Origin of the sequence: Vibrio sp. 10N.247.311.13 (assembly GCF_041467595.1) — a bacterium.
Classification (GTDB): domain Bacteria; phylum Pseudomonadota; class Gammaproteobacteria; order Enterobacterales; family Vibrionaceae; genus Vibrio; species Vibrio crassostreae_C.
In genome coordinates, this window is the sequence record NZ_JBFSUX010000007.1 from 57,672 (window position 1) to 115,342 (window position 57,671).

The 57,671-nt window shown below is 44.5% G+C and carries 47 protein-coding genes, 1 tRNA gene and 1 riboswitch (2 of these 49 cut by a window edge); of the genes, 35 read left to right on the forward strand and 13 right to left on the reverse strand.

All coding sequences use genetic code 11. The annotated features are described in order from the left end of the window. The 4 genes from topA to AB6E52_RS04890 all read left to right on the forward strand — a co-directional run. Positions 1–1,650: the 3' portion of a type I DNA topoisomerase gene (topA, locus tag AB6E52_RS04875; protein ID WP_017067846.1), read on the forward strand. 981 nt of this gene lie to the left of the window's left edge; the window shows 1,650 of its 2,631 coding nt (coding positions 982–2,631); the start codon falls outside the window, past its left edge; it ends in the stop codon at positions 1,648–1,650. Between the two features lie 524 nt (positions 1,651–2,174). After that, entirely contained in the window at positions 2,175–3,404 is a 1,230-nt protein-coding gene (glgC, locus tag AB6E52_RS04880) for a glucose-1-phosphate adenylyltransferase (RefSeq protein WP_080582251.1), read from the forward strand. After that, complete coding sequence (gene glgA / locus AB6E52_RS04885; RefSeq protein WP_017070017.1) at positions 3,394–4,848, forward strand: glycogen synthase GlgA; 1,455 nt, start codon at positions 3,394–3,396, stop codon at positions 4,846–4,848. The genes glgC and glgA overlap by 11 nt, the downstream gene beginning before the upstream one ends. 285 nt (positions 4,849–5,133) lie before the next feature. Beyond that, positions 5,134–5,931: an alpha/beta fold hydrolase gene (locus tag AB6E52_RS04890; protein WP_017062100.1), complete on the forward strand. Its 798-nt coding sequence runs from the start codon at positions 5,134–5,136 to the stop codon at positions 5,929–5,931. Positions 5,932–6,062: 131 nt separating this feature from the next. Here the strand turns inward: AB6E52_RS04890 and AB6E52_RS04895 are convergent, their stop codons facing one another. Both AB6E52_RS04895 and AB6E52_RS04900 read right to left on the reverse strand, forming a co-directional pair. Further along, positions 6,063–6,380 (reverse strand): DUF2007 domain-containing protein, encoded by a 318-nt coding sequence (locus AB6E52_RS04895; RefSeq protein WP_102319675.1) that lies wholly within the window; start codon positions 6,378–6,380, stop codon positions 6,063–6,065. Positions 6,381–6,444: 64 nt separating this feature from the next. Next, positions 6,445–7,125: a TVP38/TMEM64 family protein gene (locus tag AB6E52_RS04900; RefSeq protein ID WP_102319674.1), complete on the reverse strand. Its 681-nt coding sequence runs from the start codon at positions 7,123–7,125 to the stop codon at positions 6,445–6,447. A gap of 379 nt (positions 7,126–7,504) precedes the next feature. Here AB6E52_RS04900 and AB6E52_RS04905 point away from each other — a divergent pair, with 379 nt between their 5' ends. Continuing rightward, entirely contained in the window at positions 7,505–7,864 is a 360-nt protein-coding gene (locus AB6E52_RS04905; RefSeq protein WP_017067843.1) for a DUF3316 domain-containing protein, read from the forward strand. 97 nt (positions 7,865–7,961) lie between these two features. On the opposite strand, the gene AB6E52_RS04910 is transcribed toward AB6E52_RS04905, so the two are convergent. From AB6E52_RS04910 to torD, 3 genes are all read right to left on the reverse strand, one after another. Further along, entirely contained in the window at positions 7,962–8,552 is a 591-nt protein-coding gene (locus tag AB6E52_RS04910) for a TfoX/Sxy family DNA transformation protein (protein ID WP_019820997.1), read from the reverse strand. A 127-nt stretch (positions 8,553–8,679) separates the two neighbouring features. Next, positions 8,680–8,765, reverse strand: a riboswitch (cyclic di-GMP riboswitch). Between the two features lie 170 nt (positions 8,766–8,935). Continuing rightward, positions 8,936–9,940, reverse strand: a complete 1,005-nt coding sequence (purR, locus tag AB6E52_RS04915) for an HTH-type transcriptional repressor PurR (protein ID WP_017063507.1) — start codon at positions 9,938–9,940, stop codon at positions 8,936–8,938. A 316-nt stretch (positions 9,941–10,256) separates the two neighbouring features. Next, the gene (torD, locus tag AB6E52_RS04920) at positions 10,257–10,904 is read right to left on the reverse strand and encodes a molecular chaperone TorD (protein ID WP_017062095.1); all 648 of its coding nucleotides are present in this window, start codon (positions 10,902–10,904) and stop codon (positions 10,257–10,259) included. Between the two features lie 285 nt (positions 10,905–11,189). Between torD and torR the strand changes: the two genes are divergently transcribed. Next, entirely contained in the window at positions 11,190–11,903 is a 714-nt protein-coding gene (torR, locus tag AB6E52_RS04925; protein ID WP_017062094.1) for a two-component system response regulator TorR, read from the forward strand. Positions 11,904–12,069: 166 nt separating this feature from the next. Here torR and elyC read toward each other — a convergent pair whose 3' ends face one another. Then, positions 12,070–12,921: an envelope biogenesis factor ElyC gene (gene elyC / locus AB6E52_RS04930; RefSeq protein ID WP_017062093.1), complete on the reverse strand. Its 852-nt coding sequence runs from the start codon at positions 12,919–12,921 to the stop codon at positions 12,070–12,072. A gap of 115 nt (positions 12,922–13,036) precedes the next feature. Between elyC and cmoM the strand changes: the two genes are divergently transcribed. The 5 genes from cmoM (at position 13,037) to fdhF (ending at position 25,147) form a co-directional block, all read left to right on the forward strand. Then, a complete protein-coding gene (gene cmoM / locus AB6E52_RS04935) occupies positions 13,037–13,822 on the forward strand; it encodes a tRNA uridine 5-oxyacetic acid(34) methyltransferase CmoM (RefSeq protein ID WP_017063509.1) in 786 nt (261 codons plus the stop codon). A 125-nt stretch (positions 13,823–13,947) separates the two neighbouring features. Continuing rightward, the gene (gene mukF / locus AB6E52_RS04940) at positions 13,948–15,285 is read left to right on the forward strand and encodes a chromosome partition protein MukF (RefSeq protein WP_017055049.1); all 1,338 of its coding nucleotides are present in this window, start codon (positions 13,948–13,950) and stop codon (positions 15,283–15,285) included. Then, positions 15,266–16,072: a chromosome partition protein MukE gene (mukE, locus tag AB6E52_RS04945; RefSeq protein WP_102319673.1), complete on the forward strand. Its 807-nt coding sequence runs from the start codon at positions 15,266–15,268 to the stop codon at positions 16,070–16,072. Before mukF ends, mukE begins: the two co-directional genes overlap by 20 nt. Beyond that, positions 16,069–20,529: a chromosome partition protein MukB gene (gene mukB, locus AB6E52_RS04950; protein ID WP_102319672.1), complete on the forward strand. Its 4,461-nt coding sequence runs from the start codon at positions 16,069–16,071 to the stop codon at positions 20,527–20,529. Before mukE ends, mukB begins: the two co-directional genes overlap by 4 nt. Before the next feature lie 388 nt (positions 20,530–20,917). Then, entirely contained in the window at positions 20,918–25,147 is a 4,230-nt protein-coding gene (fdhF, locus tag AB6E52_RS04955) for a formate dehydrogenase subunit alpha (protein ID WP_102319671.1), read from the forward strand. 110 nt (positions 25,148–25,257) lie between these two features. On the opposite strand, the gene AB6E52_RS04960 is transcribed toward fdhF, so the two are convergent. From AB6E52_RS04960 to AB6E52_RS04985, 6 genes are all read right to left on the reverse strand, one after another. Continuing rightward, positions 25,258–26,238, reverse strand: coding sequence for an alpha-L-glutamate ligase-like protein (locus tag AB6E52_RS04960; RefSeq protein WP_026084277.1), 981 nt, complete (start codon positions 26,236–26,238; stop codon positions 25,258–25,260). A gap of 3 nt (positions 26,239–26,241) precedes the next feature. After that, on the reverse strand, positions 26,242–27,747 hold the full coding sequence (locus AB6E52_RS04965; protein ID WP_029235905.1) for an inactive transglutaminase family protein: 1,506 nt from the start codon (positions 27,745–27,747) through the stop codon (positions 26,242–26,244). A 17-nt stretch (positions 27,748–27,764) separates the two neighbouring features. Then, positions 27,765–28,505 (reverse strand): ATP-dependent zinc protease, encoded by a 741-nt coding sequence (locus AB6E52_RS04970; RefSeq protein WP_102319670.1) that lies wholly within the window; start codon positions 28,503–28,505, stop codon positions 27,765–27,767. Positions 28,506–28,817: 312 nt separating this feature from the next. Continuing rightward, positions 28,818–29,789, reverse strand: a complete 972-nt coding sequence (gene cmoB / locus AB6E52_RS04975) for a tRNA 5-methoxyuridine(34)/uridine 5-oxyacetic acid(34) synthase CmoB (RefSeq protein ID WP_102319669.1) — start codon at positions 29,787–29,789, stop codon at positions 28,818–28,820. 186 nt (positions 29,790–29,975) lie between these two features. Beyond that, positions 29,976–30,704, reverse strand: coding sequence for a carboxy-S-adenosyl-L-methionine synthase CmoA (gene cmoA, locus AB6E52_RS04980; RefSeq protein WP_017062083.1), 729 nt, complete (start codon positions 30,702–30,704; stop codon positions 29,976–29,978). A gap of 139 nt (positions 30,705–30,843) precedes the next feature. Next, positions 30,844–31,749 carry a DUF72 domain-containing protein gene (locus tag AB6E52_RS04985; protein WP_029235140.1) on the reverse strand — a complete coding sequence of 302 codons (906 nt, stop codon included), beginning with the start codon at positions 31,747–31,749 and terminating at the stop codon, positions 30,844–30,846. A 314-nt stretch (positions 31,750–32,063) separates the two neighbouring features. Here AB6E52_RS04985 and aspS point away from each other — a divergent pair, with 314 nt between their 5' ends. The 18 genes from aspS to AB6E52_RS05075 all read left to right on the forward strand — a co-directional run bounded on the left by aspS (position 32,064) and on the right by AB6E52_RS05075 (position 49,899). Beyond that, positions 32,064–33,836: an aspartate--tRNA ligase gene (gene aspS, locus AB6E52_RS04990; protein ID WP_017072253.1), complete on the forward strand. Its 1,773-nt coding sequence runs from the start codon at positions 32,064–32,066 to the stop codon at positions 33,834–33,836. A gap of 212 nt (positions 33,837–34,048) precedes the next feature. Further along, entirely contained in the window at positions 34,049–34,570 is a 522-nt protein-coding gene (ruvC, locus tag AB6E52_RS04995) for a crossover junction endodeoxyribonuclease RuvC (protein WP_004736470.1), read from the forward strand. Positions 34,571–34,766: 196 nt separating this feature from the next. Continuing rightward, positions 34,767–36,227, forward strand: a complete 1,461-nt coding sequence (locus AB6E52_RS05000; protein ID WP_102319668.1) for a methyl-accepting chemotaxis protein — start codon at positions 34,767–34,769, stop codon at positions 36,225–36,227. 92 nt (positions 36,228–36,319) lie between these two features. Then, the gene (ruvA, locus tag AB6E52_RS05005) at positions 36,320–36,931 is read left to right on the forward strand and encodes a Holliday junction branch migration protein RuvA (RefSeq protein WP_017062079.1); all 612 of its coding nucleotides are present in this window, start codon (positions 36,320–36,322) and stop codon (positions 36,929–36,931) included. Between the two features lie 103 nt (positions 36,932–37,034). Next, positions 37,035–38,051: a Holliday junction branch migration DNA helicase RuvB gene (ruvB, locus tag AB6E52_RS05010; protein ID WP_017062078.1), complete on the forward strand. Its 1,017-nt coding sequence runs from the start codon at positions 37,035–37,037 to the stop codon at positions 38,049–38,051. Positions 38,052–38,602: 551 nt separating this feature from the next. Continuing rightward, complete coding sequence (gene cydA / locus AB6E52_RS05015) at positions 38,603–40,189, forward strand: cytochrome ubiquinol oxidase subunit I (protein WP_017062077.1); 1,587 nt, start codon at positions 38,603–38,605, stop codon at positions 40,187–40,189. Between the two features lie 13 nt (positions 40,190–40,202). Further along, entirely contained in the window at positions 40,203–41,339 is a 1,137-nt protein-coding gene (gene cydB / locus AB6E52_RS05020; RefSeq protein WP_017067531.1) for a cytochrome d ubiquinol oxidase subunit II, read from the forward strand. Between the two features lie 31 nt (positions 41,340–41,370). Continuing rightward, positions 41,371–41,478 (forward strand): cytochrome bd-I oxidase subunit CydX, encoded by a 108-nt coding sequence (cydX, locus tag AB6E52_RS05025; protein ID WP_000270284.1) that lies wholly within the window; start codon positions 41,371–41,373, stop codon positions 41,476–41,478. After that, a complete protein-coding gene (gene ybgE / locus AB6E52_RS05030) occupies positions 41,471–41,773 on the forward strand; it encodes a cyd operon protein YbgE (RefSeq protein WP_017067532.1) in 303 nt (100 codons plus the stop codon). Before cydX ends, ybgE begins: the two co-directional genes overlap by 8 nt. Positions 41,774–41,945: 172 nt before the next feature. Beyond that, a complete protein-coding gene (ybgC, locus tag AB6E52_RS05035) occupies positions 41,946–42,383 on the forward strand; it encodes a tol-pal system-associated acyl-CoA thioesterase (protein ID WP_017067533.1) in 438 nt (145 codons plus the stop codon). Continuing rightward, positions 42,373–43,056: a protein TolQ gene (gene tolQ / locus AB6E52_RS05040; RefSeq protein WP_017062073.1), complete on the forward strand. Its 684-nt coding sequence runs from the start codon at positions 42,373–42,375 to the stop codon at positions 43,054–43,056. The genes ybgC and tolQ overlap by 11 nt, the downstream gene beginning before the upstream one ends. A gap of 3 nt (positions 43,057–43,059) precedes the next feature. Continuing rightward, a complete protein-coding gene (gene tolR / locus AB6E52_RS05045; protein WP_017062072.1) occupies positions 43,060–43,503 on the forward strand; it encodes a protein TolR in 444 nt (147 codons plus the stop codon). Between the two features lie 13 nt (positions 43,504–43,516). Next, positions 43,517–44,584 (forward strand): cell envelope integrity protein TolA, encoded by a 1,068-nt coding sequence (gene tolA / locus AB6E52_RS05050; RefSeq protein WP_017062071.1) that lies wholly within the window; start codon positions 43,517–43,519, stop codon positions 44,582–44,584. 12 nt (positions 44,585–44,596) lie between these two features. After that, positions 44,597–45,949: a Tol-Pal system beta propeller repeat protein TolB gene (tolB, locus tag AB6E52_RS05055; protein ID WP_017062070.1), complete on the forward strand. Its 1,353-nt coding sequence runs from the start codon at positions 44,597–44,599 to the stop codon at positions 45,947–45,949. 113 nt (positions 45,950–46,062) lie between these two features. Further along, complete coding sequence (pal, locus tag AB6E52_RS05060) at positions 46,063–46,605, forward strand: peptidoglycan-associated lipoprotein Pal (protein WP_017062069.1); 543 nt, start codon at positions 46,063–46,065, stop codon at positions 46,603–46,605. 33 nt (positions 46,606–46,638) lie between these two features. Further along, a complete protein-coding gene (ybgF, locus tag AB6E52_RS05065) occupies positions 46,639–47,421 on the forward strand; it encodes a tol-pal system protein YbgF (protein WP_017072257.1) in 783 nt (260 codons plus the stop codon). A gap of 209 nt (positions 47,422–47,630) precedes the next feature. Next, positions 47,631–48,692 (forward strand): quinolinate synthase NadA, encoded by a 1,062-nt coding sequence (gene nadA, locus AB6E52_RS05070; protein WP_017083926.1) that lies wholly within the window; start codon positions 47,631–47,633, stop codon positions 48,690–48,692. A gap of 175 nt (positions 48,693–48,867) precedes the next feature. Beyond that, positions 48,868–49,899 (forward strand): potassium channel family protein, encoded by a 1,032-nt coding sequence (locus tag AB6E52_RS05075; protein ID WP_017063519.1) that lies wholly within the window; start codon positions 48,868–48,870, stop codon positions 49,897–49,899. A gap of 75 nt (positions 49,900–49,974) precedes the next feature. On the opposite strand, the gene AB6E52_RS05080 is transcribed toward AB6E52_RS05075, so the two are convergent. Continuing rightward, positions 49,975–50,544 (reverse strand): UPF0149 family protein, encoded by a 570-nt coding sequence (locus tag AB6E52_RS05080; RefSeq protein WP_102319667.1) that lies wholly within the window; start codon positions 50,542–50,544, stop codon positions 49,975–49,977. A 171-nt stretch (positions 50,545–50,715) separates the two neighbouring features. Here AB6E52_RS05080 and AB6E52_RS05085 point away from each other — a divergent pair, with 171 nt between their 5' ends. From AB6E52_RS05085 to AB6E52_RS05110, 6 genes are all read left to right on the forward strand, one after another. Beyond that, positions 50,716–53,169 (forward strand): hybrid sensor histidine kinase/response regulator, encoded by a 2,454-nt coding sequence (locus AB6E52_RS05085; protein ID WP_102319666.1) that lies wholly within the window; start codon positions 50,716–50,718, stop codon positions 53,167–53,169. Between the two features lie 248 nt (positions 53,170–53,417). After that, positions 53,418–53,867, forward strand: coding sequence for an L-alanine exporter AlaE (locus AB6E52_RS05090; protein ID WP_017062062.1), 450 nt, complete (start codon positions 53,418–53,420; stop codon positions 53,865–53,867). 180 nt (positions 53,868–54,047) lie between these two features. Continuing rightward, a tRNA-Ser gene (locus tag AB6E52_RS05095) sits at positions 54,048–54,138 on the forward strand. 254 nt (positions 54,139–54,392) lie between these two features. Continuing rightward, positions 54,393–55,607: a sodium/glutamate symporter gene (gene gltS, locus AB6E52_RS05100; protein WP_017062061.1), complete on the forward strand. Its 1,215-nt coding sequence runs from the start codon at positions 54,393–54,395 to the stop codon at positions 55,605–55,607. A gap of 251 nt (positions 55,608–55,858) precedes the next feature. Continuing rightward, a complete protein-coding gene (locus tag AB6E52_RS05105; protein ID WP_017071749.1) occupies positions 55,859–56,785 on the forward strand; it encodes a LysR family transcriptional regulator in 927 nt (308 codons plus the stop codon). 225 nt (positions 56,786–57,010) lie between these two features. Further along, positions 57,011–57,671, forward strand: the 5' portion of a protein-coding gene (locus AB6E52_RS05110; protein ID WP_102319665.1) for a D-amino acid dehydrogenase. 593 nt of this gene lie beyond the right edge of the window; the window shows 661 of its 1,254 coding nt (coding positions 1–661); its start codon is at positions 57,011–57,013; its stop codon lies off the right edge, out of view.

Below are 57,671 nucleotides of genomic sequence, written 5' to 3' on the forward strand. Positions count from 1 at the left end.
ACTGATTCAACCAACTTGAGTTCAGAAGCTGTAGAAGCCGCTCGTGAATACATTGGTTCTGAGTACGGCGCGCAATACCTTCCACCTAAAGCTCTTGCATACGGCAGCAAAGAGGGCGCTCAAGAGGCCCACGAAGCGATTCGTCCTTCAAGTGTAGATGTTAAGTCGGAAGATCTAAACGGCGTAGACGCAGACGCACACAAGCTTTACTCGCTAATTTGGAATCAATTCGTAGCGTGTCAAATGACGCCAGCTCAATACGATTCAACGACAGTAAGCGTTAAAGCAGATGAGTACACGTTGAAAGCGAAAGGTCGTATCCTTAAATTTGATGGTTGGACTCGTGTTCAGCGTCCAATGGGCAAGAACGAAGATACGATCCTTCCAGCAGTACAGATCGGCGATAAGCTTGATCTGATTGCGCTAGACCCTAAACAGCACTTCACTAAGCCACCGGCTCGTTTCACTGAAGCGGCGCTAGTTAAAGAGCTTGAGAAGCGTGGTATTGGTCGTCCTTCAACATACGCATCAATCATCTCAACGATTCAAGATCGCGGTTATGTAAAAGTTGAACAGCGTCGTTTCTATGCTGAGAAGATGGGTGAAATTGTTACTGACCGTCTAGATGGCAGCTTCAATGACCTAATGAACTACGACTTCACTGCTCGTATGGAGCAGAAGTTGGACCAAATCGCAGAAGGCGAAGCAAGCTGGAAAGGCGTGCTAGATAACTTCTTCGAAGACTTTACTGGCGATTTGGAAAAAGCAGACTTAGACGAAGACGCTGGTGGCATGAAGCCAAATCATATCGTGGAAACCGATATTGAGTGTCCGACTTGTAGCCGTAAAATGGGTATTCGTACTGCTTCGACAGGCGTATTCCTTGGTTGTTCTGGCTATGCACTTCCACCAAAAGAGCGTTGTAAGACAACAATCAACCTTGGTGATGAAGAAGGCATTATCAACGTGCTTGAAGAAGACGTTGAAACAGCAGCACTTCGAGCTAAAAAGCGTTGTCCTATTTGTGAAACGGCAATGGATGCCTATCTAATCGATGATAAGCGTAAGATGCACGTATGTGGTAACAACCCGAACTGTGAAGGTTATGTGGTTGAGCACGGCGAATTTAAAGTGAAAGGCTACGATGGTCCACTTGTTGAGTGTGACAAGTGTGGTTCTGACATGGTTCTGAAGAACGGTCGTTTTGGTAAATACATGGACTGTACGAGTGAAGATTGTAAGAACACTCGTAAGATTCTGAAAAATGGCGAAGTTGCGCCACCAAAAGAAGACCCGGTGCATTTCCCTGAACTTCCGTGTGAAAATTCAGACGCGTACTTTGTTCTTCGTGATGGTGCTTCTGGTCTATTTATGGCTGCGAGCAACTTCCCTAAATCACGTGAAACACGTGCACCATTAGTGGAAGAGCTGGTTCGTTTTAAAGACCGTATCTCACCTAAGTTCCAATACCTAGCATCAGCGCCAGTTGCTGACCCTGATGGTAAGCCGACAGTGGTTCGTTTTAGTCGTAAGACCAAAGAAAACTACGTGCGTACTGAAGTAGATGGAAAACCGTCCGGTTGGACTGCGTTGTACATCGACGGTAAGTGGGAAGTTACGGATAAGCGTAAAAAGCCTAAAGAGAAATAACTGAACGTTATTGATGAAAAAGCAGCCTAATGGCTGCTTTTTTTTGATCTCAATATGACTAAATATGCAACTTGTTGACCTGGTGTTTCGTCTGCGAGAATTTATTAAATTCACATCGCAAAATAAATAATGCCAATTAATCAGATTTTCTTATGCAACTTTAACGAGAATGTAACTTAATTAAAATATTGTAACTCACAGATCAGCGTTTAGTTGTATACCTGATGTGTGTCGGGTGTTAATGTAATGTTTCGTCTGGACGGTGTAGTGTGAGCTGCTTTAAGTCTTAGGAAAGCAATCAGCTTACGTACCACAGAATGGCGTATTAAAAATTGAATTCGGCCGAAAAGTCGATAACGTATATAAAACCAAGTGCAAAGAATAGTGCACACATAACAACGTTTGGCTTAGGATATTGTCACTGTATGTGAATGGATATTCGCTAAATACCGAAATAAGTGTTGGTGCTCATCCCCCAGAGGAAGATACCTCTACGAGTACTAACATCGACAAGCTATAGATATATGGAGAATAAAATGGCTGGTGTATTGGGAATGATTCTTGCTGGTGGTGAAGGCTCTCGCTTAAGACCTTTAACTGAATCTCGCAGCAAACCCTCGGTTCCTTTCGGTGGTAGTTACCGCTTAATTGATTTCGCTTTGAACAACTTCGTTAATGCTGATCTAATGAAGATCTACGTATTAACACAATTTAAGTCACAGTCACTGTTCCACCATATGAAAAAAGGCTGGAATATCAGTGGCATAACAGACCGTTTTATCGACCCAATTCCTGCGCAAATGCGTAAAGGAAAGCGTTGGTATGAAGGCACAGCAGATGCTATCTACCAAAACATGGGCTTTATGGAGTTGGAAGAACCTGATCAAGTATGTATTTTTGGTTCAGACCATATCTATAAGATGGACATCAAACAGATGCTTGATTTCCATAAAGAGAAGAAAGCGGCTCTAACAGTATCAGCATTGCGCATGCCGCTTGCTGAAGCATCAGAATTCGGTGTTATTGAGGTTGATGCTGACGGCCGTATGATTGGCTTTGAAGAGAAACCTGCAAATCCGAAGTCGATCCCGGGCGATCCAGAATCAGCGCTCGTTTCAATGGGCAACTACGTGTTCGAAGCGAAAGAGCTTTTTGCCGAACTAACGGAAGATGCTGATAGAGAAGGTTCGACACACGATTTCGGCAAAGACATTATTCCAAACATGTTCCCACGTGGTGATGTGTTTGTTTATGATTTCAGCACCAACCGTATTACTGGTGAGAAAGAAGAAGTTTACTGGCGCGATGTAGGTACGATTGACGCGTACTGGCAAGCGCACATGGACCTTCTTAAGAAAGATGCGCCATTCTCGCTATACAACCGTAAATGGCCTCTACACACTTATTACCCGCCACTACCACCAGCTACGTTTACTGATTCGGCAAATGGTCGAATTCAGATCATTGATAGCCTTGTGTGTAGCGGTAGTTATGTACGTGGTTCGCGTATTGAAAAGAGTGTACTGGGCTTCCGCAGCAATATCGCATCAGCGTGTGATATTAGCGAAAGCATCTTACTCGGTGATGTAAAAGTGGGTGAGGGTTGTATCTTGCGCCGCGTTATCATTGATAAAGACGCAGATATCGCACCGGGTACACAGATTGGTGTAAATCTGACAGAAGACAAAAAGCATTACCACGTATCTGACGATGGTGTCGTAGTGATTTCTAAAGGAGCACGAGTTGGTTACTAAGACTCTCTCGGTACTTTTTGTAGCGTCTGAAGTTGAAGGCTTGATTAAAAGTGGTGGCTTGGCTGATGTAGCCAAGGCACTGCCGAAAGCGTTGCAAACACTCGAACAGGACGTTCGAGTGACTATCCCCGCATATAGAAACATTCCAAACATTGATTCAGCAGAAGTTATTTTATCGACTGAACTCGATCATTGGCCTCATACGGCTTATCAAGTTAAAAAACTGAGCGTAGAAGGCGTTCCAGTTTTTGGTATTGAATGTGCCAAGTATTTCGACCGCCCGGAAATGTACGCAGAAAACAATCAAGCTTATGCTGATAACGGAGAGCGCTTCTCGTTCTTTAGTGCAGCCTGTCTTGATATGCTTCCTAAGCTTGGTTTCCAACCGGATATCATTCATGCAAATGACTGGCATACTGGTTTCGTTCCTTTCTTGCTTAAATCGCGTTATCAACAACACGATTTCTTTGAAAATACGCGCAGTGTTATTTCGATTCACAATGCGGTTTTCAAAGGTGTGTTCGCCTACGATGAACTTCAATTCCTGCCAGAGATGCACAGTTACCATGCGCCTGAAGCTTCAGTGAGTGACACTCATGTCACTATGCTAAGAGCTGGAGTGATGTGTGCGGATAAAGTGAACGCAGTAAGTCCTACCTATGCAGAAGAGTTGAAAACGGAATTAGGTAGCCACGGTATGGCTGCAGAATTCCAACACAGATCTGCTGATCTGTTCGGCATTTTGAATGGGTGTGATTATGGGGCTTGGAATCCGGAAACTGATGCTTTCCTTCCTCGTAAATACAAAGCGACCAAGCACAGCATGGCTCGCGGAAAATCAGCTTGTAAGCAAAAACTGCAACAAGATGTAGGTTTACCCGTTGCCGATTGCGCGGTTTATGGCATGGTTTGTCGCTTGACGAATCAAAAAGGTGTTCATTACTTACTGCCTATCATCGAACAGTTTTTGAAAAATGATCTTCAGATCGTGATTGTCGGTACTGGCGATCCGGTTTTGGCGAGTCAATTGAAAGAGCTATCAGCGCTTCACTCAGATAAGTTCTCGTTCGTAGAAGCGTACAATAATGAACTTGCGCACTTGGTTGAAGCAGGCTCTGATTTCTTCTTGATGCCTTCGGAATTTGAACCGTGTGGCTTAAACCAAATCTACAGCATGGCTTACGGTACTTTGCCGATTGTTCGTTCTGTGGGAGGTTTAAAAGACAGCGTGAATGATTACGATGAAGATCCTGAAGTCGCGACTGGGTTTGCTTTTGAAGAGCCAACACCGCAGGCGTTATTGGCTGTGTTACATCGTTCATTACTGCTTTATGCACAAAACCCATCTGAAATTAAGCGTGCTCAGCTTTATGCGATGCAGCAAGATTTTAGTTGGGAAGATGCGGCTAAAGAATACCTAGCTATGTATCATTCAGCATTTTAACTTGTTGACTTAGCTTTAAAATTAGCGGGCGGGCAACAACAGCTCGTAATAAATGAAGGCGCTCTAATTGTTGAGTGCCTTTTTGTTTCCTGGTCAGAGCACATCACGTTTACGAAGACAAAGCTTGCAAACTCATTTTTGTCAGGTAGAAAAGGTGAGGTAGGTATTCACATGACTAATGATAGGTTTGACACTATTATCACTTAAAGTTCTTAATAGCGTGGTATCCTTAGTCATCGCCTCGTGATGAGGCATAGCTCCATTCCAATAATTAAAGCGATAGGTATGTCTGAGAGTTTACTATTTCATAAAACATTTACTCACCCTACGAGCGATGAGTGGGTTGTATTTGTGCATGGCGCAGGAGGCAGTTCCTCCATCTGGTTCAAGCAGATCAAAGCGTATAAACAGCATTTCAACTTACTTCTCATTGATCTGAGAGGGCACGGTAAATCAGACAATATACTTAAAGGGCTGATTTCGAATCGTTATACGTTCAAATCGGTGACGCTTGATATTCTTAAAGTGTTAGACCATCTTAAGATCCGTTCTGCACATTTCGTTGGCATGTCTTTGGGCACGATTATTGTGCGTAACGTTGCCGAACTGGCGGCTGGCCGTGTACGTTCAATGGTACTGGGTGGCGCTGTCACCAAGCTAAACACTCGCTCTCAAGTGTTAATCAAGTTGGGTAACCTCAGCAAGCACATCATTCCTTACATGTGGTTATACAGCCTTTTTGCTTATGTTGTGATGCCACAAAAAAGCCAAAAAGAGTCTCGTCACCTTTTTATCCGCGAAGCCAAAAAACTGTGCCAGAAAGAATTTAAACGCTGGTTTATCTTAACGGCTGATGTAAACCCCTTGATGAAATATTTTAAAGATAGAGAGCTACCAATACCGACTCTTTATTTGATGGGTGAACGTGACTACATGTTTATTAAGCCTGTAAAAGAAATGGTTGCAGCGCATGAATCGAGTGAGCTAGTAGAAATCCCGAATTGTGGACACGTGTGTAACGTGGAAAACCCTGAAGAGTTTAATCAGCGTTCGATTGCGTTTATTCAAAAACAAATTCAGTGATTTTCTAGGCGTGAAATCAAAGATGATGAGTTAATCGAATTGAAATAAAAACGGGAAGCTAACTTTAGCTTCCCGTTTTTAATTGGAGGAGGTATCTGACCGAATCGTTCTATCAGGTCACTGAAACCCTGCTATTCAGGTGAGGCAGCACCGCACTGCCAGCAAGAGCCGAATTGCGCTTCGTTGACTTCATGACACTCACCACAACGCCACTCTTCATAGATGATCGAATCTTGCTGCTTTTGGTAGTCATTGACGAGCATGCGAGCTTTACTGGCCAATTCTGGCTCATATAACCATACGTAAGGGGCAGTTTCTTCAGTGAATGGGATTTCACCCTTTAATCCGAACAACCCCTCACCACGGACTTCACAGGCAATATTCTCGCTTTCTAACAATCCACAGATGATATGAGCTTCTGTCGGATTCGATGCACTGAAGATTTTCATTGAAATAGAACCTTATTCGGCTATCTGTGTTGTTTAGATATTATAAACTATTCTGCTATATACATTATTCAGCTACGGGTGCTGAGCGAAACTTACCCATCAACCATTTAGCCACTATTGGGAATATCCCCAATAATGCAAATGACAATAGTACTGAAGGGGAGACGATGCCCGAAAGTGAATCAATTTCTGCGAGCTGAGTACCAGCATTCAAGAAAACCGCCGTCCCCGGTAACATCCCGACTTGACTCGTAATGTAGTAACGACTCACTGACATCGGTGTTAGACCCATCAATAGGTTGATAAGGAAAAATGGGAATACAGGAATCAGACGCAGAGAAAACAGGTAAAATGCGCCGTCTTTTTCAACCCCCTTGTTAATCGTCGCCAATTTGTCACCAAACTTGGTTTGAATCCAGTCACGCAACAGGTAACGGCTACTTAAGAAAGCTAAGGTCGCACCGATCGCACTTGCGAAAGATACCAGTAGCAAGCTGTTCCAGAAGCCGAATAGCGCGGCCCCTAATAAGGTTACAACAGCGGCACCAGGAATGGAGAAAGCCGTAATCATGACATACGCGACAAAATAGATAGCGGCAGCCGCAATAAAGTTGCTGTCAATGTAGTCATTTAACACAGCTTGTTGGGCCTTAGCATTTTCAAGCGTTAAGTACTGGCCGAAATTGATGCCTAACAAGACGATGGTTACGACCAACACAATACCCAATATCATTTTCTTACTCATTGATACTTCCTCTAAATTTTCAATGCATACCGATAGTATAGATAGACAGGCAAAGCATAGATTAACTTTCACCAGTTAATAAAAAACTATTTGTTCTAGACGATGGATCGGGGGCAAAAAGCTAGCCTAATTGCTTAGTCTTATGTTAGCGACAAGTATTGGCGGAATAGAGGTGGAAAAAGATTCGTTGATTAGAAGGTTGTGACTCTCTGCTAGGGACTTGTTTTGTATGCATTATTTTATTAGCGATAATTTGTACCACGTAAAAAGTAACAAAAATTTGAAAGAGTTTTGGTCTTGGCTCGTTCTATATACGTAACAATCGTGGCATGAAGATTGTTTTAGATAATTATTCAGGCAGACAACTAAGGAGCTAGCTATGAAATTATTATCAATGATTACGGTTATTGCTACAACGGGCCTATTCTCTTTCCAAGCCATGGGATCGGGCGTCTATCACCGTGCGGCTGTTGAGTCTAAAGTATTTAAAGGCGATGTAGTGGCGAGCCAATCACAGGCTTACGAATCTGGAAAAAAAATTTGGATGGATATAAACAGTAAGCGCTCATATGAATTGAGCAAAATCTTACCGCAAGCCTCTGAAAAAGTAGATGTACGCTCGTTTGAAATCAAAAACGGTACCATCAAAGTAAAAGAAATAATGGATTCCTCTGGAGAAATTAACTTCATTCCGATGGTTAAAGTGGATTACAAATACTATTACCGTCCATCTTTTTGAACTCAGTGGTTCAGCTATACATAAGACTAGTTTTGTCGACATAAAAAAAGCCGCAGTAAATGCGGCTTAGTTATGTATATAGATTGCACTGACAATGTTAATTGACGCGATTGATAAGCTCTTCGCGACGTTGCTGCGGTATAACAGACCAATGTGTACCATTGATCGCGCCTTCTAGCGCCCAAAGTAGTTCAATACTGACGGAAGACGCATGCGATTCTTTGATGGCGTTAAATGCGTTTACAGAGCCAGATTCATATAAACGTTCGACAGAATCGATCCCTGCCTTTTTCAACATACGCTCGGTAGCGAGTCGAAGATTAGGCAGATCTTTGAGTCGGGTCGGCTTAGCAGAAGACTGCTCAGCTTTTTCTTCTTTAGCAAAACCCAGAGACGTCGTTGCAAGCTGCAAGATTTTCTCTTGGTCTTGCCACAGGCCTTCAGGTAAAGCGAAATATTTAGTAACGACAGGGAAACCACGTTTTTTGTAGACGTACGGTTGAAACCCTTGTTGTTCGAATTGTTTCGTTGTGCCTTTGTCTGCGCGTATGTGCAACTGGTCATTTACAACCAGAGCAAACATAGTGTCATCAGCAAAAAGACCGAAGCCACCAAACATTGAGCGTGATTTTATTTTTCCTAGGGACTCAAATAACTTCATCGAGTCCTTTAGTATCGGTTTATCCATGTTATTTATCTCGGTGTATTTGAACTACGCCACCAAATAAGCAGGTCCGAGAGATTAGCAAAATGTTGCAATTAAATTGTCAATAAGCCGTAAATTACTAAATTATTAGTAGTTACTGCATTTTGCCATCGGTAACCCCGCTACCATACCAACGAGTGGTTTAGGCCGGAAGCTTTGCGTCTCACTCTTTCGAGTGGTTTGCCCTGTGCGTGACTGATTGAATAGAATAAAGTTTTTGTTGGATGAAGCTCACACTTGATATTTCAAAATGTGATACTGCTTCAATTAATGATCTTTCCGTTGTGCATCTGGGTTCATTATAGTTGCTGATAAAAAAAGCGCACCTAAAGGTGCGCTTGATGAAATTAAACTCGAATTATCAATTAATTTAACGTCTTAACTGTACTTCGTTCAACAATTTCAGGGTGCATTTCGAAGACGCGTTTTTCGTGGTCTTTGTCTTTGATGCGCTCCAATAGAATTTCGAATGCATTCTTACCAACACGACGTTTTGGTTGGTGAACTGTCGTTAACGGCGGAGAGAAGTATTCAGCGAGTTCGATGTTGTCGTAACCGATCACTGAGATATCTTCAGGAATGCGGATGCCTTTTTCTTGCAGTCGGCTCATTAAGCCGAGTGCCATTGTGTCGTTAAAGCAGAATACCGCCGTTGGACGATCTTCCATCTCAACGATTTGTTCTGCAGCAAGAACAGCCGTATCACACTCGAAGTTGCCTTCGATGATCATATTGTCATCGGCAGAAATTTTAGCTTCGTTAAGTGCGCGCTTGTAACCGGCAATACGTTCAACACATGCTGCTTTGTCTAAGTGGCCACTTAAACATGCAATCTTAGAGTGACCGCGTTCAATAAGGTATTTGGTCGCTAGGTAGCCACCTTCTTCAGAGTTATCGATGATCTTATCAGCTTGAGAACTCTCTGGGCCCCAGTCCATAATAACTTTAGGGATGTCAGCGTGACGGTCTAACATCTCTCTTAGTTCTTCAGTTAGGTCAGAACACATAACTAAGATGCCATCTACACGTTTCTCTGCAAGCATTCGAATGTAGTCACGTTGCTTCTCATAGATACCGCCCGTATTACACAGGATCAAAGTGTAACCTTGACGGTAGCAGTAGCTCTCAACACCATCGATAACTTCAGAGAAGAATAGATTAGTTGATTGAGTCACTAGCATGCCGATGGTGCGTGTTGTATTACACTTCAAGCTACGAGCAACAGCACTTGGTGCATAGTTCAGTTCATCTACGGCTTTGTTTACTTTTTCTTGCGTTGCTTCTGCAACAAAGCGAGTTTTATTGATTACGTGAGAAACGGTTGTTGTTGATACGCCGGCTAAGCGAGCGACATCTTTTATAGTGGCCATGGTTTTATCCTATTAGAAGCTACTTTCCCAAAGTACGGAATAAAGTAGCCGTTAAGCTACCTAACTAAGAGCTTAAATTTGTAGGGCTCTTTGGGTACTAAAAGTGCTAAAAAACAAAAAACCGCTATTGAGCGGCTTGTCTTAACACCGAAATGCTCAAAACTATAATAAGCATAGCATTTCGTGAATGTTTCATATTTTATCGTTTGCGGTCACAATTTTAGACTGACTAGAAATTACTCGCAATAAAATTCACCCGGAAATCCGGGTGAATTGTCACATTCTTCTGAATTTATTTAACGAGTCATCCAATAAGCTATTCACCAGCTAAATATTGAGTGTCTAATTGACAGAATGCGAGTAGCAACGATGAGACGGAGGCGTAGAAACCGAATTCATCAACGTCATGACATTTCACGTTGAACTTTGGTAACCAAGTCAGCAGTTGTTGTTCGATAAACTGCTGTTGAGCGGCAAATGAATTCTCTAGTTCTTCTTCAATATTCGTTTCGTTTGAACGAATGATCAAGTTACCAAGGAAATCGAGTTCGATAGCAATGTGGTCTGCTGGCTCTTTTAGATCTTGGTTCACAACTAAGTTGTGCTTAGCCATGATCTCTTCCATATCTTTTGCTGGCTTATCATTCAAAAGGCCAGTTTCGCCGATATACATTGAAGCGTAAGGAAGAGCGCCGTGCTTATCTGTCTTTAAGAAAAGATCGCAAAAGTCTGCAGACAGTTCTAGCTGAGCATCTTCACGAGTTTGTAGGCGGTTCAGCGCATCCACTAACTTATCAATCGCTGGCTTTAGTGTCTCATTTTCGCCTAAACCAGTTAGGAAAGAACGAATTTCAACAGAGTGGTAGTGATCGAGTTCTTCTTGAGTGAGCTCTTTGGCAAATAAGCTTGATAGCCACCAGTATATTTCTGCTCTTTGCTCGTTGAACGCTTTCGTATCTTTCATTTGTTAGATCCTGACTTAGTCTTGTGATGTTGCTTATATGCATCTTGAAGTCACTTGGGCATAAGCACACCAAGGCTGAATAACAAGGTTATTTGCGAAACGCAAAGTTACTCGTTAGTAGTAATGCCTATATTGAATTGCGATGGACGATAAATAGCAAGGTTTAAGATTGTCTTGTATCAAAAAAAATCCATGTTTCTGGCTTTTATCTTCTGTACCACTAGAATTGTTACTAGTTATGAATAGAATAGTCACTGAAACTATTAAATAAGAAAAGTGGTGTAGATGAGCTATCACGTATTAGTCGTAGAAGATGATGTGGTAACCCGCAGTAAACTGGTTGGATACTTCCAGAACGAGGGTTACACAGTGAGCGAAGCAGAAAGCGGCGCTCAAATGAGAAACGTGTTAGAAGAAAACAACGTTGACCTCATTATGCTGGACATCAACTTACCAGGCGAAGATGGATTGATGCTAACTCGCGAATTACGCAGTCAATCAGACATTGGAATTATTTTAGTTACTGGACGCACGGATAGCATCGACAAAATCGTTGGCCTTGAAATGGGCGCTGACGATTACGTTACTAAACCCTTCGAACTTCGCGAGTTATTAGTTCGAGTTAAAAACCTACTTTGGCGTATTTCTGCTGCTCGTAAAACAGCAGCGGGCGCAGTCGAAGAAATATCAGATGAGTCTGTGGTTCGTTTTGGTGAGTGGACATTTGATATCCCTCGTCGTGCGTTAAGCAAGAACGGCGAACCAGTGAAACTGACCAAAGCAGAATACGAACTGCTAGTGGCTTTGTCTTCTTACCCTAATCAAGTATTAAGCCGCGAACGTATTTTGAATATGATTAGCCACCGAGTGGACGCGCCTAATGACCGTACTATCGACGTGCTGATTCGTCGTATGCGTGCAAAAATGGAGTTCGATCCTAAGAACCCACAAATCTTTGTGACGGTTCACGGTGAAGGTTACATGTTCGCTGGTGATTGATTTCCTTCGGGAGTGATTAATTAACAACGACATTTAAACGTAAAAAGCCGAGACATCATTGATGTCTCGGCTTTTTTATTACTTAGCTTTTATTGTTAACGACCAGAGAATCTACAAATACTTGGCGACTCTGTATGCTTAAGATGAGTTTAAAGATTCAATGGGCTTATTGAGGCTGAGCCGCAGAAACTTCACCGTCATCTTCAACTAAGCTGGAAGCTTCTGGAATCACCGGCTCTTCAACAATGTCATTGCTTGTATCAAGCCAATCACGTAAATCTTGCCAAACTAATCCCATGGTTTCGTGCCAGTAACGCTCAGTCTGCTCAAGGTATAGCGCTTTTGGCATGTACTTATTCCAAGGCTCAACAACGCCTTCTTGTGCAAGGTAGTTGGTTGGTGCAGGCAGTGGTTTCATACCAGCTGCATGGAATTCATTGAGTGCACGAGTCATATGGCTCGCTGAAGTCACTAGAACCATTTTTTTATTCTTAACGAACGCAGCGGCTTGGCGAGCTTCTTCCCAGGTGTCTTTTGCGGTTTCAAGCAGAATGATGTCGGGCTTTGCTACGCCTAGTGCTAATGCAACTTTAGCCATCATTCTTGCGTTACTGACTTCAGTGCCTGCGCCATAGCCAGACAAAATGAGTTTTGCACCAGGGTAAAGGCGTAGAATACGAATCCCTTCACTTAAACGCATCAGGCCGGTGCGGCTAAGTTCTGATGTCGGTGGAATTTGGTCGTCTACGACGTGACCACTTCCAAGAACCATCACGTAATCGACGGTTTCATCGACAGGTAAAAATGCGGTGTGTTGCCTTTCCATTGGCATTAAAAGTTGACTAGAAACTGGCTGGAAAGCGATTAGGAAAATACCACATAGGGCTGAGAGGGTGATTAGGCAACCAGTCTTCCTTTTGGTAGTAAACATCACTAGGGCTAAACCCAGAAAAGCGAGAATTAACATTGCTGGCAGTGGCATCAATAGCGAAGACACTACTTTTTTCAGCTCAAACATATCCGAATAGTCCGAAAAAACATCACTTAGTAGTAAAAAGAGACATCGCCTCTTTATTCCTGAAATTCCTGTGACAGAATAGCAGGCACGATAGGACATAATAACTCAAGTAGCCGTGACTGAAGACCGTAATTTCGACGATATTGCCCACAAATTTGCAAAAAATATTTACGGCTCTGACAAAGGAGAGATCCGTCAGATCATCGTATGGGAAGATTTAGAACAAGCTTTGAGCAAGTTTGAGCAATCAGCTTCGCCGCTGCATGTGCTTGATGCTGGAGGCGGCCTTGCGCAGATGTCGCAAAAAATTGCGTCGCTTGGGCATAACGTTTCTCTGTGTGATCTCTCTTCTGAAATGCTGAAGCTCGCCGAAGAAAGTATCAGCGAAGCGGGTTTGCTAGAGCAATATCGATTTATTCATTCACCGGTACAAAAAGTCGCAGAACATCTCGATGAGAAAGTCGATTTTGTGATGTTTCATGCCGTAATGGAATGGTTAGCCGATCCTAAAGAGGCGCTTGATTTATTGCTTGAACAAGTTAAGCCAGGTGGTGTTGCCTCGATAATGTTTTACAACCACCACGGATTAGTCCTGAAAAATGTGATTTGTGGCAACATTCCTCATGTATTGAATGGGATGCCACATCGAAAACGGTTTAAGCTGCAACCACAAAAAGGCTTGAAGCCGGAAGAGGTTTATCAATGGATAGAAGACGCTGGTCTAGAAATCTGTGGTAAATCAGGCATTCGCTCTTTCAGTGACTACATAGGTAATATGGAGTACATGGGAGATTACCAATTTGAAGATGTATTGGAACTGGAAAAACAGCTATGTCGCCAAGAGCCATATCTGTCACTAGGCCGTTATATTCACGTTTGGGCTCAAAAACCTGCGCAATAACAGCGGTGAATGTGGTAAAAGAAGCCACAACATGCGCTATGCAATCGTAAGAAGCCCGCGTCATAAAGAAATAGGCGTCATATCTAATACATTCGATATGACGAAGAACAGTAACAGGAACCACAATGAGTGAAATGACTCAAACTGCCGAAGAGCAGCCAATTGATGAGTTGGTGGGCTGGGTCAAGCAGCATGATTTTTCATTAAACTTGCCACCAGAGCGCTTAGCATTTTTGATTGCTATCGCAGTACTAAGCAATGAAAGGTTCGATGAAGAGTTGGGCGAGGGTGAACTGCACGATGCATTTACCATCGTCACTCGACTGTTTGAAGATACTGGCGAAGCGTCCGCGTTTCGTGCCAACAATGCCATCAACGAGTTAGTTAAACAGAAGTTGATTAGCCGCTTTACCAGCGAAATCACCGATGGTGCGAGTATTTATCGCTTATCACCATTGGCGATTGGTATTTCAGATTATTATTTACGCCACCGTCAGTTCTCTAAGTTGAAACTGTCTATCCAGCTTTCTATGGTTGCCGATGAGATGGCAAAAGCCATTGAAGCAGCACAAAAAGGCGGAACTCCAGGACATTGGAGAAAGAATGTTTACGGCGTGCTCAAGTATTCTGTTGGTGAAATTTTCGATCAGATTGATCTTAACCAACGTGTTATGGATGAGCAGCAGCAAACCGTTAAACAGCAAATTGCCGACCTTTTAAACAAGGATTGGCGAGAGGCGATTAACAACTGTGAAACCTTGCTTTCAGAAACCTCGTCCACACTAAAAGAATTGCAAGACACCTTGCAAGCGGCGGGGGATGAACTGCAAACACAGATCCTCGATATTCAAGAAATTGTTTACGGTGACGATGAACTCGAGTTCGTTGGCGAAACCCTGTTCGGCTTGCAGATGAAGCTAGACCGAATCACCAGTTGGGGCCAACAAGCCATCGATTTATGGATCGGCTACGACCGCCATGTTCACAAGTTCATCCGTACCGCGATTGATATGGATAAAAACCGCGCCTTTAGCCAGCGCTTGCGTCAGTCAGTCACTGACTACTTTGATGCGCCTTGGTTATTGACCTACGCCGATGCTGAGAAGCTGACGGATCTTCGTGATGAAGCGCTCGTGCTTCGTGATGACGAAGTGATGGGACAAGCACCAATCGACGTAGAGTACGAAGAATTTGAGCAAGTAAATGACCTGCTTTCAGATCGAATTGCAGAGATGTTAAAAGCTCACAAACAGCAAGGCGCGCCAATTGATCTTGGCCTTGTGTTACGCGATTACCTCGCTGCACACCCTCGCACACACCATTTTGATTTAGCCAGAATTGTTGTCGACCAAGCCGTGCGCTTAGGTTACTCAGAGTCTGACTATCAGGCTATTCAGCCAGATTGGCAGGCAATTAACGATTTCGGTGCAAAGGTACAAGCAAATGTCATTAACAAGTACTGATGATTACATGCCAGAGAAACTGGTAAAAGCGATAGCGAACCCACTGTTCCCTGCGCTAGATAGCATGCTGCGTTCAGGTAAGCATGTTTCAACAGAAGACCTAGATAACCACGCGTTGCTGTCTGATTTTGAAGTTGAGCTTCAGCATTTCTATCAACGCTACAATACGGAATTGGTAAAAGCGCCGGAAGGTTTCTATTACCTGCGTCCGCGTTCTACGTCTCTGATTGGTCGTAGTGTGTTGTCTGAGCTCGACATGTTGGTTGGCAAGGTGTTGTGTTTCTTATACCTAAGCCCAGAACGTCTTGCTCATGAAGGTATCTTCACCAACCAAGAACTGTTTGATGAGTTGATGTCGTTAGCGGATGAGAAAAAACTCATGAAGCTAGCAACCAACCGTGCGTCTGGTTCTGACCTAGATAAAAAAAAGCTGTTCGAAAAAGTACGTACTTCTCTACGTCGCTTACGCCGTATCGGTATGTTGATTGCGATTGGTGAAACGGGCAAGTTCCGTATCAGCGAAGCGGTATTCCGTTTTGGCGCTGACGTTCGTGTTGGCGATGATATGAAAGAAGCGCAGTTACGTCTTATCCGTGATGGTGAAGCTGTGGTGCATACCCAAGAGCCTAACCAAGGTAGCTTGTTGAATGAAGAACAAGCGGAAGCCACATCAGAAGTAGATGCAGACGTAGACGAAAACGGTCAACAAGACATTTTTAACGATCAAGCTGACTTTGACCTTGAGTCAAATGCTGGCGAACAAACAAAAGTAGAAGGTGAAGCATGATTGAAAGAGGTAAGTATCAATCATTAACCATGGTCAACTGGAACGGCTTCTTTGCGCGTACTTTTGATATTGATGGATTGGTTACAACGCTTTCTGGCGGTAACGGTGCGGGTAAGTCGACCACAATGGCGGCATTCATCACAGCACTGATCCCTGACCAAAGCCTTCTGCATTTCCGTAACACAACGGAAGCGGGTAGCTCGCAGTCATCTCGTGATAAAGGCCTTTACGGTAAGCTTCAGCCAGGCGCATGTTATGCCGCGCTAGATGTTGTGAACTCTCGTAATCAACGTCTATTGTTTGCAGTAAAACTGCAGCAAGTTGCGGGTCGTGATAAGAAAGTCGACATCAAACCGTTCGTTATTCAAGGCCTTCCAAGCCATGTGAAACCAACGGATGTGTTGATTCAGAACGTTTCAGACAGCCACGCTCGCGTATGTCAGTTGAACGACGTGAAAGCGGCGGTTGCACAATACGAAGGCGCGCATTTTAAAGCCTTCTCTTCGATTGTTGATTACCACTCACAGATGTTTGAATACGGTGTGGTACCGAAGAAACTGCGTAACAGCAGCGACCGTTCTAAGTTCTACCGCCTAATTGAAGCATCACTTTACGGTGGTATCTCAAGTGCGATTACGCGTTCTCTGCGTGATTACCTGTTACCGCAAAATGGTGGTGTGAAGAAAGCGTTCCAAGACATGGAATCAGCACTACGCGAAAACCGTATGACGCTAGAAGCGATCAAAACGACTCAGTCGGATCGTGATTTGTTTAAGCACTTGATCACTGAATCTACGAACTACGTGGCAGCAGATTACATGCGCCATGCTAACGATCGTCGCAACAAGCTTGATCAAACCATGAAGTTCCGTGGTGAGCTGTTTGGTTCTCGTGAAACCTTGCTTGATCAAAACAACTTGTTGAACCGCGTTCAAGAAGAACTAGAGTTACTTGTCGATCAAGAATCAGCACTAGAGCAAGATTACCAAGCGGCTTCGGATCATCTGCAATTAGTTCAAACTGCACTTCGTCAGCAAGAGAAAATTGCCCGCTACAGCGAAGATCTAGAAGAGCTTAACGAGCGTCTAGAAGAGCAAATGATGGTGGTTGAAGAAGCTCAAGAGCGAGTACTTCTTGCTGAAGAGCAGGCAACCATCACTGAAGAAGAAGTGGATAGCCTGAAAACTCAGCTTGCTGACTACCAACAAGCGTTGGATGTTCAGCAAACGCGTGCACTTCAATACCAGCAAGCGGTTCAAGCATTAGAGAAAACTAAGCAGTTGCTTGGTGATGAATCTATTACGGCAGAAAGCGCACTAACTCTGGTTTCAGAGCTAAAAGCACAAGAAGAATCAAGCACTCAAACGCTACTGTCGACGAAGCATAAACTAGACATGTCTTCTGCTGCTTCTGCACAGTTCGACAAAGCGCTCGCTCTTGTTAAAAGTATTATCGGTGACGTTGAGCGTAAAGAAGCGTCTAGCAGCGCTAAGCAAGCTTTAGAAAAAGGCCGTAACGCAAAACACGTTGTTGAAAATGAACAGCAGTGGCGTGCTCAACACCGCGATATGGCTCGTGATGTGGCTCAGCAGCGTCAAGCAAAAGAGCTAGCGACTGAATACCAAAAGCAACACAACATCTCACTGACTGACGAAGCGGTTTTCGATGAAGAACGTGAACGTCATGCTATGCAGATCGAGTCTCTTGAGTACGCTCAAGAAGAGCTGCGTGAAGCGAAGAGTGAGCAACGTCGTGTACAACAAAACCACGATCAAGAGATTCAAAAACTTGAGTCTATTGCTCCAGCATGGATCACGGCAAACGATGCGCTTGAAGCATTAAGAGATCAAACCGACGCTGAGCTAGAAGATAGCCAAGCGGTGATGACTCAAATGCAACAAGTGCTTGAAGATGAGAAATCTCAAGCGGTAGCAAAAGATCAGTTGGCTACGCGCCGAGCTGAACTTGAGCACGAAATTGAGCGTTTAGCGTCTCCAGGTGGTTCTAACGATCCTCGCCTCAAAGGCCTAGCGGATACGCTTGGTGGCGTGCTGCTTTCTGAGATCTACGATGATATCACTATTGGTGATGCGCCGTACTTCAGTGCGATGTACGGCCCAGCTCGTCACGCAATTGTGGTTTCTGATCTTGATGGTATTAAAGAGAAGCTGGTGGATCTTGATGATTGTCCAGAAGACCTTTACATCCTAGAAGGCGATGTCGATGCGTTTGATGACAGTTCATTTAATGCCGATGAGCTTGAAGGCGCAGTATGTGTTCAGCTGAACGATCGCCAAATGCGTTACTCACGTTTCCCTGAGATCCCACTGTTTGGCCGTGCGGCTCGTGAACAACGTCTAGAGAAATTGCGCGAAGAGCGTGATGTTGTTGTTGAGAACCACGCGAAAGCCGCGTTTGACTCTCAAAAGCTGAATCGCCTATATCAAGCATTCAACAGCTTTGTTGCGAAGCACCTGCACGTTGCGTTTAACGCAGACCCAGAACAAGCACTTGCTGCGATTCGTGATAAGCGTAATCAAATTGTTCGTTCTCTGGCTGAGCTTAACTCTAAAGAGCAGCAGCAACGTAGCCAGCTTCTACAAAGCAAGCAGGCACTCGGTGCGCTAGATAAATTAGCACCTATGGTTCGTATTTTAGAAGACGAAACATTGGCTGAGCGCTTAGCTGAATTAGAAGCGCAACTAGAGCGTTTAAGTGAAGCTAAGTCTTACTTGAATAGTCATGGCAAAGCGCTTACTTCTCTAGAGCAAATCGTATCTGCACTAGATGCTGACCCAGAGCAGTTCGAAGCCTTGGAAGCCGAATATCGTCAAGCCGATTACGCACTACAAACCCTAAAAGGCAAAGTGTTCGCGCTGTCTGATTTGATTGAGCGTCGTCACTACTTTGCTTACGCGGACTCTGTTGATTTGCTAAACAAGAGCAGTGAACTGAGCGAGCAATTAAAAGCGAAATTGGTTCAAGCAGAGCAAGCAAGAACCAAAGGCCGTGATGGCTTGAAGCAAGCTCGCGAACAGATGAACCAATACAACCAAGTATTGGCGGCACTGAAGAGCTCACATCAAGCGAAGCAAGAGACGGTTCAAGAGTTCAAACAAGAGCTACAAGAGTTCGGCGTAAACGCTGACGAAGGCGCTGAAGAGCGTGCTGTACGTCGTCGTGATGAACTTCAAGAACGTCTGCACACATCTCGCAGCCGTAAGAGCGAATACGAGCGAACGATTACGTCAACAGAACTTGAGATGAAAGCCTTGGCTAAGCGTCTTAAGAAAGTTCAGAAAGAGTACACAGAGCTTCGTACTTTCGTTGTTGCAGCAAAAGCAGGCTGGTGTTCAGTACTTCGCTTAGCTCGTGAAAATGATGTTGAACGTCGTCTTCATAAGCGTGAACTGGCTTACCTAACGGCGGGCGAGCTTCGTTCTATGTCGGATAAATCACTGGGTGCTTTACGTCTAGCTGTAGCTGACAATGACGACCTACGTGATTCGCTGCGTCTATCTGAAGACAACGCACATCCAGAGCGTAAGGTTCTGTTCTACATTGCGGTTTATCAACACCTTCGCGAGCGTATTCGCCAAGACATCATTCATACGGATGATCCGGTTGAAGCAATCGAAGAGATGGAAGTTGAGCTAGCTCGACTAACAGAAGAACTGACGCAGCGTGAAAACCGCTTGGCGATCAGCTCTGAGTCGGTAGCAAGCATCATCAAGAAAACGATTCAGCGCGAGCAGAACCGTATTCGAATGCTGAACCAAGGTTTGTCTAACATTTACTTTGGTCAGGTTAAAGGCGTACGTCTGAACGTTAAGATCCGTGAAAGCCACGAGATCTTGCTATCAGGGCTAGCAACTCAACAAGAGCAACACAAAGACTTGTTTGAATCAACGCGCTTTACCTTCTCAGAAGCGATGGCGAAGTTGTTCCAACGTGTTAACCCACATATCGATATGGGTCAACGTTCTCCACAAGTTCTAGGTGAAGAGCTACTGGATTACCGCAACTACCTAGAATTAAGTGTTGAAGTTAACCGTGGTTCAGACGGTTGGTTACAAGCGGAATCGGGCGCACTGTCTACGGGTGAAGCGATCGGTACTGGTCAGTCTATCCTACTGATGGTTGTTCAGAGCTGGGAAGAAGAGTCTCGTCGACTTCGTAGCAAAGACATCGTTCCATGTCGTTTGTTGTTCCTTGATGAAGCAGCTCGTCTGGATGCGAAATCTATCTCTACCTTGTTCGAACTGTGTGACCGTTTAGGTATGCAACTTTTGATTGCAGCACCAGAGAACATTAGCCCTGAGAAAGGCACAACCTACAAACTGGTTCGTAAGGTCTTTAAAGATCACGAGCACGTACATGTTGTTGGCCTGCGCGGTTTTGCTCAAAACAAACCGGCATCCCCAGTTCAAGAGCTTATTGAAGAAGCTGAGCAATAACCTTGATAGCCGAGTCATAGCCTTGATAGCCGAGCAATAAGCTTGATAACTGAGTTATAAGCTCGAAAGCGACTCAATGATATTTGTACAAAGCCCCTAATCAATAGGGGCTTTTTTGTATCTTGAATCTAATTTCTTACTTCTTACTTCTTACTTCTTACTTCTTACTTCTACAGCAGAACCCCTCCCGCTTAATCCTTTCGTCGATACTGATAAGACCACTCATACCTTGTGGTTATTATCAATGGAACTTGTTTGAGGTCACACGCACAAAACCACAAATAATGTATGGTAATGACATAGATTTAATAATATTAATAATATTGTATTACTTAAATTTTAATTGTTGATAACTCGCGTGTGCGAAAGGTAAAGGTAGGACTTAGGTATGATTCAAATCGTGATTGATGGGAAATATCGAATCGTCGAGCAAGGACAAACCGTTCTTGAAGCGGCAAAAACATGTGGTTTGGAGATCCCATCTTTATGTGGTTTGAACAAAACAGCGGATAAAGTGCCGTGTGATTTGTGTGTCGTTGAAGTTGATGGCGTTGGTGTTACTCGCTCTTGTGAGCTTGAAGTGTCTAATGGGTTGAATATTACCACTCAGTCAAAACAGTTAACGAATCATCGACAAGAAGCGTTGAATCGCATTATGACCGATCACTACGCTGACTGTGAGGCGCCATGCCAAACAGCCTGTCCTGCTGGGGTCGACATCCAATCTTACCTGCACCATATTGCTCAAAATGATCACATTAAAGCGATTGAAGTGATCAAAAAGACATTGCCAATGCCGCTTTCAATTGGTCGTGTGTGTCCTGCTTTCTGTGAAACCGAATGTCGTCGTAACTTGGTCGATGAATCCATTGCGATTCGCCAACTCAAACGACACGCTGCCGATGCGGATCTAGCGGCTCAAGAGAGCTACATGCCAGCGAAGAAACCAAATAAAGGCAAGAGCATTGCTATTGTTGGTAGTGGCCCCGGTGGGCTTACGGCGGGTTATTACCTATCTAACGAAGGCTATGAAGTCAGTGTCTATGAGTCGATGCCCAAAGCGGGTGGTTGGCTGCGTTACGGTATCCCTGAATATCGCTTACCTAAGTCGATTCTAGATAAAGAAATCGAGTTGATGTGTCGCAACGGAATGGTGGTTGAGTGCGGTAAAAAACTCGGTGTTGATTTTACACTGTCTGATTTAAGTAACGATTTTGATGCGGTTTGTTTAGCCGTTGGCGCATCACAAGCGGTTGAAATGAATTACCCGGGTAGTGAACTCGGCGGTTGTTATTTGGGTGTCGATTATCTGAAAGATTACGTGACCGATCAGCAGTATGTCACAGGTAAAAAGGTCGCAGTAATTGGTGGCGGAAATACCGCGATTGACTGCGCTCGAACAGCGGTGCGTGATGGCGCGGATACTACGCTGATTTATCGTCGTACTCGAGATGAGATGCCAGCAGAAGATTACGAAATCGAAGAAGCTGAACATGAGGGTGTGAAGTTCCACTTCTTAACCAACCCTGCAGAAAACATAGCCGATGAAAATGGTCATGTATCAGAAATACGATTAGAACGAATGGCTTTGGGTCCTGCTGATGCTTCAGGCCGCCGCAGCCCTAAACCAACTGGCGAGTTCTTTGTTGAAGCGTTTGATACGGTTATTGCTGCCGTGTCGCAAAAGCCTGATCTGAGCTTTATGGACAATGAAGCGATTGATATTCCTCTTACTCGTTGGAATACCGCAGATGCTGATCCACAAACCATGCATACCGGAACCGGAAATATTTTCAGTATTGGTGATTTCCGACGCGGCCCTGCAACCGCAGTCGAAGCGGTGGGGGATGGGCGTATTGCTGCACAAGCGATCGATCGCTTCTTCCATGGTGATATGGACAATATTCCAGCCAAACCGTTTAACTCAAGAAAGCACAAACAGCTCAAAGCGGTGGATCCTGAGCAATACCAGTCGATACAACGCATGGCTCGTAAGATCATGCCAGAACTAACGCCCGAGCAGCGTGAACAAAGCTTTGATGAAGTAGAAACAGGGTTTGAGAATGCTGATGCAATAGCGGAAGCTGCAAGATGTCTAGAGTGTGGCTGCCAAGCCAATACCGATTGCGACCTACGAGACTACTCGACCGAATACAAAGCAACGCAAACGCATCCAGAGTACAAAATCGATGTGGCTTCGAATGAGAGTTGGCAGGCGATTCGTGCTGAAGAAGCGAAGGTCGGGTTAACAAGGCAAAAATTTTCGGTCGATGACAGTTCTGAGTTCATTATCTTTGACGCCAACCGCTGTATTAGTTGTGGCCAGTGTATTCAAGCATGTCGAGAACAGAATGTTCATGGCGTTCTAAGCTTCATGAATCAATCGGATGGCAAACCTGCATCAAGACCTGAATGTCGCCCTAACTTTGGGGCAGATAAGACCTTAATGGGCGACTCAAACTGCGTTCAATGTGGATCGTGTATTCAGGCGTGTCCAACCGGTGCAATGGTGGATGCTCGCGACAGAAAGCAGGGAGACACAGACGTACTCAAGAAAGTCGATACCATCTGCACCTATTGCGGTGTCGGCTGCAAGCTAACCATGCATATCGATGAGCAGAAAAACAAAATCCGCTATATCGAAGGCGGAGACTCTCCGGTTAATGAAGGCATGTTGTGTGTTAAGGGACGATTTGGCTTCGATTTTGTGGGCAGCGATGCGCGTTTAACCACACCATTAATTCGTAAAGATGGCTGGTTGCAACCTGCAAGTTGGGATGAGGCAGTTAAGCTTATTGCCGAGAAGTTTACTGCGATTAAGCAAGGCTTTGGCAGTAACGCTTTAGCGGGGTTCTCGTCGGCGAAAACCACCAATGAAGATAACTATGCCTTCCAAAAATTCATACGTCGTGAACTCGGTACCAATAACGTCGATCACTGTGCGCGCCTTTGTCACGCATCTACTGTTACTGGTTTAGAGGCTTCGCTAGGTAGCGGGGCGATGACCAATGATATTCCAAGCATCAAGCACTCAGATGTGATCTTTATTATTGGCTCCGACACCACGTCAGCACACCCAATTATTGGCTCGCATATCAAGCAAGCTGTGAGACATGGTGGAGCGAGATTGATCGTTGCCGATCCAAAACGAATCGATATTGCTGACCATGCTGAACTTTATTTAGCGCACCGACCGGGTACTGATGTAATGTTGATCAATGGTGTGATGCAGCAAATCATCAAACACGGTTGGTACGACCAAGAGTATATCGAAGACCGTGTGGATGGCTTTGATACCTTGCTTCAAGAGGTAATGTCACCAAGTTATTCACTAGACAAAGTGGAGCTGGTAACTGGCGTTAAAGCGGAAGACATCTTCGCAATGGCGCGATTGATTGGTACTGCAGAGCGTACAGCGGTGTACTACTCGATGGGCATTACGCAACATACCACTGGTCACGATAACGTTCGATCAATCGCTAACCTACAGCTCTTGTGTGGCAATATCGGAATTGAAGGCGGCGGTATCAACCCATTACGTGGTCAATCCAATGTTCAGGGTGCGTGTGACATGGGCGCATTGCCAAATAACCTTCCGGGTTATCAGAAAGTGTACAACCCAATGGTTCGTCAAAAATTCGCGATGGAGTGGGGTGTTTCTGACCTACCGGCTGAAACAGGCTTAACGTTGACCGAAATTATTGATGGAGCGTGTCATCGAGATGTTCGTGGTCTGTACGTAATGGGCGAGAACCCAGTGCTGAGTGACCCGAACCAAGCGCATGTGATTGAAGGTCTTGAAGCGTTAGATTTCCTCGTGGTTCAAGATATTTTCTTAACCGAAACCGCTCAATATGCCGATGTGGTGCTACCGTCTTGCTCGTTTGCTGAGAAGTCTGGTCATTTTACTAATACCGAGCGTCGTGTTCAGCGTATTAACCCGGCGGTATTGCCTCCAGGTGAAGCGAAAGAAGATTGGGTGATTATCCAAATGTTGGCTAATGCGATGGGCGGCAATTGGGAATATGACTCGGTTGCTGATATCACCAATGAGATAGCGCGTGTCACGCCACAGTATGGTGGTTTACGTTGGGAGAACATTACGGTGAACGGCGTGCAATGGCCAAGTAATAAGAACAACCCTGATGGCACACGTATCATGCACCAGACCCAATTTACGCGTGGGCGTGGTCAAATGGAGGCGATTCCGTTTAGATACGCTGCTGAGCTACCGGATGCGGAATACCCGTTAGTATTAACGACAGGCCGTATTCTAGAACAGTTCCACACCGGAACCATGACACGTAAAACAAAAGGGTTGGATAACTTAGCAGGGCCGCGTGCCATGGTGAGTGTTCATGATGCTGAAGCGCTAGGTATCTCGAATGGTCAGATGCTTAAGGTCTCAACACGTCGTGGTGAAATCGAAATCGCGGCCTTTGTGACTAAACGAATGCAAAAGGGTGTGGTATTTATTCCATTCCATTTTGTTGAATCACCAGTTAACCGTTTGACGACCACAGCGACCGATCCACACGCTAAGATCCCTGAGTTTAAGGTGGCGGCGGTGCGGATTGATCCAATTCGAGAGCCTGTAATTGAATCTACAGAGACTTAACCTAATCCGCTAATTTAACCGCAGATACTAAAAAGCCGCGTAACTCTCAGAGTTATGCGGCCTTTTTTATAAGCTCTATTAGGTATCAAGTGACCTAGTCAGCAAATCGCTTAGTTTGGAACAATCTCGTTACCGTGAACACCGAATTGCTTGGCAGCGTATGCAACGCGCTCTGCTGGTTTCGGGTATTCAGCCGGTGTACCAAGGTTCTCAATATGGTGCAATCGAGGCAATAAACCTGCGCCGTTCGCGATTTGGATAGCCAAACCTGGACGTGCGTTAAGCTCAAGTACCATTGGGCCTTCTTCTTGGTCTAGAACCATGTCAGTACCCATGTAACCAAGACCTGTCATTTCCCAAGCGCTTGAAGCTAGTGTTAGCAGTTTTTCCCAGTGTGGTACCTGAAGTAGCGCCAACTCTTTACCCGTATCTGGGTGGTGAGTTACTGGGTGGTCAAATTGAACCGCACGAACGGCTTTACCCGTTGCAATACAAATACCTACACCTACAGCGCCTTGGTGTAAGTTAGCCTTACCGTCGGAAGCCGAAGTAGATAAACGCATCATCGCCATCACAGGGTAGCCCTTGAATACGATGATTCGTACATCTGGCACACCTTCGTAACTGAAGCCATCAAAACACTCATCAAACTTGATGAGGTTTTCAACTACCGCAACATCGTTCTTACCACCAAGTGAGAAAAGACCCGCGAGAGCGTTACTGATGTGGCGCTCTACGTCTTCTTCATTGATAGTCGAACCCGATGGCTTGGTGTAAACGCCGTCCTTGTGAGAAGTCACAACAAGGATACCTTTACCACCACTGCCTTGAGCTGGCTTGATTACGAAACCCGGCCACTCTTTTACCATCTTGTGGATTGTTTTTACTTCAGCTTGATGACCAATCACGCCAATCAGTTTTGGTACAGTAGCACCAGCCTGTTCAGCAATGATCTTCGTCTTAAGCTTGTCATCAACGAGTGGATACTTGGAACGATCATTGTAGCGACCAATATAACTATGGTTACGCTTGTTCATTCCCATTATGCCTTTGTCTTTCAACCTAAACGGTGAAGTAAACTGATCAAACATAACTTAGTCCTCCGCTAGCGGTTTAAAGCGACGAAGCTCGGTTAGACGGTATCCTGTGTAGTTACCTAGTAGCAAGATGGTCGCTAGAATAACAAGTTGTAAACCAATAAAGTTAAACGTTAAGTGCTGAATGAACGGGTTAGTCATGCCTAAGTAAACAAGAACCGCAGTGAATAGAGAACCACCACCTTGCAGCATTACTTCTTTCGCGCCTTCTTCTTCCCATAGGATAGACATACGTTCGATAGTCCAAGATAGGATAATCATAGGGAAGAACGTAATAGATAGACCTTCAGTCAGACCCACTTTAAACGCGACTACAGTAAACACAGAGATAATCATGATTACCGTGATGATTACGGCGGATATCCTGGCTACCAAGAGCAAGTTGAGTTTGGACAAGTAACTTCGAATAATCAGACCCGTACCTACAATAAGCAGGAAGCCAACAATACCCGTTACCAGTTGTGTTTGTACAAAGGCTACCGCAATCAGTACTGGCATGAACGTACCAGACGTTTTCAGGCCGATGATGACACGTAGGAACACAACAATCAGAGCACCGATAGGAATCAGCATGATGGTTTTAAACATCGCTTGCTCTTCTAACGGTAGGCTGTGAATTGAAAGGTTTAACAGTTGATCAGCAGAGACTTTACTATTGGTTGCTTCCGTTGGTGAAACCTCTTGAGCAATCATAGAGAAGTGAACTTTACTGTTCTGACCGCCAACAACATCCAGTAGAGAAACGTTTGATTCGTCCCAGATGAGTAGGTTTGGTTGAACTTGTTGTTCGCTTGATTCAGGAGAGAATAGAACCCACTCGTCGTTATCCCAGATCTGAATCATGTTTTGAATCGACTGACGACGACGACCATCTTCTAGCTCGATAACACCAACCACTTTGTTGTGTATTTTCGCCGCTGAAAGTAGCTTGTGTGTCGCTTCCACTTTGGTCATGTTGTTCAGAATCAGCGCTGAGTTTTGGCTGTCTGGATCATTAAGTGTTTTGATGAGCTCACGGGTAAAAGTGATATTGTCTGCAGAACGTTTTGTCGCTCTATCAATCAATGCAAGAGAAGCCGCTTCTTCAGGGCCGTCGAAGCTTGGTTGCGAGACTTCACCTTCTGGTGCGATAGCATCAACTTTTGCTTGGTTGTCGACTAGGAATTGTGTTTTGTAGTAGATGGTTTGAGGGCCATCTGCGTATCGAATAGACCACTCTGCGCGGCGACCTGATTCGGTATTCAAGTAAGAGATACCGTAACCCGGCGATGAAGCCGATTCGCCGATAAGTGTGTAGTTAGACTGAGTATGAGGAGCCGCTAAGGAAACTTTTGCTTCTTTGCCTACTGCGTTGAACTCGATGCGAGCTTCAACGTCCCAAACCTGTCTGGTTTCCCCTGGAGTCCAAGGTACACCGTAGGTCGTATGTCTGAACATACTCAGTGTTATACCTGCCACAATAAGCAGGAATATAGAGATATAAAATGGAATTCTTGACGTCATAGCTTACCCTACTATTGTTATTTAACTTCCGTTTGTACGTACTTTTTACTTACATCTACTAGCGCTATGTCTTTGATAAATTCGCGCCCTAGTAACACAGGGTGACTCATTTGAGAGCGATCCGCCAATGTAAATTGCGCTTTTTCATGGATTTTTCCAACTTTCACCCATAATTCGATCACAGCTCGACGTTCTGCTTGATCATTGGTTGATTGACGGATTTTTACATAACGTACAACAGGCGCTTCAATCCATTTCTGGTCTTCTTTAGCTTGGGCTTTGTCGTCTAGGTGAAATTTAACCCAGTTCTTGCCGTTACGTTCGAATTCTTTGATATCGACAGCGTTTAAAGAAGAGGTGGTTGCACCTGTATCAACACGAGCATCAAAGCTTTGCTTGATAGAGTCGATAAACACTTTTTCGATGCCGCCAAGGATAGTCGGTTGTGATATAGGAGCGATAGGAGCAACGGCAATAGCGACCGGTTCCTCTTCCTCTAGCTCTTCAATAACCTTGTGTTCCATGCTCGTTAGATGGGTATCTAATTGACTAGAAAGGGTAGTAATTTCGTCTTCTAAGCTTTCGATATAGTCACTTTGATTGCTTAGTTGCAGTTCAAGATTTTGAACCTTATTTGCGATGTTTGTCTCTGAGCGGGAAATAGCGTCGAGAGTTTCTTGGTGGTAGGTAGCACCATTTGTAAGAGTACAACCAGAGAGCAAACCAACCGCCACAACAGGCGATAATCGCTTAAACATAAAAAAACCTTTGAGAATTAGAGAATAGTTCAGACTATTTAGAAGTTTAGCCCACAAAAAAGGATGCGTGAAGCATCCTATTGTAAGAGTCTGGTCATATTGAATCGCAATGTGAGCGCTACGCCAATTATTGCTATTTGGAATAGCTCACTTATTAAACACAAGTCAATTTTTGTTCAATTCTTAAGCTAAGGAAGCAAGGTTCACCGCGAAATTAACAGTGGCTTTTTGACCATGCAAGCAATTGTTTTGCTGCCTTAATAGGCTTGTGCTTTATTTACTCAATATGCCACTGCTTTGTGGGCAGTAAATCTATGGCTTTGTTGCTACCAGAATCGCACGTCTCGGTGCAGGGTGACCTTCAACCGTTTTAATTGGATCGTTCGGATCGAGGTAATCTGGAAGAGAGTTGTGTGTCATCCATTCTGTGGTGCGTTGTTCACCAATTGTCGTGACATTTTCGTCAACGATTCGTACGTCTTCAAAACCAACTTGTTCTAGCCAGCGTTTCAGTGCGCGAGCTGAAGGGAAGAAGTAGACGTTTCTCATTTGCGCGTAACGGTCAACCGGAACTAATACTGCGTTCTCATCGCCTTCAATCACCAAGGTTTCAAGAACCAGTTCACCGCCAGACACCAATTGGTCTTTCAGTTGAATCAAGTGGTCCAGTGGTGAACGACGATGGTAAAGCACGCCCATGCTGAATACCGTGTCGTAGGCTTCTAGCTTTGGGAGCTGCTCAATACCTAGAGGTAATAGGTGAGCTCGTTGGTCATCGCCCATCAACTTACGAATTGCTTCAAACTGAACCAAGAATAGGTGGGAAGGATCGATACCAACCGTTAAGCGAGCACCTTCACCCAGCATGCGCCACATGTGGTAACCATTGCCACAACCTACATCGAGAACCGAACGGTTTTTTAATGGAGATATATGTGGAAGCACACGATCCCATTTCCAGTCACTGCGCCACTCTGTATCGATATGGATGTCGTGAACCGTATAAGGACCTTTTCTCCACGGGTGGAAAGTCTTCAATAAGCTTTCTAGCTTTTTCAGTTCGCCTGTGTGGTATGGCGTAGAACTACCAATCGTCACTGAATTTTTCAGGTCAACTTGATCTGGCACGTCTTGTGGAATCTTGTTTAGTGCACGTAGCCAGCGGTCAAAGTCACCGTGCTCTGCATTTTGCCAATCGGTCAGTTGCTGTGGCAGGACATTTAGCCACGGCTGAAGGCGAGTATCTTGGGCAATAAGTTGATAAAAATTGGCAAAATTAAACATAGGTTTTCACTGAGTTGGTGGTGTAGAAATTAAATTTGTCACTCCATTAAGAGTGTGGACAAACATGCTAGGGAATCTCGTTTATCGTGTTTGATAAGAGATCCCCAATTCGTTTGTTCCTCGCTCTTGAGGATGACATTTTAGTACGTGCTAACGGTGTCGCGACGGTTACGTAATCTAAAATGTTTACTTTATCGCGAACATTGAACCAAAGTTGAAACATTGGAACCAGACTTCGCTGCTTGAGAAGCCAATCTTATCAAATCGCTCTCTGTGAACAGGGATCGAATCCGGGCGCATCACGTTTTCAATTGCGCTACGTTTCTGACTTACTTCTAGCTCGCTGTACCCGTTAGCACGTTTGAAATCATGGTGCAGGTCGATAAGCAGTTCATTTGAGCTTTCATCTTCGAATACGTATTTTTCTGACAGGATTAAGATCCCGCCTGGGCGCAAGCCAGCATGAATTTTCTCAAGCAGAGCGTATCGATCGTCTGGAGAAAGAAATTGCAGCGTAAAGTTAAGCACCACAACAGAAGCGTCTTTGATTTCCACTTCACGGATGTCGGCTTCAATCACTTCTACCGGTGTGTCACTGCGGTAAGCATTAACGTGCAATTTGCAGCGCTCAACCATGGCTTCTGAATTATCGATCGCGAAAATCGTGCAGCCTTCTTGCTGAATGTGACGACGCATAGAAAGTGTCGCAGCACCAAGCGAGCAGCCAAGGTCGTAAATATTTGAGTGTGGCTTTACAAAGCGCTCAGCCAGCATGCCGATTGCAGAGATGATATTGCTATAGCCAGGCACTGAACGTTGAATCATATCCGGAAATACTTCAGCAACCCTTGCATCAAAGGTGAAGTCTCCAATTTTATCAATAGGAGCGGAAAAGATATTGTCTGTGTTGCTCATAGCATTTTCTCTCGACAGTCAGCGTAATTGGCACAAAATTCGTACCAAATAAAAGGGGGCGTATTTTACGTAAAAAAAACGCCACTGTCACGAAAACTGAGATTTAGCTCAAGGTTCGAAGCTACTTACAAGTGAGAGGTTAAAACATCGAGATTTGGTGATTGCCTTTTTGAGCTGGAAACTGAGCCAGTTCGGGCAGTAATAATGATGTATTTTCAGAGACTTGCTTTTGTAACCTCTTATAAATAGCAATCGCAAGTTCAGGTGCGTGGTTATTGTCTGGGGTGTGGATCATTAAATAGGGCTGCTTGCCTTCATTAAGCCAGTTTGGGATTTTGGCAAACCAAGGCTTAAAAAACTCAATATTAGGTTCTTGGTCTGGGTGACCAATAAATCGAATCATCGGGTTATTGGCGGTAGCAATTGCATGAACAGGAACACGCGGTTTTTTCTGATGCGCATCGATCACCGCTTCTGTGGTGGGTGGCGCAGAGAAAACGGGGCGGCTGTCCATAATGATGCGATTGATGCCTTCCTCAACCAGCCATTGGTTGAAGCGTTTTTCCGCATCGCCCTTATCAAAGAAACCTAAGTGTCGAACTTCGACGCCAAGCTGCATATCTTTTGGGAATAAGGTGCAAAACTTTTGTAGGGCAGGCAGCATGCTGGGCTCAAAACTGTGCGGCAGCTGAATCGTCCATTGACCAATACGGTCATGCAGTGGCGACATCGTCATCAAGAACTCTTTGAGTTCGGCTTGGCAGTGTCTCAGTTGTTGCTGGTGGGTGATGAATTTGGGCAATTTGAAGGTGAACTTGAAATCATCGTGACTGGCGGCTTTCCAATTGTGAACGGTAGACATACTTGGCGTAGCGTAAAAGGTGGTGTTGCCCTCAACGGTATGGAAAACTTGGGTGTATTTTTCCAAGCGTTCGGCAGGCTTGGTGCCTTTACCGTAGAACTGACTTTGCCACTCAGAATGAGACCACATAGTTAATCCAAGTCTTAGAGGTAAAGTTTCTGTTGTTATTACACGATTATCCATCTATTACACCGTTATCCATCACGCCATCAGTCATTACAAAAAGTTTTTGGGTTGAAACGAAAATCTACTTTACGAGAGTTTTGCTGATTAAGGTACTTTCGAGATATAATTATCGCAATTTTTTCGGTTTTGATGAATCTTTGCGCACTTGATGGGCTAAAAAGCAGCAAAGCCAGATAAAACACAATAAATTCGAATGTGGAAGGTCGATTTTAAGCGAGTTTCCGCGTATAAATGTTCCTTTGCTCTGTTGTGTGGAATGACCACTGACAGCTTGGAAATTAGTAAATAATTAAGAGATTGGGAAATTCATTATGCGTACCCATTACTGTGGTAACCTGAACAAGTCCCTGGCGGGACAAACTGTAGAATTGTGCGGCTGGGTAAACCGTCGCCGTGATTTAGGCGGTCTTATCTTTATTGATATGCGTGATCGTGAAGGCATCGTTCAGGTTGTTGTCGATCCAGATATGAAAGATATCTTCCCGATCGCTAACCAACTGCGTAATGAATTCTGTATCAAGTTTACTGGTGAAGTACGAGTTCGTCCGGACAGCCAAGTAAATAAAGACATGGCTACTGGTGAAGTAGAACTTTACGCGACGGGTCTAGAGATCATTAACCGTTCAGAAGCGCTTCCACTAGACTTCAACCAAACGAACTCTGAAGAGCAGCGTCTTAAGTACCGTTACATCGATCTTCGTCGTCCAGAAATGAGCGACCGTATTAAGCTTCGTGCACGTGCTTCTAGCTTCGTTCGTCGTTTCCTAGATGAGAACTTATTCCTAGACATCGAAACGCCAGTACTAACGAAAGCGACACCAGAAGGTGCTCGTGACTACCTAGTACCAAGCCGTGTTCACAAAGGTAGCTTCTACGCACTTCCTCAATCTCCTCAGCTTTTCAAGCAACTGCTGATGATGTCTGGTTTTGACCGTTACTACCAAATCGTTAAATGTTTCCGTGATGAAGATTTACGTGCTGACCGTCAGCCTGAATTTACTCAAATCGATATCGAAACATCTTTCATGACTTCTCAAGAAGTACGTAACGTGACTGAGAAGCTTGTTCACGATATGTGGAAAGAACTTCTAGATGTTGAACTAGGTCAATTCCCAGTAATGCCTTTCTCTGAAGCGATTCGTCGTTTCGGTTCTGATAAGCCAGATCTACGTAACCCACTAGAGCTAGTTGACGTTGCTGACTTGGTTAAAGATGTTGAATTCAAGGTATTCTCTGGCCCAGCTAACGACGAAAAAGGTCGCGTAGCAGTTATCCGTGTTCCAGGTGGTGCTAAGCTAACTCGTAAGCAAATCGACGGCTACGCTGAACACGTAAACATCTACGGCGCGAAAGGCCTAGCTTGGATGAAGGTTAACGACCGTGCTGCAGGCATGGAAGGTATTCAATCTCCAGTTGCTAAATTCCTAAGCGAAGACGTAATCAACGGTATTCTAGATCGTACTCAAGCTGAATCTGGCGATATCATTCTGTTCGGCGCAGACAAAGCGGGCATCGTTGCTGAAGCAATGGGCGCACTTCGTCTTAAACTAGGTACGGATCTAGAGCTAACAGACACATCTGCATGGGCTCCACTGTGGGTTGTTGACTTCCCAATGTTCGAAGAAGACGGCGAAGGTAACCTACACGCAATGCACCACCCATTCACATCACCACTAGGTGTGAACGCGGAAGAGCTAAAAGCGAACCCAGCAGCAGCAAATTCTGATGCATACGACATGGTAATCAACGGCTACGAAGTAGGCGGCGGTTCTGTACGTATCCACAACGCAGAAATGCAAACAGCGGTATTTGGTATCCTAGGTATCGAAGCACAAGAGCAACAAGAGAAGTTCGGCTTCCTACTTGAAGCGCTTAAGTACGGCACGCCACCGCACGCTGGTCTAGCATTCGGTCTTGACCGTCTAGCAATGCTGCTTTGTGGTACTGAGAACATCCGTGACGTTATCGCATTTCCGAAAACAACAGCTGCAGCATGTCTGTTAACAGACGCGCCAAGCCTAGCAAACCCAGCATCACTGGAAGAGCTAGCAATCGCTGTTAACTTAGCTAAGAAAGAAGACTAATCAAACGATTAAGCTCAGCTTTCTAATCAAGCAGTGAGTTTTCGATAGAGCTTAAGTCTTAGATAGCACTTTAGCTTTCAACAAAACTTAGTTTTTGATAGAACTTTTTCTTTCGCAGAACAATAAAATGCCCGTTAATTTGACGGGCATTTTTTTTTGCGTTCGATATACTAAGCTCATAAAGCATGTATAAATAATCAGTATTTGAAGTTATGTCTATTATCTTAGGGATTGACCCTGGCTCACGCATTACCGGTTACGGTGTTATTCGTCAAAATGGCCGCCACCTATATTACTTAGGGAGTGGTTGCATTCGCACCTCAGAAAAAGAGTTGCCGGGCCGACTCAAACAAATCTACGCCGGTGTGAGCGAAATTATTACTCAGTTCCAACCGGATGTGTTTGCGATAGAGCAGGTCTTCATGGCTAAGAATGCAGACTCAGCGCTTAAGCTTGGGCAAGCTAGGGGCAGCGCGATCGTAGCGGCTGTAAATGCGGATTTGCCTGTTCATGAATACGCGGCTCGTTTAATTAAGCAAGCGGTGACGGGTAATGGTGGTGCGGACAAGTCTATGGTTCAGAACATGGTGATGAGCATGCTTAAGTTACCCGCTAAACCACAGGCCGATGCTGCCGATGCTCTAGGCGTAGCGATCACTCACGCCAACACCAATAAAACCTTGGTAGCTCTTGCTGGTAAAGCGACAGGCGCGAGAAAAGGGCGCTACCGTTAATCCCATCCCTCTATTTTCTAATAGCTTGCATTACATGAGCCTTACGCCTCGTTTGGCTCAGTTCAAAACAATACGCCCCTAAATCCTTGATGAAATGAGATCTTTCGAACACAAACCAAATAATAACATTGCGCATCATTTAACATGTTATTAACATTGGTCAGAGGTCTAACAAGTTAATCAAGGATGATCACTGATGAACCCTATCAAGCTGTGGCGCGCGTTGTTTCTACCCAAAAGTAATGGGTGGAGTAACAACCAAGTCAGACAAGCCGATATCTTATTACTCTTTACCTTTATCGCCTTCTTTGTGGGTGTCTACAGCTTAATTAAATGGACAAAGCACGAAGAGCAACTTCTGATCACCACATCTGTATTCCTTATCGTGTTTGAACTGATCTCCGCACTGCTGTTGCGTGTTACCAGTAAACCCAGCCTTGCACTTAACTTTGGTTTTGTCGGGATGGCAGTACACGCTTTGAACATCATCTACCAAAGCGGTGGTGTGGTGGCGTCAACACAGGCTTATTGGGTGCCGTTGTTAGTGGTCGCTTTTTTCTTGTCGGGAACTCGAATTGTCGCCCTTGTATGGAGTGGGTTAGTGATTGGCGTTTCTTTGGTGATGACTTCAGCTCATCTTGATGGCTTTGAATTTCCGCAGTTAGTACTTACTCCGGAAGCGGTAGTGGTTGAAACGTGGTCTGGTGTGATCATGCCGCTGGTGGTGATTTGCATTGCTCAAGCGTTTACCGCTAAGCAAAAAGAGGTGGCGATTGAAATGGCAGAAGATGCGATCTCGGAAAGCCAACAGATTGCCAATCAAGCGACGCAAAGTGAAGGTCGACTTTCTATTGTCCTAGACCAAGCTAACTCAAACTCTGAAAGCTTACAGGGCGTATCTGTCCATTTAGATCAGCAGTCTCAAGACCTGCATGCTCAAGTTGAAGTGTTGAACATCAATTGCGAATCTCAGGCGAGTGCAGCAGAACAGATGAGCCAACAACTGCATCAAATGACTCAAGGCATCGAAGAATCTAATTCATTTGTGGGTGAGCTAAAAGAGCGCAGCGAAGCGGTCGGAATGAAAGCGCAAAAGAGCTCAGAATCACTAGAAGCCTCAACCAGTGCAATCAGCCAGATCATTCAAAGTAATCAAGAAATCATGAAAGTCGCTGATTTGATTACCTCGGTTGCCGAGCAAACCAACCTATTAGCACTCAATGCAGCTATAGAAGCGGCTCGTGCCGGTGAGCAAGGACGAGGTTTTGCGGTAGTTGCAGACCAAGTGAGAGAGCTATCGGCGAAAAGCAGCCATTCCGCGATAGAAATTCGAACCTTATTAGACCGAAGTAAAGAAGAAGTGGAACATGGCAGAGCCATCATTGAAACTACGGCCAATGAAATGAACGGCATTATCTCTGAGGTGCAAACCATCTCGACCGATGTTAATCAGCTCACCAATATTATGGCGATGCAGATGAGCTCATTGAAAGAACTCGATCTCGCCAGTTCAGAAGTGGCGCAGAGCGTTGCAGAAACCAAATCCGTGTCAAGTTTAGTCGCTAATTATGGTTCTGAACTGACCGGGCATGTCACCTCAGTAAAAGAACTGGTCGAAAGCTTAAACAGCGTGGTTTCCCAAGCTAAGCAAGCTTAAATAAATCATCCTAATAAACACAAAGAACTGGATAAGCATCCAGTTCTTTTATATTCTGTCCCTCAAATTATATTCCATCAAGAGAGTGAATTGTGATCGGACGTCTACGCGGTACATTAATAGAAAAACAGCCACCAGAATTACTAATCGAAGTGAGTGGTGTTGGCTATGAAGTTCAAATGCCAATGAGCTGTTTTTATGAATTACCAAATGTTGGCGAAGAGGCAATTATCTACACTCACTTTGTTGTTCGTGAAGATGCACAACTGCTTTACGGATTCAATACAGTTAAAGAACGTGCGCTGTTTCGTGAAGTCATCAAAGCAAATGGTGTTGGTCCTAAGCTCGGCCTTGGCATCCTCTCAGGCATGACTGCGAGCCAGTTTGTGCAGAGTGTTGAGCGTGAAGATATCTCTACGCTGGTTAAACTTCCGGGTGTGGGTAAGAAAACCGCTGAACGTCTGGTTGTTGAAATGAAAGACCGCCTGAAAGGGTGGGGCGCGGGTGACTTGTTTACTCCAGCGACAGATGCAGCTCCGATTGATTCTATGCCAACCGTTCACGACGCGGAAGAAGAAGCGGTAAGTGCGCTACTTGCATTAGGCTACAAGCCGACTCAAGCTTCCAAGGTGGTTTCTCAAGTGGCTAAAGATGGCATGACCAGCGAACAGTTGATTCGCGAAGCTCTGAAATCGATGGTTTAATACCCAATATACTTGTTCGACAAAATAGACTCATTCACTTTGCCTTTACACAGAGTCAAGAAGCGCAGAGTCAACAAGAGCATAGTTAGGAATAGCAGAATTTATGATTGAAGCCGATCGCCTTATTGCACCGGATAACCCAGTATTCAAAGATGAAGATGTCATTGATCGTGCAATACGCCCTAAAGCACTGGCTGACTATCAAGGTCAGGATCACGTTCGTGGCCAGATGGAGATTTTCATCAAAGCGGCACAACTGCGTAACGAGGCGCTCGACCATCTGTTGATATTTGGCCCTCCAGGCTTGGGTAAAACCACGTTGGCGAACATTGTTGCCAATGAGATGGATGTCAACATTCGTACGACTTCAGGCCCTGTTCTAGAAAAAGCAGGCGACCTAGCGGCGTTACTGACCAATCTCGAAGAAAATGATGTCCTGTTCATTGATGAGATTCACCGTTTAAGCCCTGTGGTTGAAGAGGTGTTGTACCCTGCAATGGAAGACTACCAATTAGATATCATGATTGGTGAAGGCCCAGCGGCACGCTCTATCAAGATTGACCTTCCTCCTTTTACTTTGATTGGCGCAACCACTCGTGCTGGCTCACTGACATCGCCGTTACGTGACCGTTTTGGTATTACTCAGCGTCTTGAGTACTACAAGGTTGAAGATCTACAAAACATCGTTCAGCGCAGTGCAGATTGCCTTGGTCTTTCTATGGAGTCCGAAGGGGCGCTAGAAGTTGCTCGCCGAGCTCGTGGTACGCCACGTATTGCTAACCGTCTACTGCGCCGTGTTCGTGATTATGCGGAAGTAAAAGGCGACGGGCATATTTGTCCGGAGGTTGCTGACAAAGCGCTAAACATGTTGGATGTCGATGCTAAAGGTTTCGACTACATGGATAGAAAGCTTCTGCTGGCGATTATGGAGAAGTTTGGTGGTGGTCCGGTAGGTATCGACAACATGGCTGCCGCGATTGGTGAAGAGAGAGACACTATTGAAGATGTGTTAGAACCTTACTTGATTCAACAAGGTTACCTACAAAGGACGCCAAGAGGTCGAATCGCGACCGACAGAGCGTATTTACACTTTGGAATAGATAAACCCTCCAATCGTTAAATTATTCATTTTTAAAGATCCCAGTTGCATAAGCGCTGGGTTTTTTGCTTTTTACTGAATAACAACTCTTTGAGCGAGTCGATAAAAAGATCGAAAAGGGAGCTTCAAAAATGGAAACTTTGATTTCAGGTTTGATTTAGATAACAGGAAATGAAATAAGTTGTCATATTTTTTGTTAATACTTTATAGGTAGTTGTAATTCGGATGTTGAGGCGGTGCTGAGCATTTGTCACAGATATCATGCGCTGTTATTAAGACAAGCATAATTGGTGTGATTTTAATCATAATTGTACAAAAATAACTCTAATTTGCTCGAATAAATTTGATACAAATCAACGCAGGGTTCTCCCATAAACCTTTTGAAACATACTGATTTTACCAGTAATATTAGCGCCAGCTATATTAGCTCATGCTTAACAATAATCTAACTATAACGGTACGTTTTTGCTACAAATTTCAACTTGTAATAACAATTACATAAATTGTTTTAACATGGATTTTTGCGGTGAATAATCACACAAGTGTCATTCAGCCGACACAAAGGAGTTACCATGATTGATGTTGTTGATCTGTCGCGATTGCAGTTTGCATTTACAGCGATGTATCACTTCCTATTTGTTCCACTGACTTTAGGTATGGCATTTCTACTTGCCATTATGGAGTCAGTTTATGTAATGACTGGCAAGCAAATTTACAAGGACATGACCAAGTTCTGGGGTAAATTGTTTGGTATTAACTTTGCTCTTGGTGTAGCGACAGGCTTAACCATGGAGTTCCAGTTTGGTACTAACTGGTCTTATTATTCTCACTATGTTGGCGACATTTTTGGTGCTCCGCTAGCTATCGAAGCGCTTGTTGCATTCTTCCTAGAGTCTACTTTTGTTGGCCTATTCTTCTTCGGTTGGGACAGACTGTCAAAGCGTCAGCACTTAGCGGTAACTTGGTTAGTAGCACTTGGCTCTAACTTCTCTGCGCTTTGGATCTTGGTAGCAAACGGCTGGATGCAAAACCCAGTGGGTGCGGAATTTAACTTTGAAACTATGCGTATGGAAATGGTGAGCTTCGCTGAAGTTGTACTAAACCCAGTAGCACAAGTTAAATTCGTACACACAGTAGCTTCTGGTTACACAACGGGTGCAATGTTCATCCTTGGTATCAGCTCATACTACATTCTTAAAGGTCGTGACCTTGCCTTTGCTCGTCGCTCTTTCGCGATTGCAGCGTCTTTCGGTATGGCGGCGATCTTGTCAGTAATCGTACTAGGTGATGAATCTGGTTACGAGCTTGGTGAAGTTCAAAAAGTGAAGCTCGCTGCTGTAGAAGCGGAATGGCACACTGAAGAAGCACCAGCCGCATTTACTGTTTTTGGTATTCCAAACCAAGAGACAATGAATACTGACTACGCAATTAAAATTCCTTACGTAATGGGTATCATCGCAACGCGTTCGCTTGATACTGAAGTAACGGGCCTACGTGACCTACGTGATGACCACGTTGATCGTATCCGTACTGGTATGTACGCGTACGAGCTGCTTGAAAAGCTACGTGCAGGCGATAAGTCTGAAGAAAACATGGCTGCGTTCGACGAAGTGAAAGGTGACCTAGGTTACGGCTTGCTTCTTAAGCGCTACACAGACGACGTTGTTGATGCAACTGAAGACCAAATCCAAATGGCTGCGGATGATTCTATCCCAACAGTTTGGCCTCTATTCTGGTCATTCCGTCTGATGGTTGCTTGTGGCTTCATCATGCTGTTTGTATTCGGTGCTGCGTTTGTTCAAACGTGTCGTCAGAAAATCGAACAGAAACCATGGGTACTTAAAGCTGCGCTATTCTCAATCCCACTTCCTTGGATTGCGATTGAAGCAGGTTGGTTCGTTGCTGAGTTTGGTCGTCAACCATGGGCGGTTGGTGAAATCCTACCGGTTAACGTTGCTGCATCAGCACTGACTATTGAACAGCTTTGGACTTCTCTATTCGCTATCCTGGCACTTTACACAGTGTTCTTGATTGCAGAAGTTTACCTAATGCTGAAATTCGCACGTAAAGGTCCAAGTAGCTTGAAGACAGGCCGTTACCACTTCGAACAAAACGATAACTCTGTTGAAGACAAAGTTAGCCGTTCAGTTGAAGTATAAGTGAGGGAATATTATGTTTGATTACGAAAGCTTACGACTTATTTGGTGGGTATTGATCGGTGTTCTACTGGTTGGTTTCGCCGTAACTGATGGCTTTGATATGGGTGTTGCCGCTCTGTCACCTGTTATCGGTAAGAGCGACACTGAACGTCGTATTATGCTAAACACGATTGCCCCTCACTGGGATGGTAACCAAGTTTGGCTTATCACTGCGGGTGGTGCATTGTTTGCTGCATGGCCACTGGTTTACGCAACGTCGTTTTCTGGCTTCTACTTCGCAATGTACGCGACGTTAGCAGCGCTTTGGTTACGTCCACTTGCACTTGACTACCGCTCTAAGATCGAAGATCCAAAATGGCGCAAAACTTGGGACTATGCACTTTGCTTTAGTGGCGCAGTACCACCAATCATTTTCGGTGTGGCATTTGGTAACCTACTACAAGGTGTTCCATTTGAACTGAACGAATTTATGATGTCTAAGTACCATGGTACGTTCTTCGCTCTGCTTAACCCATTTGCATTGCTTTGTGGTGTGTTGGCTCTGATGTTGTTCGTGATGCAAGGTGCAACATGGCTTCAAATGAAGACAACAGAAGCGCTGCACGCTCGTGCTCGTAACGTTGCTCAGATCACTGGCCTAATTGCTATTGCTCTATTCGTTATTGGTGGTTTCTGGGTTCAATCTATCGAAGGCTATGTAATTACGAGCACTATCGATACGTTTGCTGACTCAAACCCACTAAACAAAGAAGTATCACTTCAAGTGGGTGCTTGGATGACAAACTTCGAAACTTATCCAGCAATGTGGGCTGCGCCGATCCTTGGTGTAGCAATGCCACTGCTTGCTGTGATTGCATCTCGCTTTGAGCGTGGTGGTTTCGCATTCTTGTTCTCAAGCCTATCGAACGCTGGTGTTATTCTAACGGCTGGTTTTGCAATGTTCCCATTCGTAATGCCATCAAGCCTGAACCCTAACCAAAGCTTGACTATGTGGGATTCAACAGCGAGTGAGCTAACGCTTGGTCTTATGACTGTCGTTGCGGCGGTAATGGTTCCTGTGATTCTTGGCTACACAACTTGGACATACTACAAAATGTTCGGTCGTCTAGATAAGAAACACATCGAAGATAACGACGTTTCAGCTTACTAAGCTAGAAGTGAAATAACTTAGGAGAAATTTTATGTGGTACTTCGCATGGATTTTGGGTGTACTTCTAGCATGTGCATTCGGCATCATCAATGCTCTATGGCTAGAGCATTCAGAAATGATGGACAAAGACAGTGAGTAATCTCGCAGAGCAAATCGCTAAGCTGCATCAACCAATGGATAAGACTCTGCTTAGAGCCTTATCCCTAGTATTGGGTTTCATGCATGTGGGTTTAGTGATGTGGGATCCTGAAGCGTATGCGACAAGCATCGGTGGCTTTAACGCGATCATCGGGCCAATGTTCATTTGGGCAGTATGCTCAAGCATGGTTTACGGTATCGGATTTAAGCCAAGAGCTTGGATGTGGCAGCTACTGTTTAGCCCATATGTTTCACTCACAATTTTGCTCTACCTAACGACGCTGCGCCTTCTATAAAAGGCAAATGATTTAGGTTCATAACAACGTGAACCTTTATACTTGTTGGGTTTTTAGCCAAAAAGAGGTCATCTTATACAGATGGCCTTTTTTTTCGTCTCTCAAATCAAAAAATTCACAGCGATATACTATTAATGATAAGGAGTTAGGTTATAGTGAGATCTTTATCGTTTTGGATTGTGGTATCAAATTGCAGGGATTATCTAAGCCATTTACGTGGCCAGTGACAGTGTATTACGAAGACACCGATGCGGGTGGCGTTGTATACCACTCAAACTATCTTAAGTTTTTCGAACGCGCTCGAACTGAGATGTTGCGCTCAATTGGCGTTTCTCAGCAAGTATTGTTAGAACAAAACATCGGTTTTGTAGTCCGACATATGGACATTGATTTTATTCAAGGCGCGCGTCTTGATGATTCTTTACAAGTCATTACAAATATTTACGAGTTGAAGCGAGCTACCTTGGTCTTCTGTCAAGAGATCGTAAATCCTGATGGCAAGGCATTGTGTAAAGCAATGGTTAAGGTAGCATGTATCGATAATCAAAAAATGAAACCCAAAGCAATGCCAACATTTATTCTCACGGAGCTAACGAATAGTGACTGCTGAAATCTCAATCTTAGGCCTAATTTTAGAAGCTAGTTTACTAGTTAAGATGGTCATGCTGACTCTTATGGGCATGTCTGTTGTTTCTTGGGCGATGATCATAAAAAGAAGTAAAGTGTTATCTCAAGCTTCTAAACAAACAGAAGTGTTTGAAGACAAATTTTGGTCAGGCGTTGATCTTGCAAAACTGTACCAAGAGAGCAACAAACGCAAAGACGAGCTTTCTGGTACTGAAGAAATTTTCTACGCAGGCTTTACTGAGTTCGCTCGCCTTCGTAAATCGAATGCAACATCACCTGACTTCATCATGGAAGGCACTGGCCGTGCGATGCGCGTTGCCGTTGCTCGTGAAGTCGATGAACTAGAAACTAACTTACCTTTCTTGGCGACTGTTGGCTCTATCAGCCCATACATCGGCCTATTTGGTACGGTTTGGGGCATCATGCACTCATTCATCGCACTAGGTGAAGTGAAGCAAGCGACGCTCGCAATGGTTGCCCCTGGTATTGCAGAAGCACTGATCGCAACAGCAATGGGCCTATTCGCTGCGATTCCAGCAGTAATGGCGTACAACCGCTTCAGCAGCCGAGTAGGCAAGCTAGAGCACAACTACGCGACTTTCTCTGAAGAGTTTCACAGTATTCTTCACCGTCAAGCGATGGCTGGCAGGGAATAATAGATGGCTGGATACCAACCTAAAAAACGCAAAATGACAGCAGAGATTAACGTTGTACCTTACATCGACGTTATGCTTGTTTTGCTGATCATTTTTATGGTGACTTCGCCGTTTGTTACTCAAGGCGTTGACGTTGAATTGCCTCAGGCTTCAACGGCTAAATCGGCACAAGACCTACTGGGTGACGACAACGCAAGTTTCATCATCGTTGAAGTGAACAAAGACGGTGAACTTGGCTTGAGCGTTAATGACGAAGAAGTACAGCGTGGCTTATCAATGGAAGATATTATCGTCCGTGTGAAAGCCGAGTTGTCTCTGAAGCCAAACTCTCCAGTGGCGGTTGGTGGTGATGCCGCAACGCCATACGCTGAAGTGGTTTTATTACTTGATGAATTAAGCCGTGCAGGTGTGCCAAAGGTTGGCCTTTTAACGGATATAAGGGAATAGCTCCGTAGCATTCATGAAAGCGAATAATAAAAAATCCAATAATTTCAGATCACCGCTTCTTATTTCTCTTGGGCTGCACGTCATTTTATTCGTTGCGCTCATTTGGGGGGCGGATTTCACGATGTCAGAGCCAAAGCCTACAGGGCAGATGGTTCAAGCAGTGGTGATTGATCCTCAGTTGGTTCGCCAGCAAGCTCAACAGATTCGTCAACAAAGAGAAGCGGCGAGCAAGAAAGAGCAAGAGCGTCTAGACAAACTCAGACGTGAAAGCGAACGACTTGAAAAGAATCGTAAAGCTGAAGAAGAAAATATTCGCAAGCTAAAAGAACAGCAAGCGAAAGAAGCTAAAGCAACTCGTGAAGCTGAAAAGCGTCGAGTTGAGAAAGAGAAACAACGCAAAGCTGAAGAAGCGCGTTTACAGCAAGAGCAAAAGAAAGCCGCTAAAGCCGAAGCTGACCGTAAGCTAAAAGAAGCTGCGTTAGTGAAAGCCGAGAACGAGCGTAAAGCCAAAGAAGCGGCAATCGCAAAAGCTGAACAAGAACGCGTGGCAAAAGAAAAAGCAGCGAAAGAGGCAGCAGACAAAGCTCGTAAAGAGAAAGAAGCCGCTGAACTCGCGGAAAAGCAACGCATAGCGAAAGAGAAAGAAGCGGCAGCCGCAGCAGAGAAAGCCCGTAAGGCAAAAGAAGCTGCAGCAAAAGCAGAAAAAGAGCGTAAACAACAAGAAGCCGCATTGAACGATATCTTTGCTGGGCTTGAAACGGAAGCGACTCAAAACTCTTCAGCAAGACAACAATTTATCACTGATGAAGCGCAACGTTATGGGGCTATCTATACCCAACTGATTCAACAGAACCTGTTGTTAGAAGACAGCTATCGAGGACGCTCATGTCGAGTGAACCTTAAGCTGATTCCAACGGGCTCTAACGCGATATTGGGTAGTTTGAGTATCTTAGATGGCGATAGCCGTTTATGTGCAGCAACCAAGCGTGCGGTGGCACAAGTGCAATCTTATCCGTTGCCTAAAGACCCAGACATTGTGAACTCACTGAAAGACATTAACTTAACTGTATCACCAGAGTAAAAGGACGAACTTGTGTTAAAGAAACTATTACTGAGTTTTGTTTTCTTAATAGCTACAAGCAGCCAGTTTGCACATGCAGCGCTGGAGCTGGTTATTACAGACGGTATTAACTCTGCAAGACCTATAGCTATTGTACCTTTCCGTTGGGAAGGCTCAGAGCCATTGCCACACGATGTATCAGCGGTTATCGCTTCTGACTTACAGCGCAGTGGTAAATTCAGCCCAGTTGCGACAAGCAAAATGCCTCAAACGCCTTACAGCGAAACTGAGGTTAACTTTGATGCTTGGACTAACCTAGGTGTTGACTCATTGCTTACCGGTAGTATCACTAAAAATGCCGAAGGGCAGTATGTGGTGAATTACCAATTGATCGACATTGTTCGTGGTCAACTGACCAAAGGACAAAGTCGTGCGCTGAGTGATGAAGGCCAATTAGTGCTTTCTAAAGATCACGTTCTATTCAATAAGAAGGCTACGGTTCCTGGTAATCGCTTGAGAGAGTACGCACACCGTATCTCAGACCTAGTGTATGAAGAGCTAACTGGTGAGAAAGGCGCGTTCTTAACTCGTATCTCTTACGTGGTAGTGAACGATAAAGACAAGTACCCGTATCAACTTCGTGTTGCTGACTACGATGGCTTTAACGAGCGTTTAGTACTTCGTTCTAAGCAGCCTCTCATGTCTCCAGCATGGTCACCAGACGGCAAAAAGCTAGCTTATGTGAGCTTCCAGAATGGCCAAGCTGAAATATTCATCATGAATATTTACACGGGTGAACGTGAGAAAGTGACGTCATACCCTCGTCACAATGGTGCGCCAAGATTCTCGCCAGATGGTAAAACATTGGCATTGGTATTGTCGAAAACGGGCAGCCTTCAGGTGTACACACTTGACCTTGCTAGCCGTAAGCTGACTCAAATTACCCGCGGCCGTTCGAATAATACTGAACCATTCTGGCACCCAGATGGCAAGTCTCTTATTTTCACATCGGATCGTGGTGGTAAACCACAGATTTATAATGTAAATTTGTCCAATAATTCGACTTCTCGTATTACTTGGCAAGGTAGCCAAAACTTAGGTGGCCAGATCACTCCTGATGGTCGATTCATGATCATGGTGAATCGCAGCAACTCAGGTTTTAACTTGGCTAAGCAAGATTTGGAAACCGGTGCGGTTCAGGTACTAACAAAAACATTGTTAGATGAGTCTCCAAGTATTGCACCGAATGGAGGTATGGTTATCTATAGCTCTATTTACAACAAAACAAATGTACTATCGATGGTTTCTATCGATGGACGTTTTAAAGCTAGATTACCGGCAACTAACGGACGCGTAAGAGCGCCTGCATGGTCACCGTTCCTCTAGGGAAAATTACATATTCTTTTAGCTATTGATAGTGTTAACTATTGTGGCATTTAACTATCTATAGCACTCTTAGTCGCTGTAGAAACTAAGTTTGATAACGTAAGGAAAAAAAGATGCAACTTAACAAAGTTCTTAAAGGCTTGATGATTGCACTACCAGTGATGGCAGTAACGGCATGTAGCTCAACTGATGAAGCAACATCTGCAACATCTGGTACTGAAAGCAACCAAACAACTTCAGGTTCAGAAGGCAATGTAGACACAACTGTTGTAACGCCAATTGACGCTAACGGTCAACTGTCTGAGCAAGAGCTTAAAGAGCAAGCGCTACGTGAAACTCAAACAATCTACTTCGCATTCGATAACTCTACTATCGCTGGCGATTACGAAGAAATGCTAGCAGCTCACGCAGCATACCTAGTTAAGAACGTTGACATGAACGTTACTATCGAAGGTCACGCTGATGAGCGCGGTACTCCTGAGTACAACATCGCACTTGGCGAGCGTCGTGCACAAGCTGTAGCGAAATACCTACAAGCTCTAGGTGTTCAAGCTGACCAAATCTCTATCGTAAGCTACGGTGAAGAGAAGCCACTTCTTCTAGGTCAATCTGAAGATGTGTACGCTAAAAACCGTCGCGCAGTACTAGTTTACTAATTTTAGTAGACTATATAATTGAGGAATTGCCTCATGTTCAGTAACACAAAGCGAGTCATTTTGCTTTCGTTACTGGCAAGTGCAGCGAACACCGCGTTCGCTGCACCAGCTCCAGTATCCGATCTCAATAGCACCGCAACCAATTCATCATCTTCCTCTCGATCAGCATCTAACGAATCAGATATTGAGCGTTTAGAGCGCCTGCTTCAAAATCGCAATCTCGTTCAGCTTCAAATGCAACAGCAAATCGACGACATGGCACTGGAGATCAGTGAACTTCGTGGTGAGCTGGAACGAAACAGCTACGATATGAAGCAAATGCTAGAGCGTCAGCGTGAACTGTTCATTGAACTGGATCGCGTAAGAGGCGAGGTGAAAGCAGCAGGAACAGCAACGGTAGCAGTGGCGGCGAGCGAAGGCTCTAAAGACGCTTCTGGTACGTTCAGTACTGATGTGGATGAGCAAACTGCTTATCAAAATGCTGTAGATATGATTCTAAAGCAACGAGACTACACGGGTGCTATCGCTGCATTCCAAAAGTTTCAAAAAGACTTCCCAGATTCTACCTTCACACCTAACTCACATTACTGGTTAGGTCAGCTTTATTTCGCTAAGAAGCAAGATAAAGAAGCCGTGAAGAGCTTCGCTGCTGTTGTGTCGTACAAAGACTCAAACAAGCGAGCAGATGCACTGGTTAAGCTTGGTGACATAGCAGCGCGCAACAACAACGCGACGCAAGCTAAGAAATATTACCAACAAGTCGTAACCGAGCACCCAAACAGTGCTTCGGCTAAAGTGGCCAAAACCCACTTATAACCAAAATAGGGGTGCTTAGGCGCCTCTTTTTTATACCTGTTCACTTCCGTTTAGTGTTTACTTCTCTTGCTAGTGATGATAACACATCGCCTTGTTTATGCGTTTTAAGCATTAGCTAGTCACCGCTTGCAACCAATCCTTTTTGATCCCAATCGCTGTCCTGTGTAGAATACTCGGATTCTCGGAAGAAGTTGCGTAGAGCAAGAGCAATGAGTCATATACTAGATAAAATCGATACAGTTTACCCGTTTCCGGCAAAGCCAGTTCCATTGAGCGACGCTCAGAAACAGGCCCACATCGCAAACATCAAAAAACTACTTCAAGAAAAAGATGCAGTTCTAATTGCACACTACTACACCGATCCTGAAATTCAGGCTCTGGCAGAAGAAACTGGTGGTTTCGTTGGCGATTCATTAGAAATGGCTAAGTTTGGTAACCGTCATTCAGCAAGCACTTTGATCATCGCTGGTGTTCGTTTTATGGGTGAGTCTGCAAAGATCCTTACCCCTGAAAAACGCATTTTAATGCCAACGCTTGAAGCTGAATGTTCACTTGATCTTGGCTGTCCGGCTGACAAATTCACAGAATTTTGTGATGCTCACCCCGACCACACCGTGGTTGTATACGCGAACACCTCTGCGGCTGTTAAAGCACGTGCAGATTGGGTCGTTACGTCGAGCATCGCTTTAGAAATTGTTGAAAGCTTAGATGCTGAAGGCAAACCCATTATTTGGGGGCCAGACCGCCACCTAGGTTCTTACATTGCAAATCAAACTGGCGCTGACATGTTGCTTTGGCAAGGTGAGTGTATCGTTCATGATGAGTTTTCAGCTGATGCTCTGAAGAAAATGAAATCGGTATATCCAGAAGCCGCTATTTTGGTTCACCCAGAATCACCAGCAAGCGTAGTTGAGCTGGCTGATGCTGTGGGTTCAACAAGCCAACTGATCAAGAAAGCGAAAGAGCTGCCTCATCCACAGATGATTGTCGCGACAGACAAAGGTATCTTCTTTAAGATGCAGCAATTGGTTCCTGAAAAAGAGCTGATTGAAGCGCCGACTGCGGGTGCTGGTGCAACTTGTCGCAGCTGCGCACACTGTCCTTGGATGGCTATGAATGGCCTTGAAGCGATTGAAAATGCACTTGAGCATGGTGGTGAGCAACACGAAATCTTCGTTTCTGACGAATTACGCGTGAAGTCTCTTATTCCATTGAACCGCATGCTAGATTTTGCAGAGCAGTTAAATGTGCAGGTAAAAGGTAACGCGTAAGTCGTTCTTTTATCTAACCAATAAAAAAACCAGCCAATAGTGCTGGTTTTTTTGTATCTGCGTATAGGCCGCCAATATCAATCTTGTGGTCATGTATCTTTTTCTGATGATACATCTTGTTGATATCGCGTATTTTTTCTAGCATGTAAGTAAGAGGAAAAGATTAGAGGCTCGAATGATAATCTGGTTACAACTCAAACGCTGGATCAAAGCAAACATCTTTGTTTTGAATGGCAAAAACTTACTGTTCACTTTTCTTGGCTACATCGCTTTATCGTGGTCGATGCTGTATTTGGCGGGTGAAACAGATTTAACCAGTTCGGTTACCGTATTCGCTTACTACTTGGTGGTGACGGCTTCTACGGTTGGTTATGGTGATTTATCACCGACCACGGTAGCGGGGCAGTGGATCGTTATTCTATTTGTGATTCCAGGCGGGTTGAGCCTTTTTGCCGCGTTGCTCGGTAAAGTGGCGACAGAAGGTGTTGAATATTGGCGAGCGGGCTTGCTAGGAAAAAGGAGAGTTAGAGTGGACAACCACATTTTGATGTTGGGGTGGAATGAGCAAAGAACCATTCATCTCATCCGCATGCTACAACACGAAGAAACGGGTAAACGACCAATCGTGCTATGTACGCGTTCAGATATCGAGAACCCGTTACCCGGTGAAATCAATTTCGTCAAAGTAAACAGCTACACCGATGGCAAAGAGATGGAGAAAACGGGCATTGAGTCTGCAAGTTGCATCCTGATTGATAACCCAGAAGACGACATTACGTTATCTGCGGCGCTTTACTGTGCCAACCGAAACCCTAAAGCGCACCTTCTTGTTTACTTTAAAGATGAAGCGCTGAGCGATTTGTTACACAAGCATTGCCCTAACTCAGAATGTATTCCAGCGGTGGGTGCTGAGATGCTAGCAAAGGCTGCGGTAGACCCAGGTTCCAGTGCGCTTCACCAAGAATTATTGAGCTCAACAAGAGGCATGACACAGTATTCAACGTATTTCCCTGAAGACGCTGAGTCTGTCACCGTCGCGCCTATTTTCTCAGTGTTTAAAGAGAAGTATCAAGCAACTCTGATCGCCATTGATACGGGGAGCGGTATTGAACTCAACCCAGAGTTAGATCAAGTGGTCAGCAGTGGCACTAAGCTGTTTTATATTGCTGATGAGCGAATTGATGACTTCGATTGGAAAGGCTTCTAAAGCGACTATTTTATTTCGTCTGAAAACTAAAAAAGGCCTCATAATGAGGCCTTTTGGCTTGTATAAAGCTAACTGTTATTGAGCTTCAGCCAGTGCAATGCCACGCTGCGTTAGTCCGCAAAGCATCACAGGAACAGCGTTAAAGATCTCTTCGAACTGCTCTAGGCCTTCGATGCCTTGCTCTGCAAGCGTAGCAATTGACGTTTCTGGATCGTAAAGCATGCTCAGTGACAGCAGGACACCGCCAACGAGTGCGTTATCTTCGCTCTCTTCAGGCATTAGTGTTTCCCAATCGTCGCGAGCAATCTGCCAGCCTTGAAGCAAGCCTTCACAAAAATCACGAGCGGCAGTGTTCACCACTTCTTCGTCGTCTAATTGACAAGCTTCAGGCCAAACCCAAGTCCCTTCAATCAGTTCTGGGCGGGTTTTATTCCAAAGCTCGATGATAACTTCAATGTAGCTTTCTAGCTGTTCACCACCCGTAAAAGGTGCGACTTCTTCGCCACCCCATAAGAACGGTAGCCACTCATGCGGGGTTAACACATTCGGTGCCGCTGCCATTGCAGTGACAAAGCCCATTGTTTTGTGTTCTGTGATTAGCTTTCCTTCCAACTCTGGAAGCGCAAGAATATCTTGTAAAGTCAAAGTGAGGTACCGTAAAAGGGAACATATTTGCGCTTATAGTACCAATGAACTTGTGCCAATCAAGCTTCAATCTAAAAAGGCTTGATGTCATGGATGATAAACACTAGGTTTAACAGAAAAGAAAACAATAAAAGAATTATGCAGATACGGTCGTCTTTAAAGAAAAAAAGCATGGTAGCGCTTGGATTATACCTTGCGATGTTTATTGCCATTGTCGGTAGTGTGACGTATTACGTCGTAGAATCCCCTGTGCGCGCCAAATTACAACAAAATCTCGACTTGCGTACGCAATTGTTATCCGCATTGATTACAGAGCCACTCAGCAGCTCTCAAGGCTTTGTAGACAGTCTCGTTGGGTTTGCTCAAGCACATCGCAATGGTGATGATGTTATTCCGCTATTTAAGTCCATGTTGGCGGCGAGCGACGATACAATTGTCAGTGCCGGTATTTGGCCTGAACCTTATGCGCTCGATTCTAAAAAGCTTCTCAACAGTTACTTTTTTAATAAAGCCGACGATGGAAGAATCGATCAGATATATTCTTACAACAACCCCAAAAATGCCCCTTATCAAGAAGAGTATTGGTACACCTCTGTCGTCAACAAAAAACAAGGAACGATCTCTTGGAGCGATGTGTATATCGACCCATACACACACGTTCGAATGATTACGGCGTCTTCCCCTTATTATTACGACGGTACTTTTGCCGGTGTTGCCACGGTGGATCTCTCGCTCGAAGAGCTGCTTGGTTTTATCAAGAACCACGCCGAAGAATACAACCTTGGCATTACGCTCAGAGATAAGCTTAACCAAGTGTTGGTTTCGCATAACTTTAATCTCGTTGAAGGCATTTACATCAGTAGCAATCAATTTGGTGATTTCGGCTGGCAAGTGGATGTGGTGAACTCCAAATCACGAGTAGAAGACGAAGTGTTTCGTCAGGTGATGAGCATTGAAGGCGGTATTGTTCCGCTATTGCTACTTTGTGTCATGGCGGGGTATTACTTATTGAACCGTTATTTGATTAGTCCAATCACAAGGATTGCAGCACAGGTTGATAGCTCGAAAGCCGGCGAAATCATTGATGTGGATTACCCGAGTGATGACGAAATCGGCCATTTGATTAAAACCTTCAACGAAAAGACCATTTATCTCGAAGCGGAAAAGGTTAAAGCTCAGGCATCCACCAATGCAAAAACCGCTTTCCTTGCGACCTTGTCACATGAAATTCGCACTCCGATGAATGGGGTATTGGGTACCGCTCAAATCCTATTAAAAACGCCTCTAAATTCTGAACAAGAGAAGCATCTTAAGAGCTTGTATGAGTCCGGCGATCATATGATGACTCTACTCAACGAGATCTTAGACTTCTCGAAGATCGAGCAGGGCAGGTTGGATCTTGATGAAACGCGTTTCCCGCTTGATTCGATCATCGGCAGTATTAACAGTGTTTACTACACATTGTCTTCCGAGAAAGGGCTTCAATTCAAAGTGTACTCTGAGGTGACTTCGGGTCGTTGGTACTTCTCAGATAAAGCTCGCCTTCGCCAAATTTTGTTTAATCTATTGAACAACGCGGTGAAGTTCACCTCCAGAGGCTTTGTTGAGGTGTACCTGAAAGAAGTTGTAGAGGGGAGTGACACCTATCTGAGCATTCGAGTTCGTGATACCGGAATTGGTATTTCTAAAGAAGCTCAGAAGCGTATTTTTAAACCGTTTGAACAAGCGGAGTCTTCGACCACAAGGCGTTTTGGCGGTACTGGCCTTGGCCTCGCGATTGTGAAGAAAATTGCCCAGTTGATGGATGGCAGTATTACCGTCACCAGTGAAGAAGGGATAGGCACGAGTTTTGATGTTCGCTTGAAGATTCAGCCATGTCAGCCAGGAGAAATCGAGAGTTTGCCACATAAGAAGTTGGACTACTCTGGCTTAAAGGTACTGATCGTCGAGGACAACCGAACTAACACGGTGATCATTGAAGCCTTCATGAGCAGTAAAGGCTTTACCTGTAAGAGCGTCGAAAACGGTGAACTTGCGATACAAGCCGTGGTTGCTGAGCGCTTTGATTTGGTGCTCATGGATAACCATATGCCTGTGATGGATGGCGTTGAATCAACCACTGCTATTCGTGCTTTGATAGGCGATGTGTCATCGGTATTGGTGTTTGGTTGTACGGCTGATGTCTTTAAAGAGACTCGTGAGCGTATGTTGGGGGCAGGTGTGGATTATATTATTGCTAAGCCGATTGACGAGCGTGAACTGGATGATGCCTTGTTCCGCTATTCAAATAAGCTTTATCAATACCATGAAGTAAAAGCGGATGAGCTCGAAAGCCAAGACGTAAAACCACACGATTCGAAAAGTAAAAGCGAGTCACTGCCTAAACCTGATCTTCGCAACAAAGATAACACTGAAGAGCTGTTAGTGACGTTGTATGTGGCGCTAGAAGACAACAACCTAGAACTGATTCAATTTGCACTAGAGAGCCTACGTGTCCACGTTGAAGCTATGAACAACGTGGAACTTACTGAACAAGTCGATAAAGCGTTAGAGCAGGTTGCTTTAGGATCACCACCTACACAAGATGTCATTAATATCATTACTGTAAATCTACCTATGGCTTAAATGTTGTTTAATTACGGTAAGTAAATGACGAACTGTCCAATATTTGACCTTGGTTGGGTTTTTTGGTGAAAGTGACTGCTTTTAAAGTGGTTTTTGGTTGTTAATTTACAACTTGATTTTTAATTTGGAGTGTATGACTACTAATCTTGTGATTTAATAGCGACATTATCTGGTGAGGTGCAAATGTGCCTTGTTTATATGTTACTAAATCACTAATTAAGCAGTGATATATTTTAGGTTTGTCGTCAATGAAGTCTCGTGGTCCATTTTGTATTCGAAACGCAGCTGCGGATACATTTGCTATGGTCGTTTTCTGTTTTATTTCTGGCATGATCGTAGAAGTGTTTATTTCTGGTATGACGTTTGAGCAATCTCTTGCTTCTCGAACGTTATCTATTCCTGTAAACATTGCTATCGCTTGGCCTTATGGCGTTTTTCGTGATTGGTTCTTACGCAATGGTGCAAAACTTTCAGAAAGCTCATTGATGAAAAACTTGTCTGATTTGATGGCATACGTGTTATTCCAGTCTCCAGTGTATGCGGGTATTTTGTTGGCAGTGGGTGCTTCAGGCGACCAGATCGTTACGGCTGTCACCAGTAATGCAGTTATCTCGTGCGGTATGGGCGTACTTTACGGCTACTTCCTCGATATGTGTCGTAAATGGTTTCGAGTTCCTGGCTACTATCAACAAGCTTAAGAAAAGCAACAAGCGTAAGTGCAGCGAAAGAATGAAATTTGGTTTGTTTTTGATCTAATGAGTTAATTTGTAATCGAACAAACCGAAAAAGGCACTTTTTTTGAGAATGCCCCTTGACCAAAGCAAGCAGAATCAATAAAGTAGCGCCTCGTTGAGTGACATGCTCAACACACAATTTGTGGAAGGATGGCTGAGTGGCTTAAGGCGCTCGCCTGGAAAGCGAGTATACGTTTATAGCGTATCTGGGGTTCAAATCCCCATCCTTCCACCACTATTCAAAACCCTAGCAGAAATGCTGGGGTTTTCTCGTTTTAGAGCCTCTATATCCCACCTCATCTGTATACCTCCCTAATATCCGTTCCTTTAATCATTGCTTTATAGTTATAATCTCTATTAATACCGTCGCAGAATTAACCATATTAGGTGTTTTTATCATAGATAATCGCTTGATTTTTTGGCGTGAACCTAGATTATTAATAGTACGCAATATTATGAATAATCTAACTATTAGGAATCCATAACCTCATGACAGAAACCCTAGTTTCTCCAATGCTCTCTTTTACGATCGCGATTTCATTACTGTTTATCGGTAAAGGTTTGATCGAGCGATCTGAAGTATTAAGAAAGTATTCACTGCCAGAGCCTGTGATTGGTGGCTTTGTCTGCGCAGCGACCGTAGCGGCGCTTTACTATATTTTTGAAATCCAAATCACTTTTAGCCTAGATGTCAGAGACTTTTTGCTTCTCTACTTTTTTGCTGGCATCGGGCTCCAAGCGGATATTAAAACACTGATTAAAGGCGGGCGACCGTTGTTCATCCTACTGTGTCTTGCTGCCATTTTTATCGTGTTGCAAAACGTAGTCGGAATGGCAGTCGCTTCTGGCTTTGGAATGGATGCGAAAGCAGGCTTGCTATCTGGGTCTGTTAGCTTGATAGGCGGCGTAGGCACAACGTTAGCTTGGGCGCCAATGTTTGTGGAAGAGTTTGGTATTGCTAACGCGCTCGAACTTGGTGTCGCTTCAAACACGGTTGGTTTAATTGCAGCGTGTGTGATTGGTGGTCCGATTGCGAACTACCTGCTCAATAAACACAAAGTAAGCCCTTCTAATGAAGAAGAGGTTACGGTTGGTGCATTCCAAGAGAGTGAAACAAAAACAGAGCTTAGCCACTACGGCGTTCTGTGGGCGTGGTTGATTCTTAACTTAACACTAATGCTGGGTTACAGCTTGAGTGAAGTTATCGACTCGATGGGCCTAAAACTGCCGTTATTCGTTAGCTGTTTGATCGCAGGTATCCTAATCGGAAACGTTGGTCGCGCACTGTTTAAGAAACGTCGTACACAAGAGAAAATCGCTCAAGGCCGCAAAGGCTTAGCGATGATCTCTGATATTTGTTTAGGCATGTTCTTGACCATGGCATTGATGGGGTTGCGTATCTGGGATCTCGATGGACTGTTTGGCTATATCTCTGTTGTCATGAGTATCCAGATCTTGCTTTCCCTGTTGTTTACTGTGTTTGTCGTTTATTACTTGATGGGAAGAAACTACGATTCTGTGGTGATATGTTCAGGCTTCGGTGGTATCACTCTAGGCTCGACCGCAACAGCAATTGTGAACATGACGGCAGTAACTCATCGATATGGCGCAAGCCCACAAGCATTCATTGTGGTGCCATTAGTGTGTGGTTTCTTTGTTGATTTGATTAATGCGCTAGTGATCAGTTTCTTTGTTGGTCTGTAGTGAAGTGACCGGTTATTGACTGCTTGAGGTTTACATCGGGATAATGACCACAAAGGCGATGACGAAAGTTGTCGCCTTTGTTTTATCGACAGCAAGCTAAAACACGTATATCAGCCTTTGATGTGATGTCTTGAAGTGACTCGGTGCACAAGTTAGTAAGAGCAATTACGATCTTGATAAATTGGGATATATGTTCGCAGCAAATTTGTGAGACGCTTGATTAAGTGTCAGTTGAATTACAAGGAAGTTGAATGCACCACTTTAATATCCGTGCTCTCGAGTACTTAAACGCGTTATCAAAATACAGGTCGTTACGTAAGGCATCTAAGATGATGAACGTTGACCCTGCCGCGATGAGTCGAATGCTGACACAGTTAGAAGCGCAAGCGGAAATGAAAGTATGGGAGCGCAACAACCGCCAATCTCTGCTGACTGAGGCGGGGAACGAACTGTTGAACTACTATCGCTCCATTGTTCGTGGAGAGGCGGCAGTGCTTGCTCGACTAACCAAGCTTAAAAACCTCAAGGGCGGTAATGTTAGCATCGCGATTGGAGAAGGATTTATTACTAACTTGGTCTCTAAACCGATGCAAACCTTCATGACTCGTTATCCTGATATCAATCTTTCTATTGAGATCGCAGGGGCATTGGATGCAGTCAAGATGTTGGAAGATCAACAGATAGACTTTGCGATAACCTATGCGTCTGCACCACATCCTAAACTGCACTCTCACGTGGAACGCAGCCATCCGCTCGAATTGATTGCTCCGAAGGGGCACTTCCTTACGATGAAAGATGCACCAGTGGTAATGCAAGATATTCAAGACGCTTCTCTCGCCTTGATCGATAACTCGACCGGTATGGGGAGGCTGGTAAAGCAGGCTGAACAAATTTCCCATCTTACCTTGCAGCCAAAACTTCAAACTAACTCAGTCACGGCACTGACTAACTTCGTTTCAGCAGGGTTGGGCGTCACCTTTATGCCTAAACTCACTGTGATCGATGAGATAAAGTCAGGGCAGATAGAAGTGGTTGCGACCGAGTTGGAGATGCTATCGAAGGCGACGGTTAAGGTTCAATCTTTGAAAGGCCGTGCACTAACGCTACAAGCGGAAACCTTGTTAGATTTCTTACTCGAGAACGCCACTTTCTTGAGTCATGACGCTTACAATATCTAGGCTTAATCAGTTTACTTAGCGACTCCTACCTAAGCTTTCAAATACCGCCAATATCACACTTCCAAACTGCTGGATTTGTTTTCGAGTCGAATTGATGTTTTGTCAATGCCACCTCTATTGTTAAGTCAACACATGCGGAATAAGTTACAAATTATTAACGAAACGAGTTTTAGACTGACAGCTGTGTTCGACAGATTTGGCTTTGTCAGGCATTAGGGGAAGAGAATGGAAGTTATTGTAATTGGCAGTGGTGTTATTGGATTGACCAGCGCATGGTACTTGGCAAAAGAAGGTCACTCGGTCACGGTTATTGATCGTCAAGATAGCAGTGGCAAAGAAACCAGTTTTGCGAATGCCGGGCAAATTTCTTACGGTTATTCATCACCATGGGCGGCACCGGGCATCCCTTTGAAAGCGATGAAATGGCTTATCCAAGAACATGCGCCACTTAAAGTGAAGCCTTCTCTTTCTCCAGAGTTAATGTCTTGGGCGACTAAGATGCTCGCCAACTGTAATGAAGCCAAGTACGCACAGAATAAATCGCGGATGTTACGAGTCGCTAACTACAGCCGAGATTGCCTGACTCATCTAAGAATCAGTGAAGATTTGGCTTATGAGGGCCGGCAGAAAGGCACCTTGCAAGTATTCAGAAGCGAAAAACAATTGGACGCTATTCAGCAGGATATGAAGCTATTAACAGAGAGTGGAATCGAACACTCGCTGTTTGATGTTGAACAGTGTCTGTCAGTGGAGTCTGGTTTAGCAGACGTTAAAGACAAGCTGGTGGGCGGCCTGTATTTACCACACGATGAAACCGGTGATTGTCATCAGTTCTGTTTAACCTTGACCGAAAAAGCCAAGCAACTCGGCGTTCAGTTCGTGTTTA

Excerpts from the sequence above, each read along its gene's own strand:
- glgC (WP_080582251.1), top strand. The coding sequence starts at position 2,175 with ATGGAGAATAAAATGGCTGGTGTATTGGGAATGATTCTTGCTGGTGGT.
- AB6E52_RS04890 (WP_017062100.1), top strand. The coding sequence starts at position 5,134 with ATGTCTGAGAGTTTACTATTTCATAAAACATTTACTCACCCTACGAGC.
- AB6E52_RS04895 (WP_102319675.1), bottom strand. The coding sequence starts at position 6,380 with ATGAAAATCTTCAGTGCATCGAATCCGACAGAAGCTCATATCATCTGT.
- AB6E52_RS04900 (WP_102319674.1), bottom strand. The coding sequence starts at position 7,125 with ATGAGTAAGAAAATGATATTGGGTATTGTGTTGGTCGTAACCATCGTC.
- AB6E52_RS04905 (WP_017067843.1), top strand. The coding sequence starts at position 7,505 with ATGAAATTATTATCAATGATTACGGTTATTGCTACAACGGGCCTATTC.
- AB6E52_RS04910 (WP_019820997.1), bottom strand. The coding sequence starts at position 8,552 with ATGGATAAACCGATACTAAAGGACTCGATGAAGTTATTTGAGTCCCTA.
- purR (WP_017063507.1), bottom strand. The coding sequence starts at position 9,940 with ATGGCCACTATAAAAGATGTCGCTCGCTTAGCCGGCGTATCAACAACA.
- torD (WP_017062095.1), bottom strand. The coding sequence starts at position 10,904 with ATGAAAGATACGAAAGCGTTCAACGAGCAAAGAGCAGAAATATACTGG.
- torR (WP_017062094.1), top strand. The coding sequence starts at position 11,190 with ATGAGCTATCACGTATTAGTCGTAGAAGATGATGTGGTAACCCGCAGT.
- elyC (WP_017062093.1), bottom strand. The coding sequence starts at position 12,921 with ATGTTTGAGCTGAAAAAAGTAGTGTCTTCGCTATTGATGCCACTGCCA.
- mukF (WP_017055049.1), top strand. The coding sequence starts at position 13,948 with ATGAGTGAAATGACTCAAACTGCCGAAGAGCAGCCAATTGATGAGTTG.
- mukE (WP_102319673.1), top strand. The coding sequence starts at position 15,266 with ATGTCATTAACAAGTACTGATGATTACATGCCAGAGAAACTGGTAAAA.
- mukB (WP_102319672.1), top strand. The coding sequence starts at position 16,069 with ATGATTGAAAGAGGTAAGTATCAATCATTAACCATGGTCAACTGGAAC.
- fdhF (WP_102319671.1), top strand. The coding sequence starts at position 20,918 with ATGATTCAAATCGTGATTGATGGGAAATATCGAATCGTCGAGCAAGGA.
- AB6E52_RS04960 (WP_026084277.1), bottom strand. The coding sequence starts at position 26,238 with ATGTTTGATCAGTTTACTTCACCGTTTAGGTTGAAAGACAAAGGCATA.
- AB6E52_RS04965 (WP_029235905.1), bottom strand. The coding sequence starts at position 27,747 with ATGACGTCAAGAATTCCATTTTATATCTCTATATTCCTGCTTATTGTG.
- AB6E52_RS04970 (WP_102319670.1), bottom strand. The coding sequence starts at position 28,505 with ATGTTTAAGCGATTATCGCCTGTTGTGGCGGTTGGTTTGCTCTCTGGT.
- cmoB (WP_102319669.1), bottom strand. The coding sequence starts at position 29,789 with ATGTTTAATTTTGCCAATTTTTATCAACTTATTGCCCAAGATACTCGC.
- cmoA (WP_017062083.1), bottom strand. The coding sequence starts at position 30,704 with ATGAGCAACACAGACAATATCTTTTCCGCTCCTATTGATAAAATTGGA.
- AB6E52_RS04985 (WP_029235140.1), bottom strand. The coding sequence starts at position 31,749 with ATGGATAATCGTGTAATAACAACAGAAACTTTACCTCTAAGACTTGGA.
- aspS (WP_017072253.1), top strand. The coding sequence starts at position 32,064 with ATGCGTACCCATTACTGTGGTAACCTGAACAAGTCCCTGGCGGGACAA.
- ruvC (WP_004736470.1), top strand. The coding sequence starts at position 34,049 with ATGTCTATTATCTTAGGGATTGACCCTGGCTCACGCATTACCGGTTAC.
- AB6E52_RS05000 (WP_102319668.1), top strand. The coding sequence starts at position 34,767 with ATGAACCCTATCAAGCTGTGGCGCGCGTTGTTTCTACCCAAAAGTAAT.
- ruvB (WP_017062078.1), top strand. The coding sequence starts at position 37,035 with ATGATTGAAGCCGATCGCCTTATTGCACCGGATAACCCAGTATTCAAA.
- cydA (WP_017062077.1), top strand. The coding sequence starts at position 38,603 with ATGATTGATGTTGTTGATCTGTCGCGATTGCAGTTTGCATTTACAGCG.
- cydB (WP_017067531.1), top strand. The coding sequence starts at position 40,203 with ATGTTTGATTACGAAAGCTTACGACTTATTTGGTGGGTATTGATCGGT.
- cydX (WP_000270284.1), top strand. The coding sequence starts at position 41,371 with ATGTGGTACTTCGCATGGATTTTGGGTGTACTTCTAGCATGTGCATTC.
- tolR (WP_017062072.1), top strand. The coding sequence starts at position 43,060 with ATGGCTGGATACCAACCTAAAAAACGCAAAATGACAGCAGAGATTAAC.
- tolA (WP_017062071.1), top strand. The coding sequence starts at position 43,517 with ATGAAAGCGAATAATAAAAAATCCAATAATTTCAGATCACCGCTTCTT.
- pal (WP_017062069.1), top strand. The coding sequence starts at position 46,063 with ATGCAACTTAACAAAGTTCTTAAAGGCTTGATGATTGCACTACCAGTG.
- ybgF (WP_017072257.1), top strand. The coding sequence starts at position 46,639 with ATGTTCAGTAACACAAAGCGAGTCATTTTGCTTTCGTTACTGGCAAGT.
- nadA (WP_017083926.1), top strand. The coding sequence starts at position 47,631 with ATGAGTCATATACTAGATAAAATCGATACAGTTTACCCGTTTCCGGCA.
- AB6E52_RS05075 (WP_017063519.1), top strand. The coding sequence starts at position 48,868 with ATGATAATCTGGTTACAACTCAAACGCTGGATCAAAGCAAACATCTTT.
- AB6E52_RS05085 (WP_102319666.1), top strand. The coding sequence starts at position 50,716 with ATGGTAGCGCTTGGATTATACCTTGCGATGTTTATTGCCATTGTCGGT.
- AB6E52_RS05090 (WP_017062062.1), top strand. The coding sequence starts at position 53,418 with ATGAAGTCTCGTGGTCCATTTTGTATTCGAAACGCAGCTGCGGATACA.
- gltS (WP_017062061.1), top strand. The coding sequence starts at position 54,393 with ATGACAGAAACCCTAGTTTCTCCAATGCTCTCTTTTACGATCGCGATT.
- AB6E52_RS05105 (WP_017071749.1), top strand. The coding sequence starts at position 55,859 with ATGCACCACTTTAATATCCGTGCTCTCGAGTACTTAAACGCGTTATCA.